The organism is Pseudaquabacterium pictum, from assembly GCF_005403045.1.
Lineage (GTDB): Bacteria > Pseudomonadota > Gammaproteobacteria > Burkholderiales > Burkholderiaceae_C > Pseudaquabacterium > Pseudaquabacterium pictum.
In genome coordinates this window covers 1-57671 of sequence record NZ_BJCL01000001.1, presented here as the reverse complement: position 1 = coordinate 57671, position 57671 = coordinate 1, and the positions used below count along the sequence as shown (strand labels likewise).

Sequence of the window (57671 nt, the reverse complement as noted above, 5' to 3'; positions counted from 1 at the left end):
CAGTGCCCCGGCAAGACCTGGGCCATCCTGGAGAGCCAGGACGGCTTCGGCGGCACCTGGCGCACCCACCGCTACCCCGGCATCCGCAGCGACAGCGACCTGTTCACCTTCGGCTACCGCTTCAAGCCGTGGATGGGCAAGCCGATCGCCACCGCGGCCGAGATCCTGGCCTACCTGGGCGAGGTGATCGACGAACACGGCCTGGCGCCCCACATCCAATACCGCCACGGCATCCAGTCGGCGGCCTGGGACAGCACGGCCAAGCGCTGGACGGTGACGGCCACCCGGCCCGCAGCCGATGGCGCCGGCAGCGAGACGGTGCAGGTCCGCGCCCGCTTCCTGTGGATGTGCCAGGGCTACTACCGCCACGGCGAGGGCTACACGCCGTCCTGGCCGGGCATGGACCGCTACCAGGGCCGGGTGGTGCACCCGCAGACCTGGCCCGACGACCTGGACCTGACGGGGAAACGCGTGGTGGTGATCGGCTCCGGTGCCACCGCGGCCACGCTGATCCCGGCGATCGCCGACCGGTGCGCCCATGTCACCATGCTGCAGCGCAGCCCGACCTTCTTCATCACCGGCCGCAATGCCAACGAGCTGGCCGACACGCTGCGCCAGCTGGAGATCCCCGACGCCTGGACCCACGAGATCGTGCGCCGCAAGGTGCTGTTCGACCAGGCCAACTTCATCCGCCGCTGCCAGGCCGAGCCCGAGGTGGTGCGGCAGGAACTGCTGGCCGGCGTGCGCGCCGCGTTGGGCCCGGCGCACGCGCACCTGGTGGACCAGCACTTCAACCCCCGCTACCGGCCCTGGCAGCAGCGCATCGCCTTCGTGCCCGATGCCGACCTGTTCAAGGCGGTGCGCAGCGGCCAGGCGGCGGTGGTCACCGACCAGATCGAGACCTTCACGTCCGACGGCCTCCAGCTGCAGTCGGGCGCGCTGCTGCAGGCCGACGTGGTGGTCACCGCCACCGGCTTCCACCTCAACGTGCTGGGCGACATCCAGTTCAGCATCGATGGCCGGCCGCTGGACTTTGCGCAGACCGTGGCCTGGAACGGTGCGCTGTTCACCGGCGTGCCCAATCTGGCCTGGGTGTTCGGCTACCTGCGCGCCAGCTGGACGCTGCGCGCCGACCTGATGGGCGACCTGGTGTGCCGCCTGCTGCAGCAGATGGACGCCCGCGGCGCCAGCGTGGTGCAGCCGGTGCTGCGCCCGCAGGATGCCGACATGGCCCGCCTGCCCTGGATCACCGCCGACAACTTCAGCGCCGGCTACATGCAGCGCGGTGTGGCCCTGCTGCCGCAGCAGGGCGACCGCGCGCCCTGGCTGCACACCCAGGACTACGCCAGCGAACGCCACACCCTGCCGCAGGCCGATCTGGACGACGGCAGCCTGCAGTTCCTCTGATCCACTGACCCACCGTTCCACCACCCCCCGCGTCTGCCATGCCCCACACCCTGCCCGTCCCCTCCCGCCGCCAGCTGCTGCTGGGCGCCTCCGCCCTGCTGCTGCCCGGCCTGTCGGCCGCACAGCCGGCCTGGCCGACCAAGCCGGTGCGCATCCTCACGCCGTTCACCGCCGGCGGCGCCACCGATGTGATCGCCCGCAACCTGGCGGCCATACTGCAGGCCACCCACAAGCAGCCGTTCAATGTGGAGCCCAAGCCCGGTGCCGATGGCGCCCTGGCGGCGCAGGAGCTGCTGCGCAGCGCGCCCGACGGCCACACGCTGTACCTGGCCACGGCCTCGGCGCTGAGCTACGTGCCGAATGTGCGGCGCAACCCCGGCTACGACGCGCTGAAGGACTTCACCCCGCTGACGCAGTTCATGACCTTCAGCTTCTACCTGATGGTGCACGAGAGCCTGCCCGGCAAGACGCTGGCCGAGGTGCTGGCCCATGTGAAATCACGCCCGGCCACCTACAGCTACGGCTCGGGCAATTCCACCGCGCTGCTGGCGGCAGCGCAGCTGGCCACCTCGGCCGGGGTGGACCTGGTGCATGCGCCCTACAAGGGCGAGTCGCAGGCGGTGGTCGACATGGTGGGCGGCCGAGTGCACATGATGTGGGCCTCACCCGCGGTGATGCCGGCGCTGCTGAAGGATGGCAAGTTCCGCCCGCTGGCGGTGCTGCTGTCCGAACGCAGCGCGGCCTACCCCGATGTGCCCACCATCGCCGAGGCCGGCATGCCGCTGGTCAACGTGGTGCCCTGGGGTGGCTTCGTGGTGCCGTCGAGCACGCCGCCCGAGCTGTCGGCCGCGGTGGCCCGCGCGCTGCGCGAGGGTATCGGCCATCCTGACCTGCGCGGCCCGGCCGACAAGGCCGGCCTGGCCCTGCGGCCCGGCCCGGCCGAGGACTTCAGCCGCTTGATCCAGCAGCAGCTGGGCGCCTTCGGTCAGGCCATCAAGCAGGCCAAGGTGCCGCTGGAAGGCTGACCGGCAGGTACCATTCGGCCGCAGGAGGGATTCCATGTCGCAGAAGATGCCTCTGGCCAGCCCGCCGCGCCATGGCGCCGGGCCACGTCGATCCCCGGAGCGGCCGCCCGCGGCAGCGCTGCCGGCACCCGGCTTGCCGCCCGGCCTGCGGGCGGGCCTGGAGGCCCTGTCGGGCCTGTCCCTTCAGGCGGTGCGGGTGCACCGTGATTCGAAGCAGCCCGCTGCGCTGGCGGCACAGGCCTTCGCCCAGGGCCCGGAGATCCACCTGGCCCCGGGCCAGGCGCAGCAGCTGCCGCATGAGGCCTGGCATGTGGTGCAGCAGGCCCAGGGCCGGGTAACGGCCCCGGCATCGGGGCCGCAGCGCGACGCCAGCCTCGAGGCCGAGGCCGACCTGATGGGCGCCCTGGCCAGCAGTGGCCCGCTGGCACCGGCCCGCGGCATGCGCCAGCCGAGCTGGCCGCAGCCCCCGGGAGTGGAGGCGCCCATCCAACTGCGGGATCTGCGGCTGGGCAAGCAGAGGATCGGCAACCTGCCGGCAGCCAAGCGGAACAAGGAGTTCACGGAAGCCCTGGCACCCTACATCCAGGTCCATGGCGCGAAGCGGGTGGAGGCCCTGGCCAGCCAGCTGTTCTCCGCCAGCGGCGAGGACTTCGCGGACCTGACGCAGTTCCTGATCGAGCTGGCCTACGACCTGGAGACCAAGTCGACATCCGACCAGCCACTGACGCTGCAGGAACACTTCATGACCGAGTACGGCTGGAAGCGCGCCGCCAACGCACCGCGCCCCAAGCTGCCGGACAAGCAGCAGCTCAAGCTGTACCGCACCATGTCGGTGGCCGACTGGAAGAAGCTGGACCAGGGCGATCACAGCGTGCTGGTGGGTGGCCACATCGGCGACTTCAAGCAAGCGCTGAAGTACTTCCTGGGCAAGAGCGCCGACGCCAAGGTGATGGTGGAGTTCCAGCTCCAACCCGGCGCCGAGCTGCGCCTGTTCGGGCCTCGCCTGGCGCTGCCGGCCACCGACGAGCGCACGCCCAAACTGAAGACCATGGCCAAGGCCATGGGCAATGCCGATTTCCCGCTGTGCAACACCGCCGAAGGCACCTCGCCCAGTGCCATCGGCATCAAGTCGGAGTCCGAGGGCGAGGCCGGCTTCAGCATCGGCATCGGCGGCGGCGACACGGCCACCAAGTTCATGGCGCTGGTTGAACAGGCCGTGCTGCGCAGCGTCGGCACCGAGGTCAGCCGTCTGCCTGACAAGGGCAACCCGGTCGAGGCCGAGGCCCAGCTGCTGCTGGGCGTGAACAACTGCCTGATCAATGCGGTGGCCATGGCGGCACTCGGCCGCACGGCCACGCTGGAGGAACTGATTGCCATCCGCGGCGCGCTGAACAACTACGGCGAGATGCTGCTGGCCAGCCCGCTGGTGATCGACGCCATCCGCGACGCACTGCAGATCGACAACGCGATCACCGTCATGTACGAGGGCCTGACACCGCCGGAGGACTTCGACGGCACCGGCGCCCCGCTCATGGTCTACCACGTCGGCGGCAACCACTTCACGCACACGGCGCCCGATTGAGCGCCGGCGCGGGCGCTCAGTTCACGCTGCGCGCCTTGCCTTCCCAGTACGGCGCCCGCAGCAGGCGCTTGAGCAGCTTGCCGCTGGGGTTGCGCGGCAGCGCCTCGACGAAGTCGATGCTCTTGGGGCACTTGTAGTGCGCCAGCCGTTCGCGCATCCAGTCGATGATGGCGCGCTCGGTGGCCGGGCCGGTCTGCTCGCCAGGCCGCAGGATCACGCAGGCCTTGACGCTCTCGCCCCACTTGTCGTCGGGCACGCCGATCACTGCGCCGTCGGCCACCGACGGGTGCTTCATCAGCACGTTCTCGATCTCGGCCGGGTAGATGTTCTCGCCGCCCGAGATGATCATGTCCTTGATGCGGTCGTTGATGTAGACATAGCCATCGACCATGTAGCCACCGTCGCCCGAGCGGAACCAGCCGCCGTTGGCATTGCGCCCCTCCGGGAAGGCGGCCGCCGTGGCCTCGGGGTTGCGCCAGTAGCCCAGCATGTTGCCGGGGGACTCGATCAGCACCTCGCCGGTCTGGCCCTCCGGCAGGTCGGCCAGGGTCACCGGGTCGACGATGCGCACCCGCGCACCGGGCACCGGTTTGCCGGCGGAACGCAGCAGCTTGGCCTTCGGGCCCTCGGGCGCATGGTCTTCAGGCAGCAGGAAGGTGGCCGAGCCGGCGATCTCGGTCAGGCCGTAGACCTGCATGAAGCTGCACTGGAAGGTGGCCATGGCCTCGGTCAGCACCCGGTCGCTGATCGGCGAGCCGCCGTAGGAGATCAGCTGCAGCGTGCGGTAGTCGCCCTGCTTCACCTTGGGTGACTGCAGCATGAACAGGATCATCGCCGGCACCAGGAAGCTGTGGGTGATGCCGTGGCGGCCGATGGCGTCGATGAAGCCGGCGGGGTCGAAATCGGGGTAGCTGCTGCCGGTGGCGCCGGCATACAGCGGGAACAGCCCCATGTTGGCGCCGGCGATGTGGAAGGTGGGCAGCGCATTGCCCACCACCGCATCGGCCGTCACATCCCACACCAGGGTGCCGAGCTGGCAGTTGAAGATCAGCCCGGCATGCGACAGCACCACGCCCTTGGGCAGGCCGGTGGTGCCGCTGGAATACAGCTGCAGCATCGGGTCGTCGGGCTTGGCGTCGACCGCCTGGAACTGGTCGGACGCGCCGGCGTACCAGTCGTGGAAGCCGGGGTGGCCATCGTGGGCACCGTCGGTCACCAGCACCTGCTGCAGCGTCGGCATGGCGGCGCGGTCGACCAGCGGCAGGAAGGCCTTGTCAGCCAGCATCAGCTTGGCCATGCCGTGGTCGACGATGTACTGCACCTCGCCCGGCGCCAGGCGCCAGTTCACCGGCATGCACACCGCGCCCAGCTTGGCGGCAGCCAGGGTCAGCAGCGTGGATTCGATGTGGAACTTGGTCAGCACCGCCACCCGGTCGCCGGCCGCCACGCCCGCAACAGCCAGCGCGTTGGCGATGCGGTTGGTGCTGCGGTCGACGTCGGAGAAGGTCCAGCGCTGGTCGCCGCAGCGGTAGGCCAGGCCGTCGGGTTGGGCCCGCGCCTGCTGCTGCACGATGGTGTTGAAGGTGGTGCCCGGCATGCATCGTCTCCTGTTGGCGCCATGGTGGTGGCGGCGCCCCGGCCCGTCTTGCGTCAAGTGGGCGGCGGCTCCGCTGGGGTCAGCCCCAGTTCGCGCAGCAGCTCGTCGCTGTGCTGGCCCAGGTTCGGCGCATCGCCCGGCGTGGGCAGCTGGCTGGTACCGAAGCGCACCGGCTGGCGCACGCCCAGGTAGCCGCCCTCGGTGGGATGCTGGCGCGGCTGGAACAGGCCCACCGCCTGCAGGTGCGGGTCGGCCGGCAGGTCGCCCACCGTCTGCACCGCCATCGCCGGCACCTCGATGCGCTTGAACAGCGCCAGCCAGTCGGCGGTGGTGCGGCTGGGCAGGATGGCCGCCATCTCGCGGTACATCTCGGCCATGTTGGTGCGGCGCAGGTCCTTGTCGGCCAGCGTGGGGCGCTGGAACACATCGGGGCGGTTCACCGCGTCGAAAAAGCGCTGCCAGCGGGCATCGACATACGGCGCCACCGAGATCCAGCCATCGGACGTGGCCATCGGCTGGCGGTCGGGGTCGAGCTGGCGGGCGTAACCCCAGCCGCCGGTGGGCGGCAGCATGGCCTGGTTGCACAGGTGCTCCAGGCTGTTGAAGCTGGCCAGCGCCTCGAACATCGGCACCTCGACGAACTGGCCCGCCCCTGTGCGCTGGCGGTGCAGCAGCGCGGCCAGCACCGCGTAGGTGGCATGCAGGCCCGACACCTTGTCGGCGAACAGCATCGGCAGGTAGCGCGGCGCCGGGTTGCCGTCCACCCGCGGCAGCAGCGAGGCGGCGCCGGTGCTGGCCTGGATCACGTCGTCGTAGGCCTGCAGGCCGGCATACGGCCCGTCCAGCCCGAAGCCGGTGCAGTGCACATAGACGATGTCGGGCCGCAGCGCGCGCACCGCGTCGTAGCCCAGGCCCAGCCGGTCCACCGCCTCGGGGCGGATGTTGTGCAGCAGCACGTCGGCGGTGGCGATCAGCGCCTGCAGCGCGCTGCGGCCGGCGTCGGTCTTCATGTCCCACACCACCGAGCGCTTGCCGCGGTTCAGCCGCAGGAACACCGGGCCCATGCCCGGCGTGTGCGCCGGCGTGCCGATCAGCCGCACCATGTCGCCCTCGGGCGGCTCGATCTTGACCACGTCGGCACCCAGGTCGGCCAGGGTCTGGGTGCAGTAGGGGCCGAAGACGACGGTGCTGAGGTCGACCACCCGCAGGCCGGCCATCGGCGCCTGGGTGGCGGGGCCAGGCGTGGGGTCAGTCGCCATGCTGCAACCGGACGTGCACGCCGGCCAGGTGGAAGCTGCTGTCCTGCACCCACAGGCCGCGGTCGACGGCGCGGGCCAGCGCGGACGGCACATCGGCCACCGCCAGCACCACCGCGCCCAGCGCATCGGCGGGGCCGGGCTCGGCGTGGATCTGCGTGCCGTCCGCCTGCAGCGGCTGGCCGTCGTCCGGCAGACCCAGGATCCGCGCCCAGTGCGCCTGCAGCGCCGCCGGTTCGGGGCTTTCGAGCACGATGCCCAGCAGCCGGCGGGTCACATCGGTGCGCTGGCCGGCCTGCCAGTGCGGGCCGGCCGGCCACCAGGTGCCGGTCTGGCGGTCGTCGCCGCCCGGGCTGTGGCCCAGCTCGATGAAGGCAGCGCGGCAATCCCGCGGGTGCAGCTGCACGCTGAGGTAATGGCCCGGCCGGTCGATCTCGTGCGCGGTGCGCACGCCCAGCGCCGCGGCGCGGGCCTGGCCTGCTTTCGGGTCGTCGCACTGGAAGATCGCCATGTAGCCGCCATGCCCGCGCGTGCGGTGGATGAAGCGGCCAGCCGCGGTGTCGGCCTGTACCGGCGCCACCACTTCCAGAAAATCGGTGCCCACCGGCAGCAGCGCGTTCTCCAGGCCGTAGGCGATCAGGCCGGGGTCGCGGTGGCAGACCTGCAGGCCCAGGATCGCCTGCAGATCGTCGAGCACCGGCTCCAGCCGGGGGGCGGCCAGGCAGACCTGGCGCAGACGCAACGGTATGGCCATGGCTGTCCTCAGGGGATGTTGGCGGCCTGGGCCACGAACATGCGGTTCCAGGTCGGGCTGATCGTCACCTCGTTCAGGCACACATGGGCCGGCATGCGGGCCAGGAACAGCATCAGCTCGCCGCAGTCCTCGGACTGCACCATCTTCGCCTTGTCCTCGGCGCTGACCGGGATCGGCCGCTTGTCCAGGATGGGCGTGGCCACCTCGCCCGGGCACACCGCGGTGGCGCGGATGCCGTGGATGCACTCTTCCATGTTCAGGCTCTCGGTCATCGCGTTGACGCCGAACTTGGCCGCGCTGTAGGCCGGCCCGGTCATGGTGCCGACAAAGCGCCCGGCCCAGCTGGACACATTGACGATCAGCCCGTCCTTCTGCGCCCGCATCATCGGCAGCACCGCGTGGCAGCAGTAGAAGGTGCCATCCAGGTCGATGCGCACGACCTGGTCCCAGCCGGCGGTGGACAGGTGCTTCCAGTTGCGCTCGCGCACATTCAGGCCGGCGCTGTTGACCAGCACGTCGATGCGGCCCTCCTGCGCGGCGATGCCGGCGGCCACCGCCTGCACGGCAGCCACATCGGCCACGTCCAGCGGCGCCACGCGGGCGCTGGCGCCATTGCCCGACTCGCGGCCGATGGCCGCCACCTGGTCGGCCACCGCCTGCAGTTCGGCGGCGCGGCGGCCAGACAACACCAGCCGCATGCCGGCGCGTGCATAGGCCAGCGCCGTGCCGGCGCCGATGCCGCTGCCGGCGCCGGTGATCCAGGCCACCTTGTTCGTGAGGTCTCGCATGCGTGTCTCCTTGGGGTTGTTGCGGCGCGCGCTGCCGGCCGCCGGGGGCGCTGGCATGATGCAAGCCAGCCTGATCCGGGCCTGTCATCGCGGAGACTGCTGGCATGAACACGCTGGACGAAATGCTGACCCGCCGCCTGCTCACCCGGCAGCAGCATGCCGACATCGCCGACTGGGTGCGTCGTGCACGCACACCCGAGGCCATCCTGGCGATGCCCGAGCCGCTGTGGCGCACGTTGTCATTGGCCAGCGTGCTGATGAACGTCGACGCCGACCTGACCCAGCCACCGGCGCTGGACGCCGGCCCATGACGCCAGTCCACCTGGTGCGTGCGCTGGTCCTGGCGCTGCTGGCAGGCACGGCCGCGGCGCAGCCCAACCCCGCCGGCATCGACTGGCAGGTCCTGCCCGGCCTGCAGATCGCCCGCACCGAAGCCACCGTGGGCCAGCTGACCCGCTTTGCCCAGGCCACCGGTTTCACCAGCGCGGCCGAGCGTGCCGGCGGCGGTCAGGTTTACGAGGCCGGCTGGGTGCAGAAGCCCGGCTGGACCTGGCGCCGGCCGTTCGGCGGCCCGCGCGATGCCGCGGCCGACGAACCCGCGGTGCACCTGACCTTCGACGAAGCCCAGGCCTTCTGCCGCTGGGCCGGCGGACGGCTGCCGACCGACGCGGAGTGGCAACGCGCCGCCTACACCGAGCAGCGCGCAGCGCCGCCGCCACCGTTCACCACTGGCACCACTTACCCCTATCCCACCGGCACCAGCCCGGCCGGCGCGCAGTGCCTGGCCGATTGCGGCCCGGCCGCGCAGGCACGCGCCATCGCCCATGGCGCGGCGCTGTCACGCGGCCACGGCCATGTGCGGGCGGGCAGCACGCCGGCCGGCGTCAACGGCCTGCACGACATGGGCGCCAATGCCTGGGAATGGGTGGACGAGCCGCCCGGCGCGCCCGGCCAGAGCGCTGGCAGCGCCGAGCGCCGCACCCGCGGCGGCAGCTGGTGGTACGGCGCAGCCCAGATGCGCGCCGACCACCTGCAATCGAAGCCGGCCGACACCACGGTGGTGTACATCGGCTTCCGCTGCGTGCGCTGACCGGCCGCGCTTCCGCTCAGGGCAGCATGATGGTGATCGACCGGTGCGCGCCGCTCTGGTGGATGTAGCCCCAGCCGTTGATCACCCGGTCCCAGACCGTCAGCTCGAAGGTGTGGGCACAGCGCTTGCTGGTCGGGTCGCCCGGCACGAACGAGGCCCAGCCGGCGGCCGGCACCATCGCCACCGACAGCCCGCCCCACAGCTTGCTGGGCGACACATGGTTGGCATAGCTGTCCTGCGCCACCAGCTTGCTCTGGTTGTCGCCCCACTTGGCCACCAGGCTCCAGCTCAGCAGGTGCTGCTGCAGATCGAACGCAGTGATCTCGAAGCGGAAGCTGTCGGGCCCGCTGGTGACGATGCCGCAGTTGCCCACCGGCGTGCCGGCCTGGCTGATGGTGTGGATGGTGGCGGTGGGCACGGCGTTGTCGATGCGCAGCACCACGCTGCTGGTGAGCCCCGTCGTGGCGATGGGCAAAGACAGCGCATTGAACAGCCGGAACTCGATGGTGTGGTTGCCGTCGGGCAGATCCCCGGTGTCGCGCACCAGGCCCAGCCAGGCGTTGTACCAAAGCTCGCCGGCTGCCCGCACCGGGTAGAAGCCGCCGGCGTTCGGTGTGATCGGCACGTAGTCGAAGCGGTTCAGCGCCGCCGACCAGCGGTAGTCACCCCAGGGCGCGTGGGTTTCCACGCCGTCGATCAGCACCTTGTACAGCGTGGCGCCCAGCGCGCGGGCGCGCTGGTGGTTGAACATCAGCGGCAGTGCGCCACCGAACGGCGCATGCCGCACCTGGAAGAAGTAGCCGGGGTCGCCGGTGGTGTCGGCATAGCCGCCGACGATGCGGTCCACCGGCACATGGCCCACGCCCAGCAGCAGCGGGCCGGTGCCGGTCAGCAGGCCGGCGGCCAGCTCGGTGCTGCTGAGCACCGTGTCGCTGCAGATCAGCAGCTTGCTGCCGGCCACCACCGCCACGCTGGACGGCCGCGCCGGCACCGGGTTGGCCACCACCCGCGAAACCACCGGCCGAACGCTCAGGTCGATCAGCGCCACGCGGTTGGCCGGGTCGCGATCGGCCAGCAGGATGGCGCTTTCCGACGCATCGTTGAAGGCCATCATGAACGGCGCGGTGAAGCCGCTGGCCACCGCCTCGGCGGTGCCGCTGTCCAGGCTGATGCGGCGCACCCGGCCGCCGCTGGCCGCCTGCTCGCTGACATAGGCATGCTTGTGGTCGCTGGTGATCAGCAGGCCGATGGCCCGCTCCAGGCCGAAACCGATGTTGGTCTTGGTGCCGCTGGCCAGGTCGATGCGCACCAGGTGGCCGGGGTTGCCGAACTCCACCACGTAGGCGATGCCGCGGTCCTCGTGCAGCGAGATCTGGTGCGGCATGGACAGGCCGCCGGCCACCTCGGTGGCCATGGCTCGGTGGGGCGGCGCCGCGCCGATCAGCGCCACCTTCAGCAGCCGGCCGCCGCGCTCGGTGATCCAGGCCCAGCGGCCGTCGGCGCTGACCTTCACATCCTCGGGCTCCAGGTAGCCGGTGCCCAGCACCCGGTAGGCGGGATTCAACCGCCAGGTGGTGATGCGCAGCTTGATGTCATAGCCGTAGGCCGTGACCCGGACCTTGCTGACATTGCCGCCGTTGGTGGTGACGGCGAACACCGCGCCGGGCACCAGCTGGTTGGCGGCGTTGTTGTCGCCGACGATGGGCGTGGTGCCGTAGCTCAGCGCCTGCAGCTGGGTGGCGGTGAGGGCGTTGAACTGGGTGGTGCTCATCACGCCCAGGAAGGCGATGCGCGCGCCGTTGCGCGGCACCATGCGGCGGCGCACGCCGTCGATCTGCTCCCACCAGATGTCGGCCGGGGCCACGCCGGCCACCATCGCGCCGGTGTCCAGGTCCATCAGCCAGGTGCCCTTCAAGGTGCGGGTGGCATTGCTGACCAGCAGCGCGGCGCTCTGGCGCACGAAGTCGTGGCACGACAGCTTGCCGCCGTACTCGACGAAGTACAGCCGGTTGCTGGCACCGTGGTAGTGGCTGCCGATGGCACCGGCCAGGCCGGTGGCGAGGGTGTCGATGGTGGGCATGGGGCGTCTCCTGGAGTGGGTGCAACCACTCTAGGCAGCGCCTGCGCCGCGCACGATCCGCAACGCGGTGGAGCCGTCCCCTCACCGGCGGACCGGCGGACCCGGGCCGGCGCGGTGGCTCAGGCCAGGCGGCCGGCTGGCAGTGCCTGCGGCAGGCGCAGCAGCAGCCGCCAGCGCCAGCCCATCAGGCCGGCCGTCAACGACGCCATGGCCAGAGCCCATGGGAGCAAGGCCTCTGGCACCGAACGCAGCAGCACATGCGAGGCCACGCCGCCCGCCAGGCACAGCCCCATCGGCAGCATGGCCGCGGTGGGCGACGCGGCACGCAGGCGCGCGGCATCGCGCCACAGCCAGGCGCTGAGCGGCGGCACCATGGCCAGGAAGGCCAGCACCGGCAGCAGTTGCCCGACCCAGGCCGCCAACAGCACCAGCGGCAGCAGCGCCGCCCACAGCGCCAGGGCATGGCGCAGCTGGCGCCAGCCCAGCGCACGGTTCAGCGCCCGGCCCTGCGGCATGCCGGGCAGCAGCATCAGCAGCGCCTGCTCGCGCCGTGACGTCCACAGCGCGCCGGGCAGGCTGACGACCGCCGTCATCGCCATGCTGGCCATGCCGATGGCGATGCCGACCTGCCCGTGCTCCAGTAACTGCACCGGCGCCACCCCGGTGTGCCGCACCACCAGGGCCAGACACAGCAACAGCGCCCCCTGCACCAGCAGCACGGTGCCCACCTGGCGCACCCAGTGCTGGGCACCGTGCAGCACGATCTCGGCACGCGCCATCACGCTGCCGGTGCGCGGCTGCGCCACCCGGCAGACATGGGCCAGCCAGGCATCGGCGACCCGCTGCGCCGGGCTGCCCAGCCACTCGCCCCAGCGGCCATAGGCGGCCAGCGTGGGCTTCTGACCAACCGCGCCGGCGACCATGATCCGGCGCATGCGTTCACGCTGGCCGTGGGCTCGGACATGGCGGGCATCACCGCGGCCGAACAGGCTGCACAGCAACAGGCCCTGCAGCAGCAGCACGCCCACCGTCACCGCCAGCGGCTGGGCCAGCCAGGCCTGTTGCAGCCCGCGCAGGGCCTGGGCGACCAGCCCCGACCACGGCTGCCAGCCGCCCAGGCCACCGGCCACCGACAGCGCCAGCCAGGCCCACCACCAGCGCACGGCCAGGGCGACGAACAGCATGGCCGTCGACAGCGCCAGGCCCACGCCCACGCCAAAGACCGCTGCCGGCCGGTCCAGCAGCAACGCGCCCGTGGCCGTGGCGCAGCCCGCCATCAGCACCAGCCCCAGCCACAGGCCGACGGCGGTGCAACGCAGCGCAGCGGGGTGGCCCGGCACCAGGCGGGCGGCATGGGGATGGTCCAGCCGCAGCAGCGCGCCGAACTGCACGCCGAACAGCAGCAGCAGGGCCAGGCAGGCCAGGCCGGCCACCGCGGCCCAGTCCGTTGGCCGCGGCAGCCACACCAGGGCCGCCAGCGCCGGCAGCACCAGCAGCAGGCCCAGCACCAGGCCGTAGAAGCCCAGGGCCCACAGCCGGCCATCGTTGCGACGCCACTGCCAGGGCGCCTGCAGCAGCCGCACAGCCTGTTGCTGCCAGGCGGTCGGCGTCATGTCAGCTCCATGAACAGGTCTTCCAGCGTCACCACCTCGGCGCGTGTGCCGGCGGGCAGCTGGGCACCGGCCGGCAGCCGGGCCAGCACCCGTTCCTGCCCGGCCGCCAGCGCGGTGCGCTTCAAGGTGCTGGCACCCAGCCGCTGCAGCAGGGCCTGCACCTCGGCGGTGGGGCCGGTGAGCTGGCGCACCTCGTCCAGCAGTTCGTCCAGCGGCGCCTGCAGCGCGATGCGTCCGCCGCGCAGGAACGCCATGTGGAAGGCCACCCGCTCCAGGTCGGACAGGATGTGGGTGGAGAACACCACCGTGGTGCCGCGCTCCAGCACCTGCTCCACCAACTCGCGCAGGAAGTCGCGGCGGCCGGCGGGGTCGAGGCTGGCCACCGGCTCGTCCAGCACCAGCAGGTCGGGGTCGTGCGCCAGCGCGCGGATGATCGACAGCCGCTGCTGCTGACCGCCGCTGAGCTTGCTGATGCGGCGGTGGCGGTCGATGTCCCAGCGCGACAGCAGACCCTCCACCTTGGCCGTGTTCCAGCGCGGGTAGAAGCTGCGGAAGTAGTCCAGCAGCTGAGCCGACGTGAAGGCCTCGAACAGGTCGCTGTGCTGTGGCACATAGCCGATGCGGGCGCGGCCGGCATCGTCCAGTTGCCCCGCCGGCTGGCCGAACAGCTGCACCGCGCCGGCCTGCGGCGTGCGCAGGCCCAGCAGGGTCTCCAGCAAGGTGGTCTTGCCGGCGCCGTTGCGGCCGAGCAGACCCACCACCTGGCCGGGCAGCAGCTGCCAGTCCAGCTGGTCGAGCACCGGCGCGCTGCCGGTGTAGGCCAGTTGCAGGCCGCGCAGATCGGCCGTGGGCGTGGTGGTGGCCAGGAGGTGAGCATTCATGGCGTGTCGTCCTCGTCGAGGATGTCCTGGAAGAGCTGCAGCACGGTGTGCCGCGGCAGTTGCAGTTGCCGCGCCTCGGCAGCGGCGCGAGCCAGCGCCGGGCGCAGCAAGGTGATGCGCTCATCGGTCGACCGGGCGGCCTGGTGCTGGGCGGCCACCCGCATGGCCAGGCCGCGGCGGCGCTCCAGCAGGCCTTCGGCCTCCAGCAGGCTGTAGGCCTTGCTGATGGTCATCGGGTGCACGGCCAGGCGCTGGGCCAGCTCACGCACCGAGGGGATCTCGTCGCCCGCCTTGATCTGGCCGCTTGCCACCCGGCGGCGGACATGGTCGATCAGCTGCCGGTAGATCGGCTCGGCCGACCCAGTCTGGATGCTGAAGGCGAAATCGTCGTCCATCGGGTGTCTATGTGTACCACTACTATAGTACACCTAGACACTCGAGTACAAGGCCAGGGGCGGCTGCCCCCGGCGCGATCGCAGCAGACGGATCAGGCCATGCCGGGCGGTGGCGTAAAGGCGAAGCCCAATGCCTCCAGCCGCTGGGCCAGCTGCACCATCCGCAGGTCACCGTAGGCCGGACCGATCAGCTGCACGCCCACTGGCAGGCCGTCAGGCGCCGCGCCGCCGGGCACCACCACCGCCGGCAGCTGGGCCACACCGGCCAGGCCAGCCCAGAAGATCTGGCTGAAGTACGGCAGGCTCTGGCCGTCCACACCGATGCTGCGCTGACCGAACGGCCGCTCGTCCTGCGGAAAGGCCGTGGTCGACATCACCGGCGCCACCACCACATCCCACTGCTGGAAGAAGCGGTGCCAGGCCCAGCGGATCTGGGTGCGGGCCTCGTTGAGGCGCTGCCAGTCGCGGGCGCGCATGGTCTGGGCGCGCAGCACCTGGGCTGCAGGGCCCTGGTCGGCCGGATCGAGCGCGGCCGCCTCGGCCACCAGCTGGGCGAAGTCGGCATCGGGGAAGCGCACGCTCATCGCCGCCTGCAGCAGGCCCTGGAACACCGCATGGCTGTGCGCCGCCTCGAAACCGGGACGGGCGGCATCGTCCACCTGGGCGCCCTGCCCGGCCAGCGCCCGGGCCACCGCGTCCACCCGCGCCTGCACCGCGGCCGACACCGGGCACAGCGCATCGGTGCGCCACACCGCCACCCGCAGCGCGCGGGTGGGCTCGGTCAGGCCGGGCAGATCGACCCGCAGGCCGCGGGCTTCGATCACGTCGGGCGGCAACAGCAGGTGCAGCGCCAGTTCCAGGTCGTGCGCCGAGCGGGCCAACGGTCCGATCACCGAGATGTCGGTGGGCGTCAGCACGCCGCCCAGCGCATGGCCGCGCATCGGCACCAGGTTCCAGGTGGGCTTGAGGCCGAACACGCCGCAGTAGTGCGCCGGGTTGCGGATGCTGCCGCCGATGTCGCTGCCGATCTCCAGGCCGGTGAGGCCGGCCGCCAGCGCCGCCGCGCTGCCGCCGGAAGATCCACCTGGCGTGGCGCCGTGCTTCCACGGGTTCTGCGTCGTGCCGTAGATCGCGTTGTAGCTCTGGAAATCGGCCAGCCGGATCGGCACATTGGTCTTGCCGAACACCACCGCGCCGGCCGCCTTCAGGCGCTGGATGGCCAGTGCGTCGGTGTGGACGGTGTTGTCGCGCAGTTCGGGGATGCCCCAGGTGGTGGGCGTGCCAGCCAGGTCGTAGCTCTCTTTGACCGTCATCGGCACGCCGTGCAGCGGGCCCAGCGCATCGCCGCGGGCCTGGGCGGCATCGGCCGCGTCGGCCGCAGCACGGGCGCCAGCGCGGTCCTGCACCACCACCGCGTTCAGCGCCGGGTTCAGCCGGTCGACCCGGGCCAGGAAGTGTTCCAGCAGGTCGCGCGCGCTGGTCTCGCGCGCGCGGATGCGCTGGGCCAGGCGGGTGGCGCTCTCGAAGTGCAGATGGGTCATGTTGAACGTCTCCGGATTCAAAGGTTTACCGTCTCACCAGCAGCAGGCAGCCCAGGGTGATCAGCGCGGCCGAGCTCAGGCTCCACACCGTCGGCACCTCGCCGAACACCGCAAAGCCCAGCAGCGCCGCCCACACCAGGCCGGTGTACTCCACCGGCGCGGCGCGGCTGGCCTCGATGTGGGAGAAGGCCCAGGTGATGCACAGCAGGCCGCCGGTGGCCAGCGCGCCCATCAGCAGCAGGATGGGGATGTCGCTGGCCAGCATCGGCTGCCACAGCCAGGCCATCGGCACCGCAAGTACCAGCACCGGCAGCAGGTTCTGCACCAGCAGGATGGTCCACAGCGCGTCATGCTGGGCCTGGTGGCGGGCCACCACCACCACCCCGGCATAGGTGATGGCCGACACGCCGGCCGCGGCCATGCCCCACAGCCGGGCCTCGCTGCCCGGCGCATCGGTGGCCGACAGCTCGGGCCACAGTGCCACGCCCACGCCCAGCGCGCCGACGGCCAGCGCGGCCCAGATCCAGCGCGATGGCCGCTCGCGCAGCACCCACATCGCCAGGAGCGCGATGAACAGCGGCGCGGTGTAGCCCACGCCCACCGCCTGCACCAGCGGCAGTTGCTTGAGCGCATAGAACCAGGTCAGCAGCGCCACCATCAGCAGGCCGCTGCGCAGCAGATGCCAGCGCCACTGCGGCCGCGCCGGCAGCGGCGTGCGCCGCCACAGCCACAACGGCACGGCATACAGCGCACCCATGGCAAAGCGCAGAAACGTCACCTGCGTGGTGCCATAGCGCTCGCCCAGCAGCTTGGCGGTGCTGTCCATGCCGATGAAGCAGGCGGCCGCCAGCGCGGCCGCCGCCAGGGCCAGGGCGTGGGTGCGCGGATCGGCCACGGCACCGGCCAGGGGCACGGCGCTCAAGCCTTGCTGTCGACGATGGCCGCGTTCACCAGGGTGCGCAGCTCCCGGCGGATCGGGTACAAGCTGGACGGGATCAGCTGGGTGAAGAACACCACGCTGAGGTCTTCCACCGGGTCGATCCAGAAGGCGGTGCTGGCCATGCCGCCCCACCAGTATTCGCCCAGGCTGCCGGCCAGGCCGGTCTTGGCGACATCGGTGGTCATCGCGAAGCCCAGACCGAAGCCCACGCCAGCGTAGATCGATTCGGCGAACATCGACACCGAGACGTCGTTCAGGTCCTTCTGCCCCGGCAGGTGGTTGCTGCGCATCAGCCGCAGCGTCTTGGGGCCCAGCAGGCGCACGCCGTCCAGTTCACCGCCGCGGCGCAGCAGTTCGCAGAAGCGCAGGTAGTCGGCCATGGTCGACACCAGGCCGCCGCCGCCCGAGGGCGCCGCCGGCGCGGTCTTGAAGGTGGGCCAGCCCTGCACCGCGGCGGCCAGCTTGCCGTCACCGCCGATGGTGTAGCACTCGGTGAAGCGGTGTAGCTTGTCCTCGCTGACATGGAAGGCGGTGTCCACCATGCCCAGCGGCCCGAAGATGCGCTGCTGCAGGAAATCCTCGAACTTCTGGCCCGAGATCACCTCGACCAAGTAGCCCAGCACGTCGGTGGCCACCGAGTAATTCCAGGCCGTGCCCGGCGAGAACTCCAGCGGCACCTTGCCCAGCGCGTCGATGAAGCCCTGCAGGCCCTCCTTCTGCGCAAACGGCTCCACCTTGCCGCTGCGGTAGGCGGCATCCACGTTGGTGCGGTTCTGGAAGCCGTAGGTCAGGCCGGCGGTGTGGCGCAGCAGGTCGACCATGCGCATCGGCGCCTCGGTCGGCTTCGTCATCCACATGCCCGGCGCGCCGCTGACATACACCCCCAGGTTCTTCCAGCCCGGGATGAAGCGGTGCACCGGGTCTTCCAGCGCCACCTTGCCCTCTTCCACCAGCATCATGAAGGCCACGCTGGTGATCGGCTTGGTCATCGAGTAGATGCGGGTCAGGCTGTCCTCGGCGATCGGCAGCGCTGGCGCGTCGGCCGTGGCCAGCCGGGCCTGGCCCAGCAGGCTGCGGTGCACCACCTGGCCGCCGCGGGCCACCACCAGGTGGGCATGCGGCAGCTTGCCGGTGTCGATGTAGCGGCTCTGCAGGAAGCTGTCGATGCGGGCCAGGCGGGTCGGGCACATGCCCTGCTGGGTGGCGGACGCAGTGGCGGATGTCGTCAAGCTTGTCTCCGGGGTGGCAGGGCGCGGGGCCCATTGATCCGATGATTTCAGCACCGCAACCCACCAGGCACTGTCACGATGGCTCCACTCCTGCAAGGCATCCGCGTGCTCGATTTCGGGCGCTACATCGCCGGGCCCTACTGCGCGGCGATGCTCGCCGAGTATGGCGCGGACGTGATCCGCATCGAGAAACGCGACGGCAGCGAAGACCGCTTCACTGCCCCGCTGGCCGAGGGCGCCGGCTCGCTGTTCCTGCAGATGAACCGCAACAAGCGCAGCATCACGCTCGATCCGGCCAGCCCCGGCGGCCGCGAGGTGGTAGCGAAGATGGTCAAGGGCGCCGACATCGTCATCGCCAACCTGCCGGCGGCCACGCTGAAGCAGATGGGCCTGGACTACGCCACGCTCAAGGGCTACCGCGAGGACATCATCTTCGTCACCAACACCGCCTACGGCCCGGTGGGGCCGATGAGCCAGAACGTCGGCTTCGACACCATCGGCCAGGCGATGAGCGGCGCGATGTACATGACCGGCGACCCGGGCAGGCCCACCCGCGCCGCCGCCAACTGGGTGGATTTCGGCACCGCGCTGCACTGCGCCTTCGGCACCATGGCCGCGCTGATGGAGCGCGCCAAGACCGGCCGCGGCCAGATGGTGACCGGCGCCCTGCTCGCCACGGCCCTGGCGGTGACCAACGGCACGCTGATCGAGCAGCATGTGGCCCAGGTCAACCGCGTTCCCACCGGCAACCGCGGCCAGACCTCGGCCCCGGTGGACGTGTTCGAGGTGACCGACGGCTTCATCCTGCTGGCCGTCACCGGCAACCCGCTGTACCGCCGCTGGGCCAAGCTGATGGCGGCCGACCCCGCCACCGCCGAAGCCGGCGACCCCGACTGGCTGACCGACCCGCGCTTCGCCACCGATGAATCCCGCGGCATCCACCGCGACATCCTCAGCGAGCGCATGGCCCGCTGGTGCCGCCCGCGCGACACCGACACCGTGGTCAACACCCTGGGCGCGGCGATGATCCCTGCCGCGCCGGTGCTCAGCCCGCAGCAGGCGCTGGACCATCCGCAGGTGCAGGCGCTGGGCCTGATGCAGCCGGTGATGTACCCCGGCCTGCGGGTGCCGGCGCCGGTGGCCAACGTGCCGATCTGGCTGAGCGAGACCCAGGCCGTGCCGCGCCAGCGTGCGCCCACCATCGGCGAGCACACCGACGCGGTGCTGGGCGAACTGGGCTACAGCGCCGATGCGATCGCCACGCTGCGGGCGCAGAACGTGGTCTGACAGCGGCGCTGACGCGCGGGAACTGCGCGGCGGGAGGCGCCGCAGCCGGACCAAGGCGCCGCATGCGTGCCCCTTCAACGGGGCGTCCTCCAGATGGTGGATGCCGTCCTGGCAGGTGCATCCATTGCGCCCCGATCGGGGCGTGTGGACGCGGGACGCGTGACGCTGGCGTGACGCAGGGAAGCCTACTCTGCAATCGCCACCTGTCCCGTCCCGGTCGGCGCTGCCGACTGCAACCCAGAGCGCATCGCTGCTCTGCACCGCGAGGAGTCCGCCATGTTCAGTTCCGTCCATCCCGCCCCTGGTCACGGCCTGCAACGTCGAGCCGTGCTGACGGCCGGTCTTGCCAGCCTGCTGGCACCCAGCCTGCCTGCTGGCGCCCAGAGCGTGCTGCCGGACCTGGCAGGCGACTGGGACATCCTGGCCAACGGACATGCGGGCCGGATGTCTCTGCAAAACCTGGCCAACGGCTTCATGGCCGGCAGGATGTACGACAACAACAACGTCCTGAGCGGCTACTACTGCGCCGCATCCCAGCAGCTGGTGCTGGTCCGGCAGGTTGGCGGAAACATCGGCCAGGTCTTCATCGGTCAGGTGTTCCGGCAGGGCCTGGTCATCAGCGGCACCTTCTACGCGCTGTCGCAGGCCTGGGGAGCGACGCACGGCCGAAACGCCTTCAGCTTCCTGGCGAGCCGCTATCCGCTGTCGGCGCCGACCGGCACACCAGCCATCACCCTGGGCAGTGCCAACCGCGCATGCCTGCCGCCGAGCTACCAGGTGAAGAACCGCCCGGCCGAGTTTGGCCAGAACTGGCTGGTGCCACTGAACTTCACACAATCCTGGTTCAGTTGCGTCAGCGCCGACCTGACCGGCACCCTCGATGGCGGCAGCTTCTTCGGACACTATGCGCACCTGACGGGTTCGCTGGTGCTCCTGCGCATGCTCGGCACGCAGCCGTTCCAGTTCTACCGTGGTCAGGTGAGCGGGAACAACGCCAGCATCGCTGGCGACTTCTTCGCGCTGACCACCGGTGCCGGGGCCACCCCGCAGCGTGTCATGTATGACTGGGCCACGCTCTGACCCGACCGCCTGACGGCCCACCGCAAGCCCCCACGCGCCGCGGCGCGTGCGCCAGGCTGCGGGTGGGGACGCCCCGGCGCGCCGGTGTGGAGGCGGCAGCAGTCACCCGGCCACCCGCCGGTGGCCACTGTGCCGGTCTGGATGCGCGAGACCCGGGCCGTTCCGCGCCAGCGCGCCACCACCACGGACGACGGGCAGCGCGGTGAATGGGAGGAATCCGGCCTCAAGCCACCGGCCTGGGCTGCCGATGACCAGCTGTGGCCGTGGGGTTGAGCGGCCGCCGACCTCCTCCACCTCCAGAAGACTGCCGACATGCTCAACCAGTGGACCCTGAAGAAGAAGCTCGTCCTGACCTTTGCCGCCGTGCTCACCATCGCTGGCCTGCTGATGGGCTTGGCGCTAGTCAACACCGGCAAGCTGCTGGAGACGGTGCGCTGGAACACCCACACCCACAAGGTGCTGACCGAGTCCGAGAAACTGCTGCTCAGCATGGTTAACATCGAGACCGGCCTGCGCGGCTTCGTCGCCAGCGGTGACGAGCGGTTCCTGGAACCGTTCAAGCAGGGCCGGCAAGACTTCAGCGCGCATTTCGACAAGGCCAAGACGCTCACCGCCGACAACCCGGCGCAGCAGGACCGGCTCGACAAGATGATGGCCGACCACAAGGCCTTCATGGCGGTGGCCGACAACCTGGCCACGGTGCGCCGCGATGTCACGGCGGGCAAGTCGCCGCTGGAGGTGCTGCAGAAGGAGTTCGGCGCTGCCAAGGACAAGGCGGCGATGGACGCCTTCCGCGCCAACGTCGCCGCCTTCGCCAAGGCCGAAGCCGATCTGCTGGAAACCCGTGAGGCGGCATTGGCCTCCACCGCGTCGACCACGCAGACCACCCTGGTGCTGGGCGGCATCGGCCTGTGCCTGGTGACGGCCCTGCTGGGCGTGCTGCTGGCGCGCAGCGTGTTCGGCCAGCTCGGCGCCGAGCCCACCGAGGCCGCCGCCGTGGCCGAGCGGGTGGCACGCGGCGACCTGAGCGTGCCGGTGGTCCTGCAGCCCGGCGACACCAACAGCCTGATGGCCAACCTGGCCCGCATGCAGACCAGCCTGTCCCAGGTGGTGGCCGGCGTGCGCAGCAATTCCGAGAGCGTGGCCACGGCCAGCGCCCAGATCGCCCAGGGCAACCAGGATCTGTCCGGCCGCACCGAGCAGCAGGCCAGCGCGCTGCAGCAGACCGCCGCCACGATGGAGGAGCTGGGCACCACGGTGCGCCACAACGCCGACAGCGCCCGCCAGGCCAATGAACTGGCGCAGGGCGCATCGGCGGTGGCCGCCCAGGGTGGCGAGGTGGTCGGCAAGGTGGTGACCACCATGCAGGGCATCCACGACAGCAGCCGCAAGATCGGCGACATCATCAGCGTCATCGATGGCATCGCCTTCCAGACCAACATCCTGGCGCTGAACGCGGCGGTGGAGGCGGCACGGGCCGGGGAGCAGGGCCGCGGCTTCGCCGTGGTGGCCAGCGAGGTGCGCAGCCTGGCGCAGCGCAGTGCCGAGGCGGCCAAGGAGATCAAGACCCTGATCGGCCGCAGCGTCGAGCAGGTCGAGCAGGGCACCGGGCTGGTCGACCACGCCGGCAAGACCATGGGCGAGATCGTCGGTGCCATCCAGCGCGTCAGCGACATCGTGGCCGAGATCACCTCGGCCAGCGCCGAGCAGAGCGCGGGCGTGCAGCAGGTCGGCCAGGCGGTCAGCCAGATGGACCAGGCCACGCAGCAGAACGCAGCCCTGGTGGAGGAGAGCGCGGCCGCCGCCGAGAGCCTGCGCAGCCAGGCCCAGCAGCTGGTGCAGGCGGTGGCGGTGTTCAAGCTGGCCGGCCAGTCGGCGGGGTTCGCTGCCATGCCGTCCGCGCCGGCGGCCACCGCCCGCACGGTCCACAAGGCCGCCACCCCGCCCCGCACGGCCGCCAAGCCGGCACCCGCGGCACCGGCAGCCAGCCCGCGCGCCGCCGCGCCGGCCACCAGCAACGCCGACGCGGACGACTGGGCGTCGTTCTGACCTTCGATGCAGCGGGCCCGTCCGGGCCTGGCTGCCGCGGCGCGACGACAATGCGCCGCGCATGCTCACCCTGCACTTCGCCAACCGCCAGGAGACCCTGGTCGACCTGCTGACCACCGCACTCGGCCAGACCGGCGGCGACCTGTTCGCCGCAGCCGAGGTGGTGGTGCCCAGCAAGGCGGTGGCCCGCGCGGTCACGCTGCAGCTCGCGCAGCGCTTCGGCATCTGCGCCAATGTGCGCTTCAGCTTCCTGGCGCCCTGGCTGTGGGCCCAGGGCACGGTGGCGCTGGCCGCCGCCGCACCGGGCACGCCACTGCCGGTGCGCACCGCCGACAGCGCCCAGGCGCCCTGGCAGCCGGCGCAGCTGGCCTGGCGGGTGCTGGCCGCCTTCCACGATGACGCCTGGGTGGCCGGCCACCCCCGGCTGGCTCGCTACCTGGCACAGGCCGATGCCGTCACAAGGCTCGACCTGGCCCAGCGCGTGGCCGCCCAGGTCGACCAGCACATCACCTACCGGCCCGACTGGCTGGCGGCTTGGTCGGGCGGCCGCCTCGTCCTGCCGCCCGGTACCGACGACGAAAGCTGGCAGGCCGCGCTGTGGCGCCGGCTGCAGGCCGAGATTGCCGACACCGCCGACGGCGCCGCCGTCGACCCCACCGCCGCCCACAGCCTGGCCGCCGCACTGGCCCAGGTGGGCGACAGCCCGGCCACCCGCGCCCGGCTGCAGCAGTCGGGTCTGCCGGCTTCGGCCCATGTGTTCTGCCTGCCCACCATCGCGCCGGTGCACCTGGCACTGCTGCAGCAGCTGGCACGGTGGATGGACCTGCACATCCACGCGCTGAACCCTTGCGCCGAGTACTGGTTCGACGTGGTCCAGCCGCGCCGCCTGGCCCGCCTGGCCGCCGCTGGCAAGGCGCAGCACCTGGAAACCGGCCACCGCCTGCTGGCCGCCTGGGGCCAGCAGACGCAGGCCCAGCTGGCCGCCCTGGTCGACGCCTGCGGCGACGGCGTGGTCGACGACGACCATTTCGACCCCGCGCCCGGCAGCAGCCTGCTGGCCACGCTGCAGAACGCGATCCTGGATCTGCAGGACCTGGCGCCTGCCAGCCTGCCGCTGGACCGCGCCGACCGCAGCATCGAACTGCATGTCTGCCACAGCCTCACCCGCGAGCTGGAGGTGCTGCACGACACGCTGCTGGCCCGCTTCGCCGAGCCCGACCCGCCTGCACCCGGCGACATCCTGGTGGTGCTGCCCGACCTGGAAGCCGCCGCGCCGGTGATCGACAGCGTGTTCGGCACCGCGCCACCGGCGCTGGCGCTGCCCTTCACCATCACCGGCCGGGCGCAAAGCCAGGTGAACCCGGCCGCCCGCGCGCTGCTGGACGCCCTGGCCCTGGCCGCAGCGCGCGGCACCGCCAGCGCGGTGTTCGGCCTGCTGCAGCAGCCGGTGGTGGCCACGCGCTTCGGGCTGGACGACGAGGACCTGGCCCGCATCCACGGCTGGGTGCTCGATGCCGGCGTGCACTGGGCCTTCGACGGTGCCCAGCGGCAGGGCCTGGGGCTGGGTGACGATGCCCGCCACAGCTGGGCCGACGGCCTGGACCGCCTGTTCCTCGGCCATGCCCTGCCCGGGGGCGCCGGCCCGTTCGACGGGCGCCTGCCCGCTGGCGAGCCCGAGGGCAGCGCTGCGCTGCCCCTGGGCGCGCTGTGGGCCTTCCTGCAGACCATCGACACGCTGCGCCTGCGCACCGCCCACCCGCTGCCGGCGCCCGACTGGCCGCCGCTGCTGCTGGCGCTGGCCGACGGTCTGCTGCATCCCGACACCGCCGGCGCCGACGCGCTGGCCGACCTGCGCGCCGCCATCCAGGGCCTGGCCGACCTCTGGGCGGGCGTGTGGGCAGACGGCGCGCCCACGCTGCCGCTGGCGCTGGATGTCGTGCGCCAGGCCCTCACCCAGGCGCTGGACGACCCTGCGCGCGGCGGCGTGCCCACCGGCCGCATCACCTTCTCGGCCCTGCCCAGCCTGCGCAGCCTGCCCTACCGCATGGTCTGCGTGCTGGGGCTGAACGACGGCGCCTTCCCCAGCGCCAACCGCCCGGCCGAGTTCGACCTGATCGCCCGGCATCCACGCCCCGGCGACCGCCAGCGCCGGCAGGACGAGCGCAACCTGTTCCTCGACCTGCTGCTGGCCGCCCGCGAGCGGCTGTACCTGAGCCACACCGGCCGCAGCGTGCGCGACAACAGCCACCTGCCGCCGTCCGTGCTGGTGTCGGAGCTGCTGGATGTGCTGGTGCCGGCCATCGACGCGCCGCGGGCCGCCGTGCTGGCCCATCTGGTGGTCGACCACCCGCTGCAGGCCTTCGACCCACGGGGCTTCCAGCCAGGCGGCGATGCGCGGCTGCGCAGCTTCCACGGCGAGTACGCGGCCGCGCTGGCAGCCGGGCAGGCGGCAGCGCCAACCCAGGTGCCCGCGGCAACCGGGCCCGATGCGGGTGGCGACGATGACCCGGCCACCGACGGTGCGGGCGACGACAGCTCCGAAGAAGCCGACACCGACGAGACCGACGCCGGCTCCATCACCGCCTTCTTCACCCAGCCGCTGCCAGCCCCCACGCCGGCGCCCCTGTCGCTGCAGCAGCTGCAACGCTTCTTCCGCCACCCCGCCCGGGCCCTGCTGCAGCGCCTGGGCCTCACCCTGCGCCAGCCCGACGAGACGCTGGGTGACGACGAACCCTTCCTGGCCGACTTCCCGGCCCGGCAAGACCTGGCCGACCGCCTGCTGCCGCCGCTGCTGCAGGCCGCCGAACTTGGCACCACCGTCGACGACACCACACTGGCCACGCTGGCCCAGGCCGGCACCCGGCTGCCCGGCGGGCCGGTGGGCCGCCAGGTGGTCGATGCCGAGCTGCCGCTGCTGCGTGCCCATGCCCAGGCCCTGGCCGATGCCGGCCGCGCGCAGGTGCTGCCGCCGCACAGCGCCAGCCTGCCGTTCACCATCCCCATCGGCGGGGTGGATCAGCCCTGGCCGCTGGACATCACGCTGACCGGCCTGCGCGCCGACGGCCTGCTGCTGCACCGCTACGACGACCCCCGCGCCGCCGACCACCTGCAGGCCTGGCTGGCCCACCTGGCGCTGTGCGCCAGCGCGCCGGCCGGCGTGGCCGGGCGCACCCGCTGGCTGGGGCGTGGCGCACGCTTCGGCTTCCGCACGGTCGACGACCCGCTGCTGCTGCTGCAGCAACTGCTGGACCTGTGGGCCCAGGGCCAGCGGCAGCCGCTGCCCTTCCTGCCCAAGACCGCCTGGGCCTGGATGGCCGGCGGCCGCAGCCTGGGCGCCGCCCGCGCCACCTGGATGGCCAGCGCCCGCCGGCCGTTTGCCGAGCAGGCCGATCCCGCCCACCGGCTGGTGTGGCGCGGCCGGCCCGATCCGCTGGACGGCGGCCTGGCCGACTTCGAGGCCGTCAGTGCCCTGGTGCTGGAACCGCTGTTCGCGCATCTGGACGACGGAGCCGCGGCATGACGGCACCGCAGGCACTGGATGTCTTCGGCGTGCCGCTGGGCGGCGTGCGGCTGATCGAGGCCTCGGCCGGCACCGGCAAGACCTGGGCGATCTGCGGCCTGTACCTGCGCCTGCTGCTGGAGCGTCACTGCACGGTGCAGCAGATCCTGGTCGTCACCTTCACCAACGCCGCCACCGCCGAGCTGCGTGAACGGCTACGCCAGCGCCTGGTCGACACCCTGGCCGGGCTGGAAGCGCCCGCCACCACCGGCGCCGATCCCTTCGTGCCCCGGCTGCTGGCCAGCCTGCAGGCCCAGGGTGCCGAGCCGGCCGACCTGGCCGCCCGCCTGCGCGCGGCGCTGCTCAGCTTCGACGAGGCGGCCATCTTCACCATCCACGGCTTCTGCCAGCGGGCGCTGGCCGACACCCCGCTGGCCGCGCAGATGCCGCTGGTGCAGGACCTGCTGGCCGACGACAGCGCCCTGCTGGCCGAGGCGGTGCATGACTTCTGGCGCCGCCATGTGGCCGGCCCCGAAGCCGACCCGGTGCTGACCGCCCATCTGCTGGAGCTTGGCGACAGCCCGGCCCGCTGGCTGCAGCTGCTGCAGCGCCAGCTGGCCCGGCCGCTGGCCCGCCTGCTGTGGCCTGACGGCATCGACGGCCCCGACGACCGCGCTGCGCGCGATGCCCGGCTGGCCGACGCACTCGCCGCCGCCCGCGCCGCCTGGCCCGCCCAGCGGGAGGCGGTGCTGGCCCTGCTGCTCGACAGCCTGCCCCGGCTGCACGCCGCCTACTACAAGCCCGCGCTGGTGCAGGCCGCGGTGGCCGACTGGGATGCCGTGCTGACCGACGCCAGTCCGCCCGCCGTCCTGCCCGCCAACCTGGCGCTGCTGGCGACCGACACGCTGGACCTGCGGACCAAGAAGGGCCAGACACCGCCCGAACACCCGTTCTTCGGCCTCGCCCAAGCCCTGCTGGACGCCGCCACCGCCAGCACCCAGGCCCTGCAACTGGCCCGCCTGCGCCTGCTGCGCCGGCTGCTGCACGATGGCGCCGAACAGCAGCGCGCCGCCAAGCGCGCCCAGCGGGTGGTGGCCTTCGACGACATGCTGGCCAACCTGCACCAGCGCCTGCATGACTACGGTGCGCCCGGCCTGGCCGCCGCACTGCGCCAGCGCTTCCCGGCCGCGCTGATCGACGAGTTCCAGGACACCGATCCGCTGCAGTGGGCCGTGTTCCGCCGCATCTATGCCGATCCGCCCCAAGGCGAGGCCGGGCCGCCGCTGTTCCTGGTGGGTGATCCGAAGCAGGCGATCTACAGCTTCCGCCATGCCGACCTGCACACCTACCTGCAGGCCCGCAGCGAGGCGCTGGCCACTTACACCCTGGGCGAGAACCAGCGCGCCGTCGGCCCGCTGATCAGCGCGCTGAACACGCTGTTCACCCGGCACGGCAACGCCTTCCTGCAGCCCGGCCTGCGCTACCACCCGGTGACCGAAGGCGCCAAGCCCAAGCCGCCGCTGGTCGATGCCACGGAACCCCGCGCTGCGCTGCAGGTGTGGACGCTGCCGCGCAGCCGCAGCGGCCCGCTGCCGAAGCTGCAGGCCCGCCAGCGCGCGGCGGCCACCTGTGCCGCCGAGATCGCCCGCCTGCTGACGGAGGCCCGCGCCGGCCGCATCACGCTGGCCGGCCGGCCGCTGGCCGCCGGCCACATCGCCGTGCTGGTGCGCAGCCATTCTCAAGGCAGCGCGATGCGCCAGGCCCTGGCCACGCTGGGCGTGGGCAGCGTGGAGCTGTCGCAGGCCAGCGTCTTCCACGGCCCCGATGCGGAAGAGCTGGAGCGGGTGCTGGCCGCGATGCTGCAGCCCGGCCGCGACGGCCTGCTGAAGGCCGCGCTGGCCACCCGCTGGCACGGCCTGGAAGCCCATGCCATCGACGCCCTGGCCGGCGACGAAGCCGCCTGGCTGGACCTGGTGCAGCGCTACGCCCGCCATGGCAGCCAATGGCGCCAGCGTGGTGTGGGCGTGGTGCTGCAGCAGTGGCGGCAGTCCGAGCAGGTGGCCCAGCGCCTGCTGGCCGCGCCCGACGGCGCGCGCCGGCTCACCAACCTGCTGCACCTGGGCGAGCTGCTGCACCAGGCCAGCGCCACCCTGCCCTCGCCCGAAGCCCTGCTGCGCTGGCTGCAGGCCCAGCGCGACAGCGCCCGCGGCGACGAGGCCACCCAGCTGCGGCTGGAGAGCGACCAGCACCTGGTGCAGATCGTCACCATCCACAAGAGCAAGGGGCTGGAGTACCCGATCGTCTTCTGCCCCTTCCTGTGGGACGGCCGCCTCGCACCCGGCGGCGACGGCCTGGATGGCGTCCCCGGCCATGACGACGACGGCCAGGCGGTGCTGGACTTCCGTGCCGGGCTGGACGCCGGCTTCGACCCCGCCGCCGCCAAGGCCCAGGCCAAGGCCGAGGCGGCCGCCGAGACACTGCGCCTGGTCTACGTGGCACTGACCCGCGCCGTGCACCGCTGCTACCTGCTGGCCGGCAGCTACAGCATGCAGTCCTTCGGCCATGTCAGCACCACCGAAAGCGCCCGCAGCCTGCTGAACTGGCTGCTGCTCGGCGATGGCCTGCAGGCCGCCGACTGGTTCAACCCCAAGCGCAAGGTGGCCACACCGTCGGAGCTGGACGCTGCCTGGACCCGGCTGGCCGCGCCCAGCGTGGTGGATGTGTCCCCGTTGCCGGCGCTGCCCGCGCTGGCGCTGCCCCCGGCCAGCGATGGTGACGCGCCGCTGCAGGCCCTGCGGCCGCCGGCCCCACTGCCGCGCGGCTGGTGGATCGGCAGCTTCAGCCAGCTGGCCGCCAGCGCCGATGCAGAAGCCGCCACGCCACCCGAGCCCGACAGCCCGTTGCAGCCCCGCGCGGGCGCCGACCACGACAGCACCGTGGCCCCGGCCGAGCCGGACGCACCCGCCACCGCCCTGCCCGCGCAGGACGTGCTGCGCTTCCCGCGCGGCACCGAGGCCGGCGTGTGCGTGCACACCGCCTTCGAGCTGGCCGATTTCAGCGATCCGCGCACCTGGCCCGCCGCCGCCACGCAGGCGCTGCAACGCCATCCGCCGCAGCCGGCCGGCGCCGAGCCCGCCGCGCTGGCCGCCATGCTGCAGGGCATGCTGGCCGATGTGCTGACCACGCCGCTGCCGGTGGGCACGGCGCGCCCGCTGCAGTTGCAGGCCATCGGCAACCGCCAGCGTCTGGTCGAACTGGAGTTCCACCTGCCCGCGCCACGGCTCAGCGCTGCCGCGCTGGCCCGCACACTGGCCGCCCACGGCTGGCCGGCGCCGCGGCTGGGCTTCGGCCAGCTGCACGGGTACCTGAAAGGCTTCATCGACCTGGTGCTGCAGCACGACGGCCGCTGGTTCGTGCTCGACTGGAAGAGCAACCACCTGGGCGACCGCCCGGCCGACTATGCCGACGCCGCCCTGCAGGCCGCGATGGCCGACCACCACTACCCGCTGCAGGCCCTGCTGTACAGCCTGGCGTTGCAGCGCTGGCTGCAGCACCGGCTGCCCGGCTACCGGCACGACCAGCACTTCGGCGGCGCGCTGTACCTGTTCGTGCGCGGCCTGCGGCCGGGTTGGCGGCAGGCCGACGGCATGCCCACCGGCGTGCAGCTGCTGCGCCCCAGCGCCGCGCTGCTGGCCGACCTGTCGGCCCTGCTGGATGGAGAAACCGCATGAGCAGTGGCTTCGACGCCGCCGACGCCCTGGCCCGCGGCCTGGCCGCCCATGTGCAGCGCTGGGCAGCCGGCCGTGGCGCGCCGGCCGGCGCCGCCCAGGCGGCCGCCAGCGCCGCTCAGGCACTGAGCCTGGCCACCGGACTGGGCCATGTCTGCGTGTGGCTGGCCGACCTGCCCGCGCTGACGGCCGACCAACGCACCCACCCGCCGCTGCCGGGCGATGCCTCCACCTGGCGCGCCGCCCTGGTGGCCAGCCGCGTGGTCGGCAGCCCCGCCGCGCCCGACAACCAGCCGCTGGTGCTGGACGACGACGGCCGGCTCTACCTGCACCGCCACTTCGACCTGGAACGCCGGCTGGCCCGGCGCCTGCTGCAGAGCGCCGCGCCGCTGCCGGTCGACGAAACCGCCGATGCCGCCACCGCCGACCAGCTGGCCCGGCTGTTCCGCCACGACGGCGCGCAGGCGACGGAGCCCGACTGGCAGATGCTGGCCGCCGCGTTGGCCCTGCGCGGCCGGCTCACCGTGGTGAGCGGCGGCCCCGGCACCGGCAAGACCACCACCGTGGTCAACCTGCTGGCCTGTCTGCTGGCCCGCACGCCCGATGCCCGGGTGGTGCTGGCCGCGCCCACCGGCAAGGCCGCAGCCCGGCTGGCCGAGGCACTGCGCCAGCGTGCCGCACACCTGCCCGCCGACCTGCAGGCCCGCCTGCCCACCATCGCCACCACGGTGCACCGCCTGCTGGGTGTGCGCCCCGGCCGCGGCGGCGTGGCCGGGGCGGGAGAACAGGCCTTCGAGCACGGCGCCGACCATCCACTGGCGCTGGACCTGCTGGTGCTGGACGAAGCCTCGATGCTGGACCTGGCCCTGGCCACCCGGCTGCTGGAGGCGGTGCCGCCGCAGGCCCGCATCGTGCTGCTGGGCGACAAGGACCAGCTGGCGGCCGTCGAATCGGGCGCGGTGTTTGCCGAACTCAGCGCCGACCCCACGCTCAGCCCCGCCGCCACCGCCCACCTGGCACGGCTGTGCGGCTTGCCGGCGGCCAGGATCCAGCCGCCACCACGCCGGCCTGCCGGCGCGCCGCCCAGCGCCTTGCCGGACAGCGTGGCCTGGTTCCAGCGCAACTTCCGCTTCGGGCGCGACTCCGGCATCGGCCGTCTGGCCGCCGACACCCTGGCCGGCCAGCCGGCGGCGGTGCTGGCCACGCTGCGCGACGGCGATGCCGGCGGCGGCGCGCTGCAGTGGCTGGACGACGCCGGCGCCCAGCCCGCTGCCGCCACGCTGGCGGCCATCGGCGACGGCTATGCGGCCTATGTGCAGGTCTGCCGGCAGGTGCTGGCCGCCGGCACCGGGGCCGGCGATGACGCCGCCGCCGCACTGCACACCGCGTTCAACCGCTTCCGCGTGCTGTGCGCGCTGCGCGAGGGGCCGCGCGGCGTGGCCGCGGTCAACGACGGCACCAGCCGCCGCCTGCGCCAGGCCATCACCGGCGAGGTGGGCGATGCCCGCCACCCCTGGTTTGCCGGCCGGCCGGTGATGGTGCTGCGCAACAATCCGGCGCTGAAGCTGTTCAACGGCGACATCGGCATCGCCCTGCCGGGGCCGGATGGTGCGCTGCGGGTGGTGTTCCCGGCCGGGGGCGACGGCAGCGCCAGCTGGCGCGCCATCCCGCCGGCCCGCCTGCCGGCGCACGAGACCGCCTGGGCGATGACGGTGCACAAGTCCCAGGGCTCGGAGTTCGATGCCGTGCTGGTGCTGTTACCGGCCCAGCGCAGCCGGGTGCTGAGCCGGGAGCTGCTCTACACCGGCATCACCCGCGCCCGGCAGCGGGTGCAGCTGGCCGCCGGTGCCGATGTGCTGGCCGCAGCGGTGCAGGCCAGCAGCCAGCGCAACGCCGGCCTGCAGGCGCGGCTGCGCGAACTGGGCGGCGGCTGATCGGCTGGCCGTCCGTCTTCCCGATCGCCGGGAAACAGGTAGCCGGTCCCTCGGGCATGCTGTCGGATGTCATCGGACAAGGTCCATTGCCGGGTGGGATGGGCGGCTCACAGCGCCAGCCGGGTCAGCGCCCACACCAGCAGCACCAGCTGCAGCAGGTTGACCAGCAGCGCCTGCAGGTGGACGCGACGGAAGCGCTGGATGGCCAGCGGCTCGCTCGCCTGGATCCGGCTGGCGAGCTGGTCCATCGCCGCGGTGAGCCGGCGGCGCAGCAGCACGGCCGCCAGCGCCAGGCCCGCTGCGCCCACTGCAAAGCCCGGCCTTCCCCATGCGGCATAGCTGAGCGCGGTGCCCACCGCGGTGATGAAGGCCGCCTTGTAGTACAGGTTGAAGAAGCCGCGGATGAAGCGCGCATCCAGCGGCGTGTCGTGGTCCAGCACCAGCAGCGGCAGCCCGCCCAGCAGGAAGTAGGCGGTGGTCACCAGCAGCGCCACGGTGAACACCAGCGCGGGGTACAGGGCGATGGACACGGGGCTGCGGCCTGCGCTAGGTCGTCTGCTGCGCCAGGCCCACGGCGCCGATGCGCCGCGCCGCCGCCGCCAGCAACTGCCGGGAATAGACCCGGTGCGCCCCCACCAGGGCATGGAACAGCCAGCCGAACCGGCCACCGGGCCGCCGCGGCAGCACGGCCGAGCCGAACAGCAAGGTGGTGGACGCCGCGCCCGCCGGCCCGGCGGCCACCGCCAGCCACAACCGGGTCTGGCCGGCATCCAGCAGGATCTGGGTGTCTGACCTGCGCTCCACCCGCCAGGCGGCAAACCGCTCGGCATGGCCCAGCGCCACCTGGCGGGCCTGGGCATCGGTGGACGGCAGGCGCAGCAGCGTGGCCAGCACCCAGCGTTCCAGCTTGAACAGCGGGCTGGTGTAGACCGCCTCGACCAGCGCCGCCAGGCCGAGGCGGCCCGGCAGGGTGGTGGCAAAGCAATCGGTGTAGGCGCCCCGCCGGGCATAGTCAGCCAGGAAGGCGCCGTCGGGCAGGGGCGCGGGCTGCGGCATCGTGCTCAGCGGGCAGCCCGGTCGCCGGGTCGCGTCACGGCGTGTCGCCGTCCGGCAGCGGCCGGCCGAACTTGCCCGGGCTGCCGTCCTCGCCGGCCGGGCAGAACGGGAATCGGGTGGCATCCATGGTGCGGTGTGGCGGGTGCAGCGGTCCGGGGATCATAGGCCCGGCCGGTCGCCCGGAGCCGCAGCTGCGGGTACACCACCGAGCCACTTGACCAGTTGCAGCACCGGCAGGTGCGGGCCCCACAGCTGGGGAAACACCTCCAGCGGCAGGTAGCCCAGCCGGCTGTAGAAGCCCCGGGTCTGGGCATAGTCCGGGCTGGGATGGGACGACGCCAGCGTCTTGACCTGCAGCACCAGCGCGCCCCGGGCCTGCAGCCAGGCCTCCACATGCGCATGCAGCCGCCGCCCGATGCCGTTGCCGCGGCATGCGGCATGCACGGCCATGCAATGCACCTCCCACGCCTGCGGACCGTGCTGCCGCGCCGTGATGAAGGCCACCGGCGCCGTTGCCACGGCGAAGAACGTGGCGTAGCGATCGGCGTCGGCCACGTAGTCCTGCAGCGCCTGCTCGATGCCGAACCAGGCCGGCAGGCTGCGCAGGATGCGCTCGCATTCGGGGCCGGCGGCTTCGTCAGGGCCCGTGAACCGCAGACCGGCCGCATCCGAGCCGCACCAGTCTGCGTGGGATGTGGCGAGTGACCCGTCGCTGGTCATGTGGATCCTTGGAAATCTCGAGGCGGGCTGCGGCCGCGCGGCTCGCCAGCGAACGCCGGTGTCGGAAAAAGTGACAGCACCGCGCCGGTGCCACCGGACGCCGTGTCCATGGCGTTGATTTCACAGGCAAATACGCTGTGGCGCAAATCGTGCTCCGGCTTGTTCGCGGACGCCATCAGGGATGCAGCGGCCGCCGCAGGTGCGCCAGCACCCGTGCAACACGATCCATCGACGGAGCAATCGACGTGGCAGATTCAGTGTTTCTCAGGAAGGTGGCCATCGCCGCCGCATTCGTTGTGCAGTCGTTCGGTGCCACGGCAGCGAACGTGGCCTATGTCGGCGCAGGTTCCAGCGGCGACTACCTGAACTTCTACGGCCACACGGTGACGCAGATCACCAATCCCACCACAGCGGGCTTTCTGGCGGGCTTCGACGCCGTGGTGGTGTCGTCGAACAGCACGTTCAGCGACGTCACACTGGTCGGCGACGAGGTGAAATCCTTTGCCGACGCTGGCGGTGGTGTCGTGCTGGGACAGTTCGTCTTCCAAGGCCAGTGGGCCATTTCGGGCGGCATCAATTCGCCTGGCTACAACCCGTTCGTGAACGATGCCAGCAGCAGTTCCTACAACATCGGCAGTTCGTTGGGCACGATCTACGATGCTGCCAGCCCGTTGTTCAACGGCCTGACGGTGGCCAACATCTCGACCCAGTACCAGGCCAACGTGGGCCTCGATGCGGGTGCGACCCTGGTGGCCGACTGGACCTCGGACCGCAAGGCGATCGCATTCAACCAGTTGTCCCACTCGAAGGTCGTCGGGCTGAACCTGTTTCCGAGCGATGGCGAACTGAACGCCGATACCCAGCAGCTGGTGTCGAATGCGATCGATTTCTCGATGACCGCGGCGGTGCCGGAGCCGCAGGTGTATGTGCTGATGCTGCTGGGCCTCTCCTTGGTCGGGGCAGCCGCCCGACGCCGGCGCGGCTGACCGGGCTGGCGGGCGCCATCGGCGCACACACGGCGGGAGGCGCCGTCAGCGCCACCCGGCTCAATGCTCCCGCCCGTCCTTGGCCAGCTCCCGCCGGATGGCCCGCTGCAGCATCGCCTCGGTGATCCGGTTCCCCCCAGCCTCCAGCGCCAGCAGGCAGGCCGCGCGCACGCAGTTCACGATCTCGGCGCCGGCCAGGGCGTGGCGGGCGGCGATCTGCGGCAGGGAAATGGCGGCATCCAGCTGCACCGCGGCCGGCAGGCTCTGCTGCCACAGCCGCAGCCGCTCGTCGGCCCGCGGCAGCGGGAAGTGCACCACCGCCTCGAAACGGCGGGTGAAGGCCGGGTCGAGGTTGTCCTTCTGGTTCGACGCCAGGATGGCGATGCCGCTGAAGCCCTCGATGCGCTGCAGCAGCCAGGCCACCTCCTGGTTGGCATAGCGGTCGTGCGCGTCACGGGTGTCGCTGCGCTTGCCGAACAACGCATCGGCTTCGTCGAAGAACAGCAGCCAGCCGTGCTGCTCGGCCACGTCGAACACCCGGGACAGGTTCTTCTCGGTCTCGCCGATGTACTTGCTGACCACCAGCGACAGATCGATCTGCCACACCGCCCGCCCCGCGGCCTGGCCCAGCAGCGCAGCCGTCAGCGTCTTGCCGGTGCCCGGCGGGCCGTGGAACAGCGCCCGCAGCCCGGGCCGCAGCTTGGCCGCCATGCCCCAGTCATGCAGCAGTGTGTGGCCGTGGCGCAGCCAGCTCTGGATCTCGTCGAGCTGCGCCGCGGTGCCGGGGTGCAGCACCAGGTCGTCCCAACCCAGCGTGGTGTGCACCTGCCGCGCGGGAAAGGCCGCGCCCAGCGCTGGCGCCGCACCGGCCCCCGCGCCCAGCAAGGCCAGCGCCGCCGGCTGCAGCTGCAGCGCGCCGCGCAGCACCGGTGCGCCGGGCTCGGCCGGCGCCAGGCGCAGCAGGTCCTGCCGGGCCAGCCAGTGGCCGGGGCCGAACAGCGGCAGCAGCGCCAGCCGTGCCGCCAGGTCGTCACCCGCCAGCAGGAAGGCCAGGGTCTGGCCGCTGGGTTGGAAGCAGGCCGCCGTGCCGGCGCCCTCGCCCGTCGCCGTGCCACCAAACTCGGCAAACGGCTTGTCGAAGGTCTGGTTGCGGGTGAAGAACACATCCAGCGCCTGCGGCCGCAGGTGCGGCGCCAGGGCCAGCGCCAGGGCCAGCCGCTCGGCCGGCGTGGCCTGCTGGCGCAGCAGCAGGTCTGACCAGGCACTGGCGGCGGCCTGCAGCGGTGGCGCCGCGGGCAGGCCGGGGCCGGGCTCGCCAGCCTGGCCCCCGTTGTGGACGCTGTTGTGGACGCCGTTGTGGAAGTAGGCCTGGAAGCGCCAGCCGATCACCTGCACCAGCCAGTCCAGCTCCGCACCCAGCACCCGGGCGGCGGCCTGCAGATCGGGCGCGGCCATCACCACTGCACTTGCAGCAGCCGCGGCATCCACGGCAGCCGCACGATGGCCGGGCTCCAGGGAAAGCGGTCCATCACCACATCATGCGTGGCGCGTTCCACCTGCAGCAGCCAGTGGCCGTCCTGGGTGCGCAGCTGGCCCGGCCGCTGCAGGAAGGCCTGGCGCAGCCCGTCGGGCGACATTTGCCGCAGCACCGGCGCGGCCTGCACCACGGCGGCCAGCAGTGCGGTGCACTCATCCTGCTCGTCGGCGGTGATTGGGTCGTCGAGCAGGATGGGCGCATCCAGCGGCAGGCCGCACAGCAGCTTGTTCAACGGCAGCTGGTACTCGGGCGGATCGGCGTCGCCGGTGGCCAGGCACTGCAGCAGGACCGCCAGCCGCACCGCATGCGCCGGGCTGCGGAACTGCCGCGCCTGCAGCAGGCCCAGCCGGTCGGCAAAGCGCTGCAGAAACGGCCACAGCAGCACCAGGCCGGCATTGGCGGGGTACAGCGCATCGGCAGTGGCCAGGGAAGGCGCCGGGCTCGGTGCCACGGTGGGTGCAGCGCCGGGCTGCCTGGCTGCTTCGTCGAGAAGTGCCGCCAGCGCCGCAGCGGCGGTGGTTGACGCCGGAGACACGGTGCCAGCCGGTGGCGCCGGCCCATCGGCACCGGGTGGCGGCGCAATGGTGGCCAGCCAGGCTTGCAGCGCCGCGCTGATGGCGGCCAGATCGCTGGCGTGCGGGCGGGCGCTGGCCAGCGCCTGGGCCAGGCGGCCGGAGGCAGCCGGCTGCGGGTGGCGGCGCAGCTGGTCCAGCCAGGGCAGCCAGGCACGGTCCGCATCGCCGGCGGGCCGGCTGGCCAGGGCAGCCGCCAGGCGCGCCAGGGCCGCCAGCGCGTCGTCGGCGTCCTGCGGCAGATCGACCGGGTGGCCGGCGGGCCAGGCCTGGTCCAGCGCCTGCCACAGCGTTGCCACCGTGGCGGGGTCGTCGCCCGGCGCGGCCTGGTCCAGCGCCCGGCGCCAGGCCGGTGCCAGCACGGCGCTGGCCAGACCCAGGCGGCCGGGCAGCCGCTGCAAGGCCCGGGCCCACGGACTGGCCTGCCCACCGGGGCGCAGTGCGGCGGCCAGCGCCTCGCGCCACCAGGCCTGGCGCAGGCGGCCGCGCGGGCGGCCCAGCGGTGCGGCCATGGCTGGCCAGAGGCGGTCCCAGTCCGGTGCCGGCGCGGCAGGTTCGCCGTGCAACAGGCTGACCAGGCGGGCCAGCGCGGCATCGTCCAGCGCCGCCACCAGGCGCTGCAGCGCCGGCGCGTCGGCATCGGCGGGCGGCAGCCAGGACAGGCCGGGCCGCAGCGGGCCGGCCAGCAGCGTGGCCAGCGCCCGCTGCAGCAGGCCGCGGTCGGCGCTGTCAGCCCACCAGGGCAGCTGGCCGGTGTGCAGGCAGCTGGCCACCAGTTCGGCGTCGGTCTGCACCGCTGCGGCAGCAGGCAGGGCCTGGCGCAACTGCTGCGTCACCTCGGCCACGAAGGCGGCCTGCAAGGCCTGGGTGGCTGCAGCATCGTCGCCCTGCCAGGCGGCGGCGGGCCAGGCGCCGAGGTCGATGGTCAGGCGGTCGATGCGCTGGGCCAGGCGGGCATCGCCCAGCTGGTCGCACAGCCGCTCCAGCGCCGGCAGCAGGTGCTGCTGCAGCTGGCGCTGGGCCGCGGCCTGCAGCGCCGGCGCCTGGTCGCGCGGCATGCCGACCAGATCGACCAGCAGGCGCTGCACCCGGTGCGGCGGCGCGGAGGCGGGCATCGTGCGCGGTCAGCCGCCCGGCGGTGGCTGGATGGTGACCAGCACCTCGGCCGCCAGCAACTGGCGGCCGGCGGGGTCGTCGGCGCGCTGGGCCAGCACCTGAAAGCGCGCCTCGGCAGGCACGGGGCCGGTGGACAGTGACAGCGGCCCGCCGTCGCCGCGCCGCGCCTCGCCCACCGGCTGCAGCTCGTCGCCCACCCGCTGCTGCACCTGGTACAGCACGCCGGGCTGGGTGCTGTCCAGCACGATGCGGCACTCGGCGCCGGCCGCCACGCTGGGCGGATCGGCCGCCAACGGCAGATCCGCCCGCGGCAGCAGCCGCAGGCGCAGCCACTGCTCGGTCGCCACCGGCAGCTGGCCGTCGGCGGCGGGCGTGGTGCTGCGCAGCAACAGCCAGCGGTCCAGCGGCGCGCCGTCATCCACAGGCATCGGTTCACTGTCGAGCACCAGCGCTGCGCCATGGCCCGGCACCGGCGCCGACCCATCCTGGCCGGGCTGGCGCAGCTGGTAGCTGGTGCCGGCCAGGCTGTCGACCACCTGCACCCGGGCCGGGCTGCCGGGCACCTGCCAGTCGGCCAGCAGGCGGACGGCCGGCAGCGCCGGCAACCGCGCCTGCAGCGGCAGTTCGACGGCCAGGCCGGTGTGCACCTTGGTGGCCTGCCAGGCCAGCGCGGTGCCGGCCGGCAGCACTGGCAAGTCCAGCAGCGGGGCGGCGGGCGGCTGCTCGTCAGCCGGCAGCGTGGCGGCGCTGCCGGCATCGGTGGCCACCACCAGGTCCACGCCCATGACCAGCTGGCCCAGGCCCTTGTTGCGGCTGGCGTCGGCGTCGCTGCGCTGGTGCATGTAGGCGGCCTGGTCCAGCGGCTTGCCATCGGGCTGCGGTGTGGGCCGGTAGGCCACGCCGGGCTGGCCGCCCTGCACCCGCAGCTGCTGCGGGCCGGCGGCCGGAACCACCAGGTCGAGCTGCAGCGACGGCTGGACATCGGGGCGCACCAGCAACAGCACTGCCTGGACCAGGCCGGTGGAGGTGGCCACGGTCTCGTCGCCGCGGCTGCGGTGCTGCTTGCGGGCCTGCACCACGCACACCAGGTCATCAGCGGGTTCGGGCAGCGGCAGCAGCAGGTCGGCGCCGGTGCCGGCCACCGGCGCGCCCAGCGGGCTGAAGCCGGGCGGCGGCTGGTCGCCGGCGGGCCATGCCGGCGGCGCCACGCCGGGCTGTTGCGGGCCGGCCTGCAGCAGCGTGGCATCGACCACCGGACCGCCGGGCGGTTGCCACTCGGCATCGCGCACCCGGCGCACCCACAGCTGGTAGCTGGCGCTGGCCTGGCTGGCCTGCACCCGCAATGCCGCGCCGCCCTGCCGGAAGCCGACCACCGGGCCCGGCACCGCCACCACCGGCCGGCCGGCATCGGCCCGCACGGCCACCGGCGCGCGGGCATCGAGCAGCGTGGTTTCGGGCGCGCCACCGTCGCTGGCGCTCAGGCGCTTCACCGCCTGCACGGCCAGCACGCAGTCCTCGGTGAGCGGCGGCGTGGTCAGGGTGATGGTGTCGAGGTCGCCGATCACCGCCGGGCCCCGCGGCTGGCCATCGACCACCACGGTGTAGGCCACGCCTTCCTGGCTGGCCTGCACCTGCACCCGCACCGCCTGGCCGTGGGCACACAGGCGCACGTCACCGGGCAGCGGGTTGGCCAGCTGGGCATCGAGCAACGGCAGATCGGGCAGCAACACGGCCAGGGTGCTGTCCAGGCCCACGCGCACCGGGGCGGGCTGGTCCAGCAGCACCGGCGGCTGCGGCGGAAGGCCTGCGGCACTGCGCAGCTTGCGCGCCTGCACGCGGTAGCGGATGTCCTCGCTGACCGGGGGGGACTCGAGCAACAGCCGGCCACCCTGCCCTTCCACCTCGTCCACGGCCAGCGGCTGGCCGCCGCCATCACGCAGCGGGCCGCCATCGGGCGCGCGCAGGCTGTAGAGCACGCCGGCTTCGGCATCGTCGATGGCGATGCGGGCGCTGCGGCCGTGGGCCACCTTCAGCCCGGCACCGGGGCCGGTGGCGGCGATGCCATCGGCCACGCGCAGATCGGTCAGCGGGTAGGTGTCGCCCAGGCCCAGCGCGTCGATCACCCGGTTGCGGGCGCTGCGCAGCGGCACCTGGCGGGCCGCCGCGTCGCCAGCCTCGCCGCCTGCCAGGATCTGGTGCAGCGCCGCCGCGCGCAGCGCCTGCCAGCGGGCCAGCGCGGCATGGCAGGCGGCCAGGGCATCGGTGTCCAGCCACAGCAGGCGCACGGCCAGGTGGGCCGGCGTCTCCTGCGCCACCGCATGGGCCAGGCGCTGGCGCAGGTCGGCATCGGTCCAGCCGGGGTCGTCACCGGGCAGCACCAGGCTCAGCTGCAGCGAAAACGGATCGGCCGACAGCGCCTGGCGCATCAGCGGCCCCTGCTGGCGGTTGTCGGCGGGCAGCGGGCGCAGCAGGATGTGCTCGACCAGTTGCAGCGGCAGCGCGCTGTCGGTCAGCCCCAGCAGGCGCGCCAGGCGCTGCTGCAGGCCGGCCGGGGCGGCCTGCGGGTCATCCGGGGCGGCCAGGGCATCGGCGCCCAGGCCACGGCGCAGGGCCAGGCGGGGGTAGTCCTGCAGGTAGGCCTGCTTGTCGCGCAGGGCGCGGCGGCGGGGGGTGTCGGCAGCGTCAGCGTCGGCTGTGCTGGTGAACACCGGACGCACCTCGCCCCAGTGCTCGCCCAGGCGGGCCAGCAGGTGGTCGGTGATGCGGTGGCGCTGGGCAAGGCGGGCATCGTCTGCATCGGCCTCGGGGTCGGCCCAGGGGTTGTCGGTGATGCGAGCCAGCCAGGCGGCATGGTCGTCCAGCGGCAGGCGACGCACGCTGGCCAGCTGCAGGGCACCGCCCTCGTCGGGCACCGGCTGGCTGAAGCGCAGATCCTCACCCTGGTCGGTGAACGACAGCAGCCGGCCGACCTGCGCCAGCTGGGCGAACTGGTTGGCCAGCAGCTGGTCGAACAGCATCAGGTAGGCCTTGAGCTGGCGGGCCAGCGCATGGCGCTCGGGCGGCTCCTGCCCCGACAGACCCGCCGGCCCGACGCCATAGACCTGCGGCATGTGGTGCTGCACCGACAGGTGGCGCGCCACCTGGCGCGGGCGCGCCGGCGGTGGCGCCAGCGCATCATCGACCAGCGCGGTCGGCTGGGTGCTGCGGCGCAGCCGTGCCTCCATCAGCCGGCGGGCCTGGGCACGCAGGGCCGGATGGTCGATGCGCAAGCCGCCGCGCTCCAGCTGCAGGCGCGAGCCGGGCATGTCGAAGCTGGCGCAGCGGTCGGCCGGCACCGGCAGCAGCCAGTCGGCGCTGGGCTTGCCATCGCGCAGGAAACCCAGGCGCTTGATCGCTGCCACGCCGGGCACGGCCATCACCACCTGGATCAGGTCGGACACCCGCACCGCCGTGCGCCGCTGGCCGGCGGCGGCCCATTCGGCGGGGTCGAGGAAGCCGCGCCGCAGCAGCGGGCCTTCGAAGATCTGGTCCATGCGCCAGCCGCGGGCCAGCATCTCGCGCAGGCTGCGGAAGGGCAGCGGCGGTGCCAGGTGCTGGGCGATGGCCAGGCTCACCGCGGCCAGGGTCTCGGTGCCATCGGCGCCCGGCGCCAGCTCGATGCTGCCGTCCAGCGCCACTGGCAGGCGGTCGAGCAGACGCACCTCGGCCACATCCTCACCCAGCGCGCGCCACTGCTGCAGCAACCGCGCAGCCTGCTGCACCAGGGCGCTGCCGTCGACATCCTCGTCGAGGCCGGATTTCTCGATCGACACCCGCAGCAGGCCGCGCGGGCGCAGCAGGCTGACATTGGGGCTGCGGCGCACCGCCTCGGCATCGCCGGCCGGGGCCAGCAGGGCCTGGGCGGCATCGTGGCTGGCCAGCACCGCCTCCACCGGCTCCACCCAGGCGTTGCGCACGCCGGGCAGGTCGATCACCAGGCGGCGCAGGTCGTCGGCGGTGACCGGCCCGCTGGGCAGCACCTGGGCCGGCGTGAACAGGCCCTGGGTGGCCGACGGTGCGGCGCCTTCGGCCACCGGCAGGCTGGCCAGCAGGTCGGGCACCGGATGCGCGCTGCGGTAGGCCAGGTCGGTGATGGCGTAGCACACCGCCTCCAGCACGGTGATGCCGGGGTCGTGGCTGTTGTGGTCCGTCCAGGTCTGCCCGGCCAGGCGCTGCAGCGTGCCGATGGCACGCGCACGCAGGGCGTCAAAATCCTGCGCGGTCTGGGCGGGGTCGGCAGCCATGGCGTGGACAGGCCGTGGACGCTCAGCCGGCCGGTTGGGCGGTGACCGCAGCCAGACGCGCCGCCAGCGCCTCGATCTGCGCCTGCTGCTGCTTGACTGCCTCGATCAGCGGCGCCACCAGCACCGCATAGTTCACGCCCTTCAGGCCTTCCGGGCCGACGGACACCGCCTCGGGGTAGACGGCCTCCACCTCCTGGGCGATCAGGCCAACGGCCGGGTTGCTGTCGTCGGCGTCGGCGTTCCAGTGGAAGCGCACGCCACGCAGCCGGCGCACGGCATCCAGCGCCGAGGCCAGCGGCTGCACGTCACGCTTGGTCCTGGCGTCCGAGCCTTGGTAGTTGCTGGCCGACCAGAACTTGCCCGCTGCAAAGCCACCGCTGTAGCCGCCGTTGGTGATGGTGGACATGCGCAGCCATTCGTCGTTGCCACCCCAGTCACCGACGCCGGAGAAGCGCCACTTTTCGCCCAGCTGCAGCACATTGACCTTGACCACGCCAGCCTCGTTGATACCCAGCCCGAAGCGGCCGTTGTGGCCGTCGATGATCGAGAAGTCATTGCCGGCGCGCACGCCGATGTCCCACCAGTGGCCGCCGCCCACGCCACCGCTGCGGCCCATGCGGATCGACGCACGCTTCTCCGCCTCGTACCAGACCACGTGCGGGTTGAAGAACATGATGCCGGCAGCGCCGCCGGCACCGATGGTGACGTACTCGCTGCCCTTGTCGCCCCAGAACTGGGTGGTGTTGACGATGAAGCGATCCCAGGTGCCGGCGCCGCCGGTCTGCACATGCAGCTTGCCCGCCGGCGCGGTGGTGCCGATGCCCACGTTGCCCAGGCCGGGCATCAGTGCGATGTGGTCATCGCCGTCGTTGGAGGTGCCGATCTCCAGCGTGGTGGACTCGCCCACCCGCGGGTAGTAGCGGATCCAGGCGCTGTCGCCGCCACCGCCGCCCGGGTCGGGCGGGAACACGATGCCGCGGTCGGCGCTGTTGCCGGCGCTGACCATCAGCGCGCCGTCGCGGATCTCCAGCTTGGCGCGCGGATCCGGCGTGCCGATGCCGAGATTGCCCTTGCCGTCGAGCACCAGATCGGTGTGGTTCCAGGGTTCGCGGATGAAGTACATCCGGCCGCTGTTGACATGGATGGACCAGTCGCCGTGCTCGGTATCGATGAAGTCGATCTGCGGCGCGTTGCCCTTGATCTGCAACTGCCCGCTGTTGGCCATGCGCGAATCCGGGTCGGGCGTGATGCCCAGGTTGCCCACCAGGCGCAGCGCGCCGTTGACGTGCAGCTGCGCCCCAGGCGTCACCGTGCCCACGCCCACCTGGCCGGTGGTCTGGTCGATGAACAGCCGCGGGTTGCCGTCGCCGTCGGTGACGCCCAGGCCGGCACGGGCGGTGGCCGGGTTGCGCGGGTCGGCCCGCGGGCTCAGCGCCAGGCCGAAGGCGGGCTTGGCGTCGTTGAAGTTGCGGTACAGGTTCAGCAGCTTCTTCTGGCTGCTGTCGTCGCCGTCGGCCTGCAGGCTCAGCGGCTCGCCGGGCGGCTTGGCCAGGCCGTCGTCGCGCTGGTTCAGCGCGGCGCCGATCAGCTCCTCGAAGTTGCTGGCCGTGGGCACGGCGTTCTTGACGAAGTAGGACTTCAGCGTCTCGCGGCCGGTCTTGTCGATCTTCATGGCGGTGCTCCTGGTCTGGGTTCCGCGGGTCAGGCGATGGAAAAGTCAAGTTCGATGCGCATGCTGCCGATGCCTTCGAAGCCCTGCACACGCTGGTCATTCGCGGCGATCACGTCGAACTCATGCTGGTCGGCGGCCACCAGCACGGCATCGGCGCGCTGCGGCGTGATGGCATGCACCGGCTGGTCGGGCACCAGGGTGAAACGGCCCTGGTCGCCGGTGAACAGGCGCAGCCCGGCGATGTAGTCGACATAGGGCCGCGTCTCGATGTAGTGCAGGATGCTGTTGGCATACAGGCTGCCGCCGATGACCAGGTCGGCACCGTCGGCATAGGCCCAGGGCGACAGGAAGCGGTTCAGGTCGTCGTTGAGCTGCTGGCGGCACCAACCTTCGTCGGTGCCCGGCATGAAGCGCACGCCGCAGCGCACCTTCACCGGGATGAAGTGCGCATTGCGCACCCGCAGCCGGGCCGACGCGGGCAGCTTGTCGGCCAGGAAGGCGGTGATGTCGGCGATCAGTTCGGCGCTGGCGCGTGGAGCGAATGGGTCGAAGGGCTGGCGCTGGGTGATGTCGGGCACCACGATCAGGTCGACCGCACCGGGCTCGGGCTGCCAGCGGGCATCGGCACGCAGGCACTTCACCTTGTAGAGCTGCGGAAACTGCCCCAGCACCAGGTGCTCGTAATCCCAGGGCGTCAGCGCGCGCTGGCGGTGGCGCAGGCGCTCGGCCACCCGGGTGTTGAACAGCGCGCCCTGCTCGGCCGGCCGGCCGCCGAAGCTGCTGTACGGCTGGGCCAGCGCGGCGAGGCCGGGCACCGGCTCCAGCGGCCCGGTGACCTGGCCCGGCGGCAAGGCGCGGCCCAGGTCGTCGCCGGTCAAGGCCGCATCCACCCGTTCGGCCAGCACCGCGTTGGGATGCAGGCCGACCAGATCACAGACGCCCTCCACCGCCCGCTGCCGCCGCAGGCGCAGCCACAGCAGGCCACCGGGCGGGGGCGGCTGGTCATCGAGCAGCGGCGCCACCGCCATCTGCAGGCCCGGCGCCACCGCCGGCAGCTGCAGCTCGACGATGCCGGCATTGACCAGCTGGCGTGTGCCGTCGGCCAGCAGGCTGCCTTCCAGCGCACCCTGCTGCAGCGAGCGCCAGCGGCCGCCGTCCAGCACCGACCAGTGCACCGGCTCAGGCGGCGCCTCGGGGTCGGCGCTGCCCTCCGCCACCTGCACCAGCAGGCTCAGGCGCTGCGGCGCCTGCACGCCGGCGAGGCCGATGTAGAGCTCGCCCTGGGCCGGCAGATCGGGCAGCAGCGGCACGGCGCTGCCCGGCTCGGCACCCGAATCCGGGCCCAGCGCCACCTGACCAAACGGCAGCACATGGTGCAGCTGGGCCGGCGGCTGGGCCGCGCCGGCGGGCACGAAGGGCGGCGGCACGGCCGCCTGCTCGCAGCTGGCGGTGTAGTCGGCGACGAGGCTCTTGAGCTTGGGGGTGTAGGGTGGGTTGACGACGAAGTTCTCGGCCACCGGCTTGCTGCCGGCCGCCATGGCCGACGCCAGCTGGGCCGACAGCCGCAGCGCCTGCGCCGGGTAGGCGGCGTGCTGCAGATCACCGGCCAGCTCCCACACCCAGGCGCGGCGCCAGTCGGCGGCCTGGGCGGCCACCGCCGGCGCCGGCGGCTCGGTCTGCAGGCGGCCGGGCTCGGCCACGCCCGCCGGTTGCAGCAGCAGGGCCTTGGGGCTGTCGCCGTCGCCGAACAGCGGCAACGGGTCCTTGGTGGTGTTGAAGACGGCGCCATCGCGCAGGCCGACCCGCACGGTGAAATCGGCGGCGGACAGCGCACGCGGGTAGTTGGCGTAGTGCGTCTTCAGCGATACCGGCGCACCCATCCAGCTGCCGCGGAAGCTGATGCTGTCCAGCGCCTTGCCGACCAGCTCGGGGTGGGCGATGGACAGCCGGGCGCCGCTGGCCGGCTGCATGCCGAAGGGCTCGAACGGCTTCTTCGGATCCAGCACCTGCTGGTCGTTCTGCAGCAGCAGGCCGGCCAGGCCGGTCACCCGCACCTGCAGCCACAGCCGCCGCAGCTGCAGACCGGCCAGCGCCTGGTAGTCACTGTGGTGGCAGGCGAAGCCGGCATGCCAGGCTGGCCGCAGCATCAGCCGCAGCACCGGCGCGGCGGCCTGCAGGCCGTGCACCGCCAGGCTGGGCGGCTGCACCGCCGGTTGCTGCTCGCCCAGGCTGCAGCGCAGCACCAGCGCCCGCAGGCTGCCGGTCTCGATGCCGGCCACCGCCGGGTAGCCGTCGAAGCCCGGGCGCAGCCAGGCCAGCTGCAGATCGGCCGGCGCCAGCCAGCCCTCCGGCCCGCTGAGCTGCACCTCGAACGGGTTGAAGCCGGCCACCAGTGGCGCGGCATCGGCGGGGGCCAGCAGCGCCCGCAGTGCGCGGGCATCGAAGCTGGCAGCGTCGCCGTCGAAGCCCAGCACCAGGGTGATCTGCCGCTGGCCTTCGGCCAGGGCCAGCAGCGGCGAGGCGAACGCCAGGCCCAGCACCGGTGCCACCGCAGGCTGGCGCTGACGGGCCGTGGCCAGGTTGCCGAAGGGCTGCCAGCGCGGTGCCGCGCCCTCGGCCACCGGGGCCAGCGGCTGCACGGCGCGGGCGTCGCCAGCCGGATAGGCGTGGTGCCAGATGCGCTGCACCGGCTCGCCGAGGGCGCCACCCGGGCGCTGGCGCTGGGGCTGCTCCAGCAGCAGCGCGGCCTGGGTCCAGTCGGCCGCCGCGGGTGCGGTGCCGGCCTCGGCGGCCTCGGCCAGGGCCTGCAGCCAGGCCAGGTCGGCCGCGGCCATGCCCAGCGCCGTCAGGCGTGACCAGGCGGCCTCCAGCGGCAGCGGCGCGCCGGTGGCCAGCGCCACCATGGCTGCCAGGGCCTGCAGCGGTGCGCGGGCGCGCAGCCGCGGCTCGGCGGCAGCCAGCAAGGCCTGCTGGCGGCGGCGCACCTGCACCGTGGTGAAGGCCTCGGTCAGCAGCGCGTGCACCCGCGCCCAGTCGGCATCGTCGGCCGGCGTGTTGGCCAGCACCGTCGGCGGCAGCGCCAGGCTGCGGCGGGCCACCACCATCATGAAGCGGAAGGCCTCGGCCGACAGTCCGAAGTACTGCTCGATGGCGATGAAGCTCTGGTGCAGGTGCTGCAGCGAGGCCACCGCCGGCAACGGCCAGGCCGGCCGGCCGTGGGTGAGGGCCAGCAGCGCATCGACATCCCGCAGGCCGCGCTGCGCTGCCGTCAGCGCCAGCGCCGGCTGCAGGCGGCGGCCGGCGGCTTCCAGCAGGCTGACGATCTCGCGCCACTGGCCGTCCACCCGCAGCTTGGTCTGCATCAGGCTGCGGAACTCGGGCAGGGTCAGGCGCAGCGTGTCGGTGACGAAGGCCTGCACCTCGGGCCGGTCGGTCAGCAGGGTGTGCACATCCTCGATGCGGGCGACCTCGGGCAGTTGGTCGTACAGCCGGGCATAGGCACGCTCGTCCAGGCCCAGCGCGGCGCGCAGGTTGGCGTGGAAGTCGTCGGGCGCGGCCGCCGGCGGCTGGTAGGCCGCATCACGCCGGCGGCCGGCCTCGGCCAGCAGGGCGTTGATGGCGGCCCAGTCGGCCCGGTCGCTGGCCACGCGCTGGGCGCGCAGCTGCATCAGGCGGCGGAAATCGTCGAACAACGGCATGCCCAGGCCGGTGGCGACGAAGTCCACCACCTGCTGGGCCTGCACCAGGGTGTCGAAATCGATCTCGGCCGGCGGCTGGCCGGGCGCCGGGTCGGCCGGCAGGCCGGGAAAGATGGGCAGCGGCAGCGGATCACCGGGATTGGGCGCGCCCAGCGCGATGCGCAGCATCGCCAGGAAGGCCTGCTGCCGGGTGCCGCCCTGCAGATACTGCCGGCTGGCCTGGGCAATGCCGGTCTCGCGGATGTGCACCCGCAGCGAGCACAGCGCCGCGACCCGCACCTGGCTGGCGACCAGGTCGTCGCGGGTGCTGAACAGCCGCGGCTGGCCGGCGGCATCCTGCCCGGCGCGCAGCAGGGTGCCGGCCGGCACGCGCACGCGCGCCAGGCGGCTGTCGGGCTGCGCCAGCAGGTGCACCCGGTCGGCCACCGCCGGCTGCGCCACCATGCGCAGCACGTCGCGGTAGAAGTAGTCCAGGTGGCGGCCGCTGAACTGGTTGAGCTGGCTGCGGGTCAGGCCGATCAGGTCCAGGCAGGCCAGCAGCAGGGCCAGCGGCGGCCGGGCGACCACTGCATCGGCGCCCTGCGGCCAGGCATCGGGCGCGGCGGTGTCGGTGGCGGCACGCTGGGTGGCGTCGGCCGCATCGACCAGGCCGTCGACGGGCGGGAACAGCGCCTGCCAGTGGCCCTGGTCGGCGCCGCTGTCGTCCACCGCCACCAGGCCGGCGGCGTAGGCGCGGGCGAAGGCCAGGGCATCGGCCAGGCTCCAGCTGTCCAGCACCGCATGGGCTGGGTCGAGCGCGGGCCGCAGGCGGGCGGCCTGGCTGCTGCCGTCGTGCAGGGGGATGTCCATGTTGCTCAGCTGGCGCTGACCTGCTGGTTGACCGGCATGAACTGGCCCTGCCCGCTGTACTGCGGCGAGGCATCGGGCACCGGGCCGGCGGCGGTGGGTTGCTGGGCCGGGCTCTGCACCTCGAACTTGGCGGTGAACATGCCGCCCTTGAGCAGCACCTTCTTGCCGCCGGTCTGGGTGGTGCTGGCCTTCTGGTTGGCGGCCAGGCTGGCGATCTTGAGCGTGCCGACACCGGGAATCGGGTGGCTGGGCGTGAAGTAGGTGCAGCCGGGCACCGACACCTGGGCCTCGTCGCCGTCGACGCAGACCTTGCGGCCGCCGATGGACGCCGGTCCGCTGCCCGGGATGCGGCCGGGCTGCACCATCACGATGGCCGGCGAGAACATCGGCATGAACACCACCATGTCGCCGTCGGTCAGCACCTTGTCGCCCATCAGGCCCCTCCCGGTGTGCTGGCTTCGCGCAGGTAGAACGGATAGACCAGGTTGAAGCGCGAGTTGGTGGCACGCACCGTGTAGTCGATGGTGACCAGGAGCACGCCCTCGCCGGCGCGTTCGGCCGAGACCTGCACCTCGTCGAGCCGGATGCGCGGCTCGTGGTGCAGGATGGCATCGCTGACCAGATCGCGCACCTGGCCGACCATGCGCTGGCTGATCTCGCCGAACAGGAAGGCGCTCAGCTCGCAGCCGAAGTCCTCGCGCAGCACCCGCTCGCCACGCCGCGTGGCCAGCAGGATGGCCAGGCTCTGGGCGATGTCGTCATGGCCGCTGACCATGGCGACGCCCGCACCGCCCGCCTCGAAGCGCGGCGGGAAGGCCCAGCCGGTGCCGAGGAAGCCCGCGCCTGCCGCCATGCTCAGCCCTCCTTGGGCCCGGTGGGGGCCTGGGCGTTCAACTGCTCGCCGGCCTGCGCCTGGATCTTGCCGACCAGGGCGAACACCCGGGCGAACGGCAGGCCGCCGATGCCTTCGAGCACCAGGTTGAGTTCATCGAGGGTCAGGCGCAGCTGGATGTCGGGCATGGGGGTGCCCTGGGCGGGCCGTGTGGGGGAGGTGCTGGATGTCATGGCGGATGCCGGTGGCTAGTTCAGGTCGATCTTGCTGCCCTTGACGACCACGTCGCCGCTGGCCTTGGCCTGCAGGTCCTTGGCCGATTCGATGGCGATGCCGTTCTTGTCGAGGGTGATCTTGTTGCCGTGCTTGTCGCTGATGACAATGGCCTCGCCCTCGTCATCCATCAGCAGCTTGGCGCCCGACGGTGTCTGCAGGCTCAGTTGCTTCTTGTCGTCGTCCATGGCCAGGGTCAGGCCGCTGCGCGTGACCAGGCCGCGCAGGTTGTTCTTGTTGCTGCTGTCCAGCACCGCAGCCGGCGGCGTGTTCTTGCTGCTGAACAGCGCGCCCAGCACCACCGGCTGGCGCGGGTCGTCGTTGAAGAATCCGAGCACCACCTCGTCACCCGGCTCGGGGCGGAAGCAGATGCCGCGCTCCTTGCCGGCATCGGGCGCGGCCACCCGCGCCCAGAGGCCGGTGACGCCGTCGCCCAGGCTGGGCACCATCACCTTGATGCGGTGCTCCTTCAGCGGATCGTCGGCGACGCTGTCGACGATGCCGATCTGCAGGCCGCTGGCCGGTGGCAGCAGGCCGGCGGCCGGGGCGCTGGCGATGTCGGGCCGGCGGTGGTGGGGCGTGGGATCGAGGCCGAACTGCAGGTCGGTCGTCCAGTCGCCGTCGGCGATGCGGTGGCACAGGCCGGTGACCAGCACCTCGCCCTCGAAGGCCTTGCCCACGCCCTGGATCTTGACGCCATCCAGCAGCTTGGCTCTGGCGGTGCCCTGCACCCGCAGGCGGCCGCGCTGCAGGCCCAGCTGGTTGCGAACGGCGATGGCATCGGCCCAGTCCTTGGCCTCGGCGGTCAGCAGCGGCGCGCGGTGCAACAGGGTGGCTGCGCCCAGGCCCAGGGCATCGGCCGCCTTGGCGCTGCTGACGCTGCCCTGCTTCAACGCGGGCGGCTTCCTGGCCGAGGACTTGACCAGCTTCTGGGTGCCGATGTCCCAGTTCCAGGCTTCGATCGACGCATCCTGCCCCAGCGCATCGCAGGCGAGGTCCAGGTCCAGCAGGTCCTGGCCCCAGGTCACCGTCAGCGCCGGAGAGCCGGTGAGCTCGGGCTTGGCCATGCGCAGCGCGCCGTCGGTGACGCTGACCACCATGCCCACCGCGTCGGCCCGGGTGAGCAACCAGTCCCAGTCACTGCAGTCGAACTGCACCAGGCTGGCATGGGTCACCGTCGTGGCCTGGGCCGAGCAGGTCAGGCCGGCGGCCTTGGCCAGCTTGGCGAACACGTCGCTGTCCTTGGCATCGGCAAACACCTGGCTGCGGCGCGGCCGGGTCATGCGGAAGGCCTTGTCGCGCAGTTCCACCCGCAGGCAGGCGCCGCCCCGCCCGGCCTCGATGCCCTGGCGCACCACCAGGCCGCTGAACAGCGTCTGGTCGCCGTCGCCGCCTTCGTAGCGGGCCGCGATGCTGACCTCCGTTCCCAGCTTGAACAGGCCGCTGTCGCAGATGGCGAACTGGCCGCTTGTCGCGTCACCGTCCTGCAGCAGCACACTGGCGCTGGGCACGCGGTTCAGCGCACGCCGCACGTCGATCGACACCACCGGGATGTCCGCCGCAATGGTGCTGCCATCGCAGCGGATGGTGACGGTGACGACGCTCATGTCGGCAGCCCACCCGCCGCGTCCAGCGGCGGAAACTGGATCTGCTGGCCGGGCTGCAGCTGGCGGAAGTCATCCAGCCCGTTGTGGCGGGCCACCAGCAGGTAGTGCCGGGCGCTGCCGTAGATCGACACGCACAGCAGCGGCAGCGTGTCACCGGCCTGCACGGTGCGCACATGGGTCAGGTCGGGCGAGCTCTTGGCCGCGGCGCGGGCAGCCGTCTCGGTGGCGCGGTCCTCGATGAAGCTGACATCCACCTCGGCGCGCAGCGGATCACCCGATTCATCGAACAGCTTGTAGGTGATGTCCAGCGTCTGCAGCCGACCCTGGAAGCTGAAGTCGCCCCAGCGCACCACCAGGAAGTTGGGCTGGTGGATGTCGCCGTTCATGCGCAGGCACATCTTCTCCAGCTCGGCCACCCGCTTCTTCACGCTGGGCGGGCCCAGCAGCTGCTCGGCGCCGAACTGGTGCACGCCGGTGCCGTCGATCACCAGCTGCAACGCCAGCGTGCCGGGCTCGGTGAGTGCATAGCGCGCCGGCCGGCCCTCGGTGTTGAGCGGCTGCAACCGGGCGTCGTTGTAGACCACGGCATGGCTGCGCTGGTAGCTCGCCGGGTTGAACATCAGCTGGATCTCGGCCGGGCTGGTCGGGCGGCGGCGGCGCTCGTCGAGGTAGCCCTCGATGCGCATCTTCTCCAGCTTGAACAGGTTGACCAGGGACATGGCGGTGGCTCAGCGCTCGCGCTCACGGGCCAGGACCAGCAGCACCTGGCGCACGCAGTCCTGCAGCAGCTGCTCGTACTGCGCCTGGCTCAGGGCCGCCGGCGCACCGCCGCTGCCGTCGCTGCCGGGGCCGGAGCTGGACATGGTGGCCCCGTCCTGCACCGTGGCGCGGATCACCAGCTCTTGGATCTGGATGGGCATGTCGGCTGCTTCCAGGCTGGCTCAGACCCGCAGGATCTGCATGCGGCCATAGGCCAGTTCCATGGTGTCGATGACCAGCGCCGGCTGGCCGGCGTCCAGGTCGGAGGTGGCCCAGCGCACCGGCCAGGCCTTCATGAACAGCCAGGCCGCCAACGGCGCGCGGTCTTCGGCGAGCAGGCTGACCAGCACGTTGCAGGGCGCGAACTTGAACGCGCTGAACGTGGCGTTGAACTCCAGGTTCAGCGGCGAGCCGACCACCATGCCGCGCTCCAGCGTCAGGTTGCCGTGGCTGATCCGCTGCGGCAGCTGCTGGGTGTAGAGGTTCTGTCCACCTTCGACCACCGTCTCGGTCTCCACCGTCATCTCCAGGCCCGACACCTTGGCAAAGCGCAGGTCGATCGGGTTGGGCACGGCGCCGCCCACCATGAACAGCACCGAGAAGCGCATGCCGAGGATGGGCGTGGCCATCAATGCGTCTCCACCGAAATGCCGGCCACCTTCAGCGCCAGGGTTTCGATCGCGGCGCCGTCGGCATCGGCCTGCAGCGTGGGTGCGTCCAGTTGCACCGGCAGTGCCTTCTGCACCCGCCAACTGACCACCGGCGTGCCCTCGGCGTCGCACAGGCTGACGGTGACCGGCCGCTGTTCGCCGCTCTCCAGCCAGGCGCGCAGCTCGGGCATGCCCTGCACCACGCCGCGGCGCAGCGTCATGTCGCTGTACTGGTCGATGCGCCAGCGCACGATCTGCTCGCCTTCGGCAAAGCTCAGGCCATGGCGGTAGGTCAGCGTCTCGAACTGGCGCGTCAGGCCCGTCACCTCGGCAAAGCCCATGGCCACCGTGCCCACGGTGACGCGGAAGTTGTAGGCCGCCAGCGGATAGCTGGCCGCCTGGACCGTGAAGCTGTGCGCCATGGGCAGCGGCGGACCGCTCAGCTCTCTTCGATCAGCACCGCGTCGGCGGTGAGTTGCATCGACTCGATGGCGACATCGTTGGCGCTGGCGCTGAAGCTGGGCGCGTCCAGCTGCGTGGGGAAGGCATTGAGCACCTTCCAGGTGATCACGGCCACGCCGTTCTCGTCGCACAGGCGGATCATGATGTCGCGTTTCTCCACCCGGTTCAGCGCCACGGTGTTGATCCAGTCGTACAGCACCTTGATGCTGACGCCCGCCACCACGCCCTTCTTCAGGGTCAGCGTGGTGATCTTGGGCTTGCCCGGCATGTACATGATGCGCGGGCCCGGCCCGCGGGTGCCGCTCTCGATGTGGGTGATGGTGTCGTAGGCGATGTTCAGCCCCGACACTTCGCTGAAGCCGATCGCCTCGCCGTTGATCTCAACCCGGAAGTTGTAGACCGGCAGCGGATAGGCGGCCTTGATCTGGTCCTTGGTCATTGCCATGATGGTGTGCGCCTTGCAGTGACGGTGTCAGGGGATGGTGGACGGGCGGCGGGCCACGCTCACTCGGTCTGCAGCTTGTGCGAGAAGCGCAGGATGATGAATTCGGCCGGACGCACCGCAGCCACGCCCACCTCCACCACCATGCGGCCTTCCAGCACGTCCTGTGCGGTCATCGTGGTGCCCAGGCCCACCCGCACGAAGTACGCGGCCTCGGGCTTGGCGCCGGCCAGCGCACCGCGCTCCCACAGGCCGTAGAGGTAGCTCTCGATCATCGCCTTCACCTTCAGCCAGGTGGTGGCGTCGTTGGGCTCGAACACCGCGAAGGCCGTGGCCTTGCGGGCCGATTCCTCGATGGTGATGAACAGCCGGCGCACCGAGACGTAGCGCCATTCGTTGTCGTTGCCAGCCAGGGTGCGCGCGCCCCACACCAGCGTGCCCTTGCCGGTGAAGGCGCGGATGGCGTTGATCGACTTGCCGGCGGTGGCGTCCACGTTCAGCCGGTCCTGCTCATCGTCGGTGACCTTGCTGACCGGGCCGAACACCGCCATCACACCGGCATTGGCCGGCGCCTTCCACACGCCCTGCTCGCGGTCGGTGCGGGCATAGATGCCGGCCACCGCGGCGCTGGGCGGCAGCACCACGCGCTGGGCCTCCAGCAGGCTGCGCGCGGCGTTGTACAGGCCGGTCTCGCTGCGTGCCACGCTGGCCAGGGTTTCGCCGGGCGGCTGCGGCATCACGATGGCGGCCCGCGGCACATCGGCCGCGGCGGCCACGGCGCCGGTGCCCTCGCCGGCGCGGGTGATGTCGAAGCCGCCGGTGGGGTTGGCGGCCTTGAAGGCCGTCCAGGCGGTGACGATGTCGTTGCCGGTCTTGCCGTTGGCATCGACCAGCGTCAGCAGGTTGCCGACGACGGTGAAGCTGGCCGCGCGGGACTTGGCACCGGCGGTGATGACCACGCCCGGCGTGCTGGCGGGCACGCCGGTGTGGCTCACGACGATGCCGCTGGCGCCGCCGATGCCCAGCGTGCCGGTGACATTGACCGCGGCACCGCCGGCGCGGTTGATGTCCACGTCCTCGCCGCGCCAGGCCACCGGCAGCGATGTCTGCAGATAGGGGTGGTAGGCCGCGCCGTACATCAGCTTGGCCGACAGGTTGCTGTCGTTGCGCAGCGCAGCCGGGTCACCGCCGTGCACGTCGATGATGGTGAAGCGGTCGCCCAGCTTGGCGCACTGCGCCAGGGCCTCACCGCACAGCTCGTAGTAGGCTGCCGCGGCCAGGGTGCAGGTGGCATCGGTCAGCACCAGCAGCGTGGGCTCGTCCTCCTTCTCCAGCGCGGCCAGGCCGGCGCTGAAGTGGGTCTTGGAGGGGCTGGACCTGTAGTTGCCGACCGACGCGATCCAGCACGGCCCGCCGCCGTTCTTGAAGTAGTGGCTGACCGCGTGGTACAGCGCATAAGCCGTGGCAGGCCCGGCACTGGCCAGCACCGGCGCCCCGCCGCCGCTGCCGGGCGTGAGGCTGAACTTCTGCCAGGCCGGCCCGCCGAACACGGTGGTGAACTCCAGCAGCGTGGCCACCCGCACGACCTTGGGCTCGGCCGTCTCGGCCGGGCCCAGCTCGGTGTAGCCGACGAAGGCCGGCACGGCGGTGGCCACCTCGGCCACGGACGGTGGCAGGGTCGAGATCTCTTCGACATACACACCGGGGGTCTTGTAGACGGGCATGGGATGCACTCCGTTCGTGGCTGACGTGGGCTGTGGGAAGACAGGGGGCACTCAGGTGTGCTGCTGCACGACCCGCACCCGGCTCTGGACGATCTGCGGCACGGCTGCGCCGTCGGTGTCGCGGAAGACCACCATGCGCACGCGGAACAGCGCCGAGGGCTGGTAGCTCACGCGCAGCGCGCTCCAGATCTCGTTCTGCTCGGCCTGCGGCAAGGTGACAAGTTCCAGCACCAGCCGGTCCAGCTGGGGCGGCCAGCCCGGCCGGCTGGCCGGTTCGATCGACCGGTGCTGCTGCAGGAAGCGGATCACATGGCCGAGCTGGTTCAGGCCCTGCTCGTAGACCTTGAAGCGCGCCACCGCCAGCAGCTTCAGGTTGAGCTGGATCTCGGGCTGCAGCTTGCGCAGGCCGGCATCGCCGGGCATGCGCAGGTACGGGTCAGCCGAGCGCAAGCCTGTCTCCTGCTCGATGTTGACCAGCAGCAGCGTGATGGCATTGAGGCGGAACTCGATCGGGTCGGCCTTGGCGCCATCGGGCAGTTGCACGCGGGCATCGCCGGCGCCTTCGTCCAGGGCAGGCGCGGCCGTGCGCAGAAAGCTGTCCAGCTGGTCTCGCAGCAGGCTGAGCACGTCGCCGATCATCGATTGGGAGCCTGTATTGATTGGCAGGTCCGCGGTGTGTCAAGCCCGACCCTGTGCATTCATTGTGGGATCGGGCATTTGCGATGCGCCACCCCCTAACTTGCACGGGGTGCGCGCACCAGGGGAAGCGCCGACGAGGCGTGTCCACACTCGGGATGAACCGGATGTACAAGGCCGGCCGACAGGCGAAAAAAAGGCGGCATGTTGGCCGCCTTGCATCGCTGGGTGGGTGGCCGGCCGGCCACCCCGGGTCAACCCTCGACAGCCAGTGCCCCGCGGCGGATCTGGTCGCGTTCCAGCGACTCGAACAGGGCCTTGAAATTGCCCTCGCCAAAGCCGTCATCGCCCTTGCGCTGGATGAACTCGAAGAACACGGGGCCCAGCACCGTCTGCGAGAAGATCTGCAGCAGCAGCCGCGGCTGACCGCCCTTGCCCGCACCATCGGTGCTGCCGTCCATCAGGATGCCGCGGGTCTGCAGTTCGGCCACCGGTTGGCCGTGGCCGGGCAGGCGCTCTTCCAGCATCTCGTAGTAGGCGGCATTGGGCGCGGTCATCAACGGCACGCCGGCCAGCTGCAGGCTGTCGATGGTGGCCAGCAGGTCGTCGGTGAGCAGCGCCACATGCTGGATGCCCTCGCCGTTGAACTGCATCAGGAACTCCTCGATCTGGCCGGCGCCGCGCGACGATTCCTCGTTCAGCGGGATGCGGATCCTGCCGTCGGGCGCGGTCATCGCCTTGCTGGTCAGGCCGGTGTACTCGCCCTGGATGTCGAAGTAGCGGATCTCGCGGAAGTTGAACAGCTTCTCGTAGTAACCGGCCCAGTAGGCCATGCGGCCTCTGTAGACGTTGTGCGTCAGGTGGTCCACCAGTTTCAGGCCATGGCCCACCGGATGGCGGTCGACGCCGTCGATGAAGTCGAAGTCGATGTCGTAGATCGAGCGGCCTTCCTCGAAGCGGTCGATCAGGTACAGCGGCGCGCCGCCAATGCCCTTGATGGCCGGCAGGCGCAGTTCCATCGGCCCGGTGGGAATGTCGATCGGCTGGGCACCCAGTTCCAGCGCACGCCGGTAGGCCTGGTGGGCATCACGCACCCGGAAGGCCAGGCCGCAGGCCGACGGGCCATGCTCGGCCGCGAAATAGGCCGCGATGCTGCGCGGCTCGCGGTTGACGATGAAGTTGATGCCGCCCTGGCGGTACAGCACCACATCCTTGGAGCGGTGGCGGGCGACGAGGCTGAAGCCCATGCGCTCGAACAGCGGCTCCAGCAGGTTGGCGGTGGGCGAGGCGAACTCGACGAATTCGAACCCCATGAGGCCCATGGGGTTCTCGAACAGATCAGCCATGACAGGTCTCCTGTTGGCGTTGACGAAGCAGACTGTGGGGGCGCATGCGGGCGCCGGAAACCATGTCGTCAACGCGGCGGCGCGCCCGGCCGGCCGCGCACGCTGCGCGCCAGGTGGTCGCCGATGAACAGGGCAAAACCGCGCATGCTGGGGGACCAGGTTGGGTGGGCGGGCCTGGAACCGTTCGGCCCTCAGGGTGCCGATCGATGATACTGCCGGCCCCGGTGACCGACTCCGCCATGGGTTGCGCGTAGTTTTGGTTCAGGGCGGTCACCGCATCGCTCGCATCCTGCGCGGATGACGCCACACCAGGCATCAGGCTTGCTTCCTGCGGAAGCACCAGCACGCACCGCAGACGGCCGCCACCCCGCTTAGGGTGTTGTACCAAGCGGATGTAGTAATGTTTCACGCTATATTCCCGACCGCCGCAACAAGCAAGGCGGCCAGCGGCCCACGAGGCTGCCTCATGAACACAAGTCACAGCGGCGCTGCACCAACACACAGCGTCGTCTGGAGGTCAACACAGTGGATTACGCTTCCCAGCAACGGAACCCGGGCAAACACCCCGTCGGTCTGATCGTGGTGGTCGTGGGTCACGTGGTCCTGGGTTATGCCCTGGTCAACGGGTTGGGCCACAAGATCGTCGAGGTGATCAAGGCCCCGATCGAGACGAAGATCATCGAGGAGGTCAAGCCG

General features: G+C 72.0%; 44 protein-coding genes (1 of these 44 running past the window's edge). 13 read left to right on the top strand and 31 right to left on the bottom strand.

From position 1 onward, the window contains the following. The 3 genes in view from FFT10_RS00215 to FFT10_RS00205 are tightly spaced (at most 38 nt apart) and all read left to right on the top strand, a layout consistent with a single transcriptional unit that may run on beyond the window. Nucleotides 1–1407, top strand: partial view of a flavin-containing monooxygenase gene (locus FFT10_RS00215; protein WP_137730756.1) — the 3' portion only. 90 nt of this gene lie to the left of the window's left edge; only the last 1407 of its 1497 coding nucleotides appear in the window; its start codon lies beyond the left edge, outside the window; it ends in the stop codon at nt 1405–1407. A gap of 38 nt (nt 1408–1445) precedes the next feature. Further along, nucleotides 1446–2432, top strand: a complete 987-nt coding sequence (locus FFT10_RS00210; RefSeq protein ID WP_137730755.1) for a Bug family tripartite tricarboxylate transporter substrate binding protein — start codon at nt 1446–1448, stop codon at nt 2430–2432. A 34-nt stretch (nt 2433–2466) separates the two neighbouring features. After that, the gene (locus tag FFT10_RS00205) at nt 2467–4014 is read left to right on the top strand and encodes an eCIS core domain-containing protein (protein WP_137730754.1); all 1548 of its coding nucleotides are present in this window, start codon (nt 2467–2469) and stop codon (nt 4012–4014) included. Between the two features lie 16 nt (nt 4015–4030). Here the strand turns inward: FFT10_RS00205 and FFT10_RS00200 are convergent, their stop codons facing one another. From FFT10_RS00200 to FFT10_RS00185, 4 genes are read right to left on the bottom strand one after another with little or no spacing between them, the layout of a single operon-like run. Continuing rightward, on the bottom strand, nt 4031–5611 hold the full coding sequence (locus FFT10_RS00200) for a long-chain-fatty-acid--CoA ligase (protein WP_137730753.1): 1581 nt from the start codon (nt 5609–5611) through the stop codon (nt 4031–4033). Between the two features lie 53 nt (nt 5612–5664). Further along, nucleotides 5665–6870 (bottom strand): CaiB/BaiF CoA transferase family protein, encoded by a 1206-nt coding sequence (locus FFT10_RS00195; protein ID WP_137730752.1) that lies wholly within the window; start codon nt 6868–6870, stop codon nt 5665–5667. After that, nucleotides 6860–7621, bottom strand: a complete 762-nt coding sequence (locus FFT10_RS00190) for a VOC family protein (protein ID WP_137730751.1) — start codon at nt 7619–7621, stop codon at nt 6860–6862. The genes FFT10_RS00195 and FFT10_RS00190 overlap by 11 nt, the downstream gene beginning before the upstream one ends. Nucleotides 7622–7629: 8 nt before the next feature. After that, entirely contained in the window at nt 7630–8409 is a 780-nt protein-coding gene (locus FFT10_RS00185; RefSeq protein ID WP_137730750.1) for an SDR family oxidoreductase, read from the bottom strand. Between the two features lie 104 nt (nt 8410–8513). Between FFT10_RS00185 and FFT10_RS00180 the strand changes: the two genes are divergently transcribed. Both FFT10_RS00180 and FFT10_RS00175 read left to right on the top strand, forming a co-directional pair. Continuing rightward, nucleotides 8514–8720: a hypothetical protein gene (locus FFT10_RS00180; protein WP_137730749.1), complete on the top strand. Its 207-nt coding sequence runs from the start codon at nt 8514–8516 to the stop codon at nt 8718–8720. Beyond that, entirely contained in the window at nt 8717–9499 is a 783-nt protein-coding gene (locus FFT10_RS00175) for an SUMF1/EgtB/PvdO family nonheme iron enzyme (protein ID WP_137730748.1), read from the top strand. Before FFT10_RS00180 ends, FFT10_RS00175 begins: the two co-directional genes overlap by 4 nt. A gap of 16 nt (nt 9500–9515) precedes the next feature. On the opposite strand, the gene FFT10_RS00170 is transcribed toward FFT10_RS00175, so the two are convergent. The 7 genes from FFT10_RS00170 to FFT10_RS00140 all read right to left on the bottom strand — a co-directional run bounded on the left by FFT10_RS00170 (nt 9516) and on the right by FFT10_RS00140 (nt 18178). Next, entirely contained in the window at nt 9516–11579 is a 2064-nt protein-coding gene (locus FFT10_RS00170) for a YncE family protein (RefSeq protein ID WP_137730747.1), read from the bottom strand. 119 nt (nt 11580–11698) lie between these two features. Further along, a complete protein-coding gene (locus FFT10_RS00165; protein WP_137730746.1) occupies nt 11699–13192 on the bottom strand; it encodes a hypothetical protein in 1494 nt (497 codons plus the stop codon). Next, complete coding sequence (locus FFT10_RS00160; protein ID WP_137730745.1) at nt 13189–14073, bottom strand: ABC transporter ATP-binding protein; 885 nt, start codon at nt 14071–14073, stop codon at nt 13189–13191. Before FFT10_RS00160 ends, FFT10_RS00165 begins: the two co-directional genes overlap by 4 nt. Next, on the bottom strand, nt 14070–14468 hold the full coding sequence (locus tag FFT10_RS00155; RefSeq protein WP_137730744.1) for a GntR family transcriptional regulator: 399 nt from the start codon (nt 14466–14468) through the stop codon (nt 14070–14072). Before FFT10_RS00155 ends, FFT10_RS00160 begins: the two co-directional genes overlap by 4 nt. Nucleotides 14469–14560: 92 nt before the next feature. Continuing rightward, a complete protein-coding gene (locus tag FFT10_RS00150) occupies nt 14561–16009 on the bottom strand; it encodes an amidase (RefSeq protein WP_137730743.1) in 1449 nt (482 codons plus the stop codon). Nucleotides 16010–16034: 25 nt separating this feature from the next. Beyond that, the gene (locus FFT10_RS00145; RefSeq protein WP_228026936.1) at nt 16035–16922 is read right to left on the bottom strand and encodes a DMT family transporter; all 888 of its coding nucleotides are present in this window, start codon (nt 16920–16922) and stop codon (nt 16035–16037) included. Nucleotides 16923–16927: 5 nt separating this feature from the next. Then, nucleotides 16928–18178, bottom strand: coding sequence for a serine hydrolase domain-containing protein (locus FFT10_RS00140; protein ID WP_373282446.1), 1251 nt, complete (start codon nt 18176–18178; stop codon nt 16928–16930). 78 nt (nt 18179–18256) lie between these two features. Here FFT10_RS00140 and FFT10_RS00135 point away from each other — a divergent pair, with 78 nt between their 5' ends. The 7 genes from FFT10_RS00135 to recD all read left to right on the top strand — a co-directional run bounded on the left by FFT10_RS00135 (nt 18257) and on the right by recD (nt 31755). Further along, nucleotides 18257–19465, top strand: a complete 1209-nt coding sequence (locus FFT10_RS00135; RefSeq protein WP_137730741.1) for a CaiB/BaiF CoA transferase family protein — start codon at nt 18257–18259, stop codon at nt 19463–19465. Nucleotides 19466–19741: 276 nt separating this feature from the next. Beyond that, the gene (locus FFT10_RS00130) at nt 19742–20545 is read left to right on the top strand and encodes a hypothetical protein (protein ID WP_137730740.1); all 804 of its coding nucleotides are present in this window, start codon (nt 19742–19744) and stop codon (nt 20543–20545) included. Nucleotides 20546–20665: 120 nt separating this feature from the next. Next, on the top strand, nt 20666–20818 hold the full coding sequence (locus FFT10_RS27595; protein WP_154694073.1) for a hypothetical protein: 153 nt from the start codon (nt 20666–20668) through the stop codon (nt 20816–20818). Nucleotides 20819–20857: 39 nt separating this feature from the next. Beyond that, nucleotides 20858–22594: a methyl-accepting chemotaxis protein gene (locus FFT10_RS28715; RefSeq protein WP_137730739.1), complete on the top strand. Its 1737-nt coding sequence runs from the start codon at nt 20858–20860 to the stop codon at nt 22592–22594. Between the two features lie 61 nt (nt 22595–22655). After that, nucleotides 22656–26114: an exodeoxyribonuclease V subunit gamma gene (gene recC, locus FFT10_RS00120; RefSeq protein WP_137730738.1), complete on the top strand. Its 3459-nt coding sequence runs from the start codon at nt 22656–22658 to the stop codon at nt 26112–26114. Continuing rightward, nucleotides 26111–29824, top strand: a complete 3714-nt coding sequence (recB, locus tag FFT10_RS00115; protein WP_137730737.1) for an exodeoxyribonuclease V subunit beta — start codon at nt 26111–26113, stop codon at nt 29822–29824. Before recC ends, recB begins: the two co-directional genes overlap by 4 nt. Beyond that, the gene (gene recD, locus FFT10_RS00110) at nt 29821–31755 is read left to right on the top strand and encodes an exodeoxyribonuclease V subunit alpha (RefSeq protein ID WP_137730736.1); all 1935 of its coding nucleotides are present in this window, start codon (nt 29821–29823) and stop codon (nt 31753–31755) included. Before recB ends, recD begins: the two co-directional genes overlap by 4 nt. Before the next feature lie 107 nt (nt 31756–31862). On the opposite strand, the gene FFT10_RS00105 is transcribed toward recD, so the two are convergent. The 3 genes from FFT10_RS00105 to FFT10_RS00095 form a co-directional block, all read right to left on the bottom strand. Further along, a complete protein-coding gene (locus tag FFT10_RS00105; protein WP_137730735.1) occupies nt 31863–32285 on the bottom strand; it encodes a hypothetical protein in 423 nt (140 codons plus the stop codon). 16 nt (nt 32286–32301) lie between these two features. Next, nucleotides 32302–32811: a hypothetical protein gene (locus tag FFT10_RS00100; protein ID WP_137730734.1), complete on the bottom strand. Its 510-nt coding sequence runs from the start codon at nt 32809–32811 to the stop codon at nt 32302–32304. 159 nt (nt 32812–32970) lie between these two features. Further along, nucleotides 32971–33531: a GNAT family N-acetyltransferase gene (locus FFT10_RS00095; protein WP_137730733.1), complete on the bottom strand. Its 561-nt coding sequence runs from the start codon at nt 33529–33531 to the stop codon at nt 32971–32973. 245 nt (nt 33532–33776) lie between these two features. On the opposite strand from FFT10_RS00095, the gene FFT10_RS00090 reads away from it, so the two are divergent. Then, the gene (locus FFT10_RS00090) at nt 33777–34517 is read left to right on the top strand and encodes a PEP-CTERM sorting domain-containing protein (RefSeq protein WP_137730732.1); all 741 of its coding nucleotides are present in this window, start codon (nt 33777–33779) and stop codon (nt 34515–34517) included. A 60-nt stretch (nt 34518–34577) separates the two neighbouring features. On the opposite strand, the gene FFT10_RS00085 is transcribed toward FFT10_RS00090, so the two are convergent. The 17 genes from FFT10_RS00085 to hppD all read right to left on the bottom strand — a co-directional run bounded on the left by FFT10_RS00085 (nt 34578) and on the right by hppD (nt 56975). Continuing rightward, nucleotides 34578–35972: an ATP-binding protein gene (locus FFT10_RS00085; protein ID WP_137730731.1), complete on the bottom strand. Its 1395-nt coding sequence runs from the start codon at nt 35970–35972 to the stop codon at nt 34578–34580. Further along, nucleotides 35972–37741 carry a contractile injection system tape measure protein gene (locus tag FFT10_RS00080; protein ID WP_137730730.1) on the bottom strand — a complete coding sequence of 590 codons (1770 nt, stop codon included), beginning with the start codon at nt 37739–37741 and terminating at the stop codon, nt 35972–35974. Before FFT10_RS00080 ends, FFT10_RS00085 begins: the two co-directional genes overlap by 1 nt. 9 nt (nt 37742–37750) lie before the next feature. Beyond that, nucleotides 37751–42025, bottom strand: a complete 4275-nt coding sequence (locus tag FFT10_RS00075) for a baseplate wedge protein (RefSeq protein WP_137730729.1) — start codon at nt 42023–42025, stop codon at nt 37751–37753. A 22-nt stretch (nt 42026–42047) separates the two neighbouring features. Further along, nucleotides 42048–43697 carry a tail fiber domain-containing protein gene (locus tag FFT10_RS00070; protein WP_137730728.1) on the bottom strand — a complete coding sequence of 550 codons (1650 nt, stop codon included), beginning with the start codon at nt 43695–43697 and terminating at the stop codon, nt 42048–42050. A 29-nt stretch (nt 43698–43726) separates the two neighbouring features. Continuing rightward, nucleotides 43727–48244: a baseplate J/gp47 family protein gene (locus FFT10_RS27590; RefSeq protein ID WP_154694072.1), complete on the bottom strand. Its 4518-nt coding sequence runs from the start codon at nt 48242–48244 to the stop codon at nt 43727–43729. A 5-nt stretch (nt 48245–48249) separates the two neighbouring features. Beyond that, nucleotides 48250–48678 (bottom strand): contractile injection system spike tip protein, encoded by a 429-nt coding sequence (locus tag FFT10_RS00060; protein ID WP_137730727.1) that lies wholly within the window; start codon nt 48676–48678, stop codon nt 48250–48252. After that, the gene (locus tag FFT10_RS00055) at nt 48678–49097 is read right to left on the bottom strand and encodes a GPW/gp25 family protein (RefSeq protein WP_137730726.1); all 420 of its coding nucleotides are present in this window, start codon (nt 49095–49097) and stop codon (nt 48678–48680) included. The genes FFT10_RS00060 and FFT10_RS00055 overlap by 1 nt, the downstream gene beginning before the upstream one ends. Before the next feature lie 2 nt (nt 49098–49099). Continuing rightward, nucleotides 49100–49264 (bottom strand): hypothetical protein, encoded by a 165-nt coding sequence (locus FFT10_RS27930; protein WP_162854841.1) that lies wholly within the window; start codon nt 49262–49264, stop codon nt 49100–49102. 60 nt (nt 49265–49324) lie between these two features. Beyond that, nucleotides 49325–50956 (bottom strand): type VI secretion system tip protein VgrG, encoded by a 1632-nt coding sequence (gene vgrG / locus FFT10_RS00050; protein ID WP_137730725.1) that lies wholly within the window; start codon nt 50954–50956, stop codon nt 49325–49327. After that, a complete protein-coding gene (locus FFT10_RS00045; protein WP_137730724.1) occupies nt 50953–51675 on the bottom strand; it encodes a CIS tube protein in 723 nt (240 codons plus the stop codon). The genes vgrG and FFT10_RS00045 overlap by 4 nt, the downstream gene beginning before the upstream one ends. A 9-nt stretch (nt 51676–51684) precedes the next feature. Continuing rightward, nucleotides 51685–51876: a DUF5908 family protein gene (locus FFT10_RS00040; protein WP_137730723.1), complete on the bottom strand. Its 192-nt coding sequence runs from the start codon at nt 51874–51876 to the stop codon at nt 51685–51687. A gap of 21 nt (nt 51877–51897) precedes the next feature. Continuing rightward, nucleotides 51898–52344: a phage tail protein gene (locus tag FFT10_RS00035; RefSeq protein WP_137730722.1), complete on the bottom strand. Its 447-nt coding sequence runs from the start codon at nt 52342–52344 to the stop codon at nt 51898–51900. Continuing rightward, a complete protein-coding gene (locus tag FFT10_RS00030; protein ID WP_137730721.1) occupies nt 52344–52787 on the bottom strand; it encodes a phage tail protein in 444 nt (147 codons plus the stop codon). Before FFT10_RS00030 ends, FFT10_RS00035 begins: the two co-directional genes overlap by 1 nt. Before the next feature lie 17 nt (nt 52788–52804). After that, nucleotides 52805–53272, bottom strand: coding sequence for a phage tail protein (locus FFT10_RS00025; protein ID WP_137730720.1), 468 nt, complete (start codon nt 53270–53272; stop codon nt 52805–52807). A gap of 59 nt (nt 53273–53331) precedes the next feature. Next, on the bottom strand, nt 53332–54993 hold the full coding sequence (locus tag FFT10_RS00020) for a phage tail sheath family protein (RefSeq protein WP_137730719.1): 1662 nt from the start codon (nt 54991–54993) through the stop codon (nt 53332–53334). Between the two features lie 51 nt (nt 54994–55044). After that, the gene (locus FFT10_RS00015) at nt 55045–55632 is read right to left on the bottom strand and encodes a Pvc16 family protein (protein WP_137730718.1); all 588 of its coding nucleotides are present in this window, start codon (nt 55630–55632) and stop codon (nt 55045–55047) included. A gap of 251 nt (nt 55633–55883) precedes the next feature. After that, entirely contained in the window at nt 55884–56975 is a 1092-nt protein-coding gene (gene hppD / locus FFT10_RS00010; RefSeq protein ID WP_137730717.1) for a 4-hydroxyphenylpyruvate dioxygenase, read from the bottom strand. Nucleotides 56976–57671 lie beyond the last annotated feature (696 nt).

Bases quoted from the DNA above. Each gene is read 5' to 3' on its own strand.
- recD (WP_137730736.1), top strand. From the start codon at position 29,821: ATGAGCAGTGGCTTCGACGCCGCCGACGCCCTGGCCCGCGGCCTGGCC.
- FFT10_RS27930 (WP_162854841.1), bottom strand. From the start codon at position 49,264: ATGCCCGACATCCAGCTGCGCCTGACCCTCGATGAACTCAACCTGGTG.
- FFT10_RS00130 (WP_137730740.1), top strand. From the start codon at position 19,742: ATGTTCAGTTCCGTCCATCCCGCCCCTGGTCACGGCCTGCAACGTCGA.
- FFT10_RS00035 (WP_137730722.1), bottom strand. From the start codon at position 52,344: ATGGCCACGCCCATCCTCGGCATGCGCTTCTCGGTGCTGTTCATGGTG.
- FFT10_RS00060 (WP_137730727.1), bottom strand. From the start codon at position 48,678: ATGGGCGACAAGGTGCTGACCGACGGCGACATGGTGGTGTTCATGCCG.
- FFT10_RS00170 (WP_137730747.1), bottom strand. From the start codon at position 11,579: ATGCCCACCATCGACACCCTCGCCACCGGCCTGGCCGGTGCCATCGGC.
- FFT10_RS00135 (WP_137730741.1), top strand. From the start codon at position 18,257: ATGGCTCCACTCCTGCAAGGCATCCGCGTGCTCGATTTCGGGCGCTAC.
- FFT10_RS00045 (WP_137730724.1), bottom strand. From the start codon at position 51,675: ATGTCCCTGGTCAACCTGTTCAAGCTGGAGAAGATGCGCATCGAGGGC.
- FFT10_RS00200 (WP_137730753.1), bottom strand. From the start codon at position 5,611: ATGCCGGGCACCACCTTCAACACCATCGTGCAGCAGCAGGCGCGGGCC.
- FFT10_RS00095 (WP_137730733.1), bottom strand. From the start codon at position 33,531: ATGACCAGCGACGGGTCACTCGCCACATCCCACGCAGACTGGTGCGGC.
- vgrG (WP_137730725.1), bottom strand. From the start codon at position 50,956: ATGAGCGTCGTCACCGTCACCATCCGCTGCGATGGCAGCACCATTGCG.
- FFT10_RS00195 (WP_137730752.1), bottom strand. From the start codon at position 6,870: ATGGCGACTGACCCCACGCCTGGCCCCGCCACCCAGGCGCCGATGGCC.
- FFT10_RS00015 (WP_137730718.1), bottom strand. From the start codon at position 55,632: ATGATCGGCGACGTGCTCAGCCTGCTGCGAGACCAGCTGGACAGCTTT.
- FFT10_RS00030 (WP_137730721.1), bottom strand. From the start codon at position 52,787: ATGGCGCACAGCTTCACGGTCCAGGCGGCCAGCTATCCGCTGGCGGCC.
- FFT10_RS00025 (WP_137730720.1), bottom strand. From the start codon at position 53,272: ATGGCAATGACCAAGGACCAGATCAAGGCCGCCTATCCGCTGCCGGTC.
- FFT10_RS00165 (WP_137730746.1), bottom strand. From the start codon at position 13,192: ATGACGCCGACCGCCTGGCAGCAACAGGCTGTGCGGCTGCTGCAGGCG.
- FFT10_RS00150 (WP_137730743.1), bottom strand. From the start codon at position 16,009: ATGACCCATCTGCACTTCGAGAGCGCCACCCGCCTGGCCCAGCGCATC.
- FFT10_RS00020 (WP_137730719.1), bottom strand. From the start codon at position 54,993: ATGCCCGTCTACAAGACCCCCGGTGTGTATGTCGAAGAGATCTCGACC.
- FFT10_RS00205 (WP_137730754.1), top strand. From the start codon at position 2,467: ATGTCGCAGAAGATGCCTCTGGCCAGCCCGCCGCGCCATGGCGCCGGG.
- FFT10_RS00190 (WP_137730751.1), bottom strand. From the start codon at position 7,621: ATGGCCATACCGTTGCGTCTGCGCCAGGTCTGCCTGGCCGCCCCCCGG.
- FFT10_RS00155 (WP_137730744.1), bottom strand. From the start codon at position 14,468: ATGGACGACGATTTCGCCTTCAGCATCCAGACTGGGTCGGCCGAGCCG.
- FFT10_RS00180 (WP_137730749.1), top strand. From the start codon at position 8,514: ATGAACACGCTGGACGAAATGCTGACCCGCCGCCTGCTCACCCGGCAG.
- FFT10_RS00100 (WP_137730734.1), bottom strand. From the start codon at position 32,811: ATGCCGCAGCCCGCGCCCCTGCCCGACGGCGCCTTCCTGGCTGACTAT.
- FFT10_RS00210 (WP_137730755.1), top strand. From the start codon at position 1,446: ATGCCCCACACCCTGCCCGTCCCCTCCCGCCGCCAGCTGCTGCTGGGC.
- hppD (WP_137730717.1), bottom strand. From the start codon at position 56,975: ATGGCTGATCTGTTCGAGAACCCCATGGGCCTCATGGGGTTCGAATTC.
- FFT10_RS27590 (WP_154694072.1), bottom strand. From the start codon at position 48,244: ATGGACATCCCCCTGCACGACGGCAGCAGCCAGGCCGCCCGCCTGCGG.
- FFT10_RS00175 (WP_137730748.1), top strand. From the start codon at position 8,717: ATGACGCCAGTCCACCTGGTGCGTGCGCTGGTCCTGGCGCTGCTGGCA.
- FFT10_RS00055 (WP_137730726.1), bottom strand. From the start codon at position 49,097: ATGGCGGCAGGCGCGGGCTTCCTCGGCACCGGCTGGGCCTTCCCGCCG.
- FFT10_RS00070 (WP_137730728.1), bottom strand. From the start codon at position 43,697: ATGAAGATCGACAAGACCGGCCGCGAGACGCTGAAGTCCTACTTCGTC.
- FFT10_RS00040 (WP_137730723.1), bottom strand. From the start codon at position 51,876: ATGCCCATCCAGATCCAAGAGCTGGTGATCCGCGCCACGGTGCAGGAC.
- recC (WP_137730738.1), top strand. From the start codon at position 22,656: ATGCTCACCCTGCACTTCGCCAACCGCCAGGAGACCCTGGTCGACCTG.
- FFT10_RS00160 (WP_137730745.1), bottom strand. From the start codon at position 14,073: ATGAATGCTCACCTCCTGGCCACCACCACGCCCACGGCCGATCTGCGC.
- FFT10_RS00185 (WP_137730750.1), bottom strand. From the start codon at position 8,409: ATGCGAGACCTCACGAACAAGGTGGCCTGGATCACCGGCGCCGGCAGC.
- recB (WP_137730737.1), top strand. From the start codon at position 26,111: ATGACGGCACCGCAGGCACTGGATGTCTTCGGCGTGCCGCTGGGCGGC.
- FFT10_RS00080 (WP_137730730.1), bottom strand. From the start codon at position 37,741: ATGCCCGCCTCCGCGCCGCCGCACCGGGTGCAGCGCCTGCTGGTCGAT.
- FFT10_RS00075 (WP_137730729.1), bottom strand. From the start codon at position 42,025: ATGGCTGCCGACCCCGCCCAGACCGCGCAGGATTTTGACGCCCTGCGT.
- FFT10_RS00085 (WP_137730731.1), bottom strand. From the start codon at position 35,972: ATGGCCGCGCCCGATCTGCAGGCCGCCGCCCGGGTGCTGGGTGCGGAG.
- FFT10_RS28715 (WP_137730739.1), top strand. From the start codon at position 20,858: ATGCTCAACCAGTGGACCCTGAAGAAGAAGCTCGTCCTGACCTTTGCC.